Genomic DNA, 57671 nt, shown 5'->3' with positions numbered 1-57671 from the left:
ATAAACAACGAGCGTTAATCTTGACCTCAGTATTACTAGCCATGTGTTTTGGAATAGTGAGCTTTTTCACTTTACCAGCAAGGGAAGACCCCGAGGTGATCATTCGAGAGGCTGTGATTTCAACTAATTTTCCAAATATGAAGGCCGAAGATGTAGAGAGGTTGGTCACAAGGCCATTAGAGGCTGCCATCGTTACCTTGCCTGAACTGGATGAAGTCAGGTCTTCCTCTATGGATGGACGCTCTATTATCCATGCAAAGGTTGAGGACAAGTATAGTGAACTTGACCAGATATGGGATGAACTAGCCGAAGCCGTGGAGTTTGCTAGCCTCAGCTTGCCTCAAGGTGCGAGTAAACCGGTAGTTAATGACGACTTTGGTGATGTGGCTGTTATGACCTTTGCATTGACATCAAAGTCAATAGCATTGGACGACATATACGATGTTGCACAAGGTATCAGAGATCAGCTAGTTTTTATCGAGGGGACGCGTCGTGTAGGCATTCATGGTAGCCCTGAAGAAGTGTTTTATATTGATTTTAATGATGCTGCACTAGAGGCCTTTGGGCTGACTAAAAATGAAATTTCACAAGTGATAAAAAAGAACAATAACTATGAAGCGATTGGAGCCGTAAATACCAATGCGTATTCTATTCTTGTGAGCGCCAATATCGGATTGGATAGAGAAGACAAGTTACTGAACTTACCAATTTTAATTCGCGATAAAACCAATACTGCCCCGCATGGGATCATCACGCTAGGCGATGTCGCGACTGTCACTAAAACAACGAAAAGTCCCTATCAACAAGCGGCATTCTTTAACGGATCACGAGCCGTTGTGTTATCTGTAGTGATGCAACCAGAGCAAAGTGTGATCAATTACACTAAACGCCTCGACCAAGCATTATCCGATATCCAGAAAAACTTATCCCAAGAAATAGAACTGAATATTGTTTCAAAACAGAGCATTGAAGTGGAAAAGGCGGTTTACGGTGTGTCTCTAAACGTGTTGCAAACGCTGTTTATTGTACTGGCAGTAGTGATGGTCTTTTTGGGCCTTCGGATGGGGCTAATCGTTGGTGCCATAGTACCGTGTGTGATGCTAGCCACACTTGCGGTAATGGGACTGTTTGAAATGCAGCTAGAACGAATGAGTCTTGCCACTTTAGTCATTGCGCTAGGTCTGCTTGTGGATAATGGAATTGTCGTGGCAGAGCAATTTAAACGACGGTACGAAGAACACCAAGATAAATATCACGCGTTAGCTGAAGTCGGCAAAGAACTAGCATTACCGCTACTTTCTTCAACAGCAACGACAGTGATTGTATTCATTCCGTTGATGATGGCTGAACATGGGGCTGGTGAGTTCACTCGGAATATCTCACTGGTAGTATTGATATCATTGGCAATTTCATGGTTGTTTGCGATGACAGTTACCCCTACTATGTGCTACTTCTTTGTCTCTAAAAAGCCGGTACAAACAACATCGGTCACGCGAGTATTTAAAAAGCTGGAAACACAATACCGAACGCTACTAACGCTTGCACTTAACCATAAAAAATGGGTGATATTGGGTGCGCTGGCGCTGTTTTTTGTCGGTGTAAAGCTAATTTCATCAACGCCAAAGCAATTTTTTCCATCCAGCGAGCGGCATCAACTCTTAGCTTATATCAATACGTCAGCGGGAAGCTCTACCTTAGTCACAGAAGCGGCCATGACAGAACTGACAGAGGCACTTAATGATGACGGCACTTTTCCTAATGTGAATCATGTAATGGGATATGTTGGATTTGGCGGACCAAGGTTTATTTTTTCTCTTGCGCCATTAGATCCAGCAAATAACGTTGGCTTTTTGCTTATCGATTTAACATCCCGTGAAGCGGTAGAGGAAACATTAGTGCAGCTTAGAAAGGTTGCCAAGCTTGTGATACCTGATGTGCAATTTAGGGTATCCGGGATGTTTACAGGCCCCTCTGATCCGACAGTGTTACAAGTCCAGTATAAAGGCCCTGATTACGCCCAAGTCTTTAACGGATCACAGCAAGTGATCAAAATGTTTGAAGCATATCCTGATATGATCCACATTTGGTCAAATTGGTTCAATTTGTCGACAAGAGCCAATATTAGTGTCAACAAGATATTGGCAGAGCAAGCTGGCATTTCAGAGGTTCAAGTCCTTACTACTATTTCTCAGTTTTTGAATGGCACGGTTGTGTCTGTATCTAGGCAGGACGATGACAATGTGCCGGTGGTATTAAGAGGAGCTGAACATCTAGATGTGGTTGCATTAAAAGCGGAGACAATTATTTCACCTCTTTCAGGTGAACCAATTCCATTGGAACAACTCATTACCGTGAGTTATGAAACAGGGTTTCCAGTCATTGAAAAAGAAGATGGTATACCTACGGTGACAATCGAAGGGCGTAATTTGAAATATTCACCAGAAGATCTTGCGCCGATGGTACAGAAGCAAATCACAGAGCTAAATGCGCACCTACCGGAGGGTTACTCCATTGAATTTGATGGTATCATTGCAGATTCTAAAAAAGGAAAAGCGGCATTGGCGGCTAATTTTCCATTGGCATTTTGTATCATCGTCTTGATATTGATTTCACAGTTTGGTGGATTTAGGCGACCAATAGTCATATTGTTGACCATACCTTTGGTGGTATTTGGTGCAGGCAGTGGACTACAGCTGATGGGAGGAGAGTTTGGCTTTATTGTGATCCTTGGTTTACTCGCGCTTGCGGGTATCATTATCAATAATGCAATTGTGTTGATTGACCGTGCCGACATTGAACGTAAAAACACCGGTGTGTCGTTTAGAGAAGCACTTGTTGAGGCGGCCAGTGTAAGGATGAGACCAATATTGATCACATCAATTACAACAATAGTGGGGTTATTGCCACTCATTATGGGCAATGATGTATTGTTTTTTTCCATGGCTGTCGCTATTGCGTTTGGATTAGGGATCGGGACGCCATTAACCTTGTTTGTGATCCCAGTATTATATGAAATTCTAACCAGTAAAGAAAAAGTCTTTCATCGTGATGCCAGCAATAGCATTGAGATTAATGAGCAGCCACTCACATCATCGGGAGAAGAAAATATTTGAGTACCAGAGCAGAACAAAAAGACAAGGCTATCAAAGATGCGGCAACCAAACTTTTTATCAAAAATGGTTTGGATGGTGTATCTGTCGATGACATCGCCAAAGCAGCTAAAGTGAGTAAGCCGACTATCTATTCTAGATATAAAACGAAGGAAAAGTTGTTTGTCGCTATCTTAATTGGTGAGTGTGAAAAGCAGATAGAAAAGATGTTTGAACCGCGTGGTGACAAGCAAACATTAGAGGACTTTATTCACAAAAAGGCTTTTGAGTACATCAGTTTTATCACCGATCCATGGTATGTAAACTTGCTAAGAAATGCTATTTACTATTCTGGACACTTTGATGAGATAGGAGAAGCATTTTTGCGGTTTGGGCCTAGAAAAGGAGTCTCAAAGCTTGCTAATTCACTTGCCGTTGAGATTGACAAAGGGGAATTGAAGGCAGTAGACCCTAGTGATGCTGCAGAATTTATTATTTCTCGTTCTAAAAGTAACTGTTTTTTTAATGCAATCCTTGCTCGCACCTTGGAAAATGCTGATGAAGATATAAAGGTTGAAGCGATGAAAATAAAAAAAGAGTTCTTACTATTATTCAAAGCCTAAAATTTAGTTGAGCATTACTATAGTCAGTATGGTCCATATTGACTATTTTTTATTTATATTTGTTGTGTAGTATTTATTTATATTTTTGAAATTTATAAATAAAAATGATCTACTTAAATAAGCTATACCGAGCGAGCTATTTTCCTTTATATTTCACTCTATTGGTCTATTTGTCACTAATATGGATTCAAGGACTTAGCTCAGCGCTATATCAAATAGTAAGTGAGTTTCAAATTGCCTTGACTATGGTATTTGGCTCATTCGTGGCTGGTGGTACGGCGCTAGGCGGTGGTGCCGTCGCGTTTCCAATTATGACTAAAGTACTGAATATTGAACCGTACACAGCAAAAGTATTTTCTCTAGCGATACAGAGTTTTGGTATGACTGCGGCGGCATTAACCATTATTTCTCGTGGTATACCTTACTACCGACGTGAAGTCTTAGTCGCTTTGCCGATGTCGGCAGTAGGTATTGCACTGAGTTTAATCATTTTGGCTCCGATAGTTGAAAGCACTATTGTCAAAGCTATTTTTAGCTTTTTATTGCTTTGTTTTGCTATCACAATGATCTACAGGATCCGAGGAAAGTTACACCATCAAGTGACATGTTTCTCAATACAACCTAAAAAACGTCAGATTATGATGGTTGCCTTGATTGGCGGCATTGCAAGTGGACTCGTGGGGTCTGGCTCGGACATCATACTATTCGCGTTTTTAGTTATTTTTTGTCATGCGGATATGAAAAAAGCGACAGCAACCTCTGTTATTGTTATGGCGTTTGTATCTGTACTGGGGAGTGTTATTAACGCATGGCATTTAAATGTAATTGACCATCAAATACAGGGCTACCTGTTGGCTGCCATTCCCATTGTGGTTATTGGTGCGCCGCTCGGTGCATACGTTTGCTCAAAAGTGAGCGTAGGCCAACTCGTTAGCTTTTTATTGCTATTAATCGCGGCTGAGGTTGGATCAACAAGCTATCATATTTATCTACACTATCACTAGTTCTATAATAATAACAAGAATCTATCTATGAAGAATACAAAGAAAGGTCGTCCGGTTGACGGTGAAAGACAAGCCAAGCAAAAAAACAAATTAATAGAAGCAGGAAAGTCATTACTAGACAATAAGCCATACAGTAAAATTACAATCAGAGACATTGCAAATGAGGCACAGCTAAACTCAGCAATGATAAAATATTATTTTGGCAGCAAAGAAAATCTTTTTATTGCAGTTGTAGAGAGCTTGTCAGCCCCCTTACTGGATAAGCTTGAAAAAATAGAGAGTGAAAATAGGCCACTATACGAATTTATAATAACATTAAGTGATATTATAAATTTTAATCCAGCAGTGGTGTCGATCTTAAAAGAAGAAGTTATGTTTAAATCAACACCGTTGAGTGACGCTTTTATCAATGCTTTTCCTGGAAAAGTTTCTGAATTACTCCCCAAACTGATCATGAAAGAAACCTCTATTGAGGGTGAGGTGAAGGCAAATCTTGCAGCATTTAATCTGGTTTCTTTAATTATATCGCCTTTTTTGCTTGACGATATTAGGAAGGGGGTTTGGGATATTAGTGATGATCAAGTCTTTGGTGATGAGTGGGCAGACTATATTTATAGCCTATTTATAAATGGTATAAGCTAGGAGCTAATGCTGGAAGCGATAGTTATATACTTCCAGCAGAGTATTAAGCTGGTACAGGACTGGTGTTAGGTATAATTGGGTTAACTACATTTTTTAATTCTGATAAAGAGATAGTAATATTTTCTTTTAGAATTTTCTTACCAGCTTGAAAGTCAGAAGGACAATTAATGCAAGTAACCGCAATTATTTTGTGAGACTTTACATACCAGTAGCTCTTACTATCGCAGTTATACACTCTCTCAATTACCGTGTCGTAACCTTGATACAACCCAGCTATTTGTAATTTACAGTCAAAGATATCAGACCAAAACCAAGGTACTTGTATTTGTGGTTGGGGCACTTCACATATTGTTGCTGCTACCATTTTAGCTTGTTGCACAGCGCTAGGTACAGACTCTAAAGTGGTATTTTGGCCACTAAAGGGCTCAATACCAATAGTGCAGTCACCAGCCGCATAAATATCAGGCACAGAGGTTTTCCCTTGCTGATTGACCTCTATCCTACCTTGCTTTGTTTGGAGTCCAGCATAGTTTGCTAGGCAAGTGTTTGGCTCAGCACCTACGCCGATCACAACGATATCAGCTTTAAAAGACTCACCTTCGCTGCAATAAACGGCCTGTACTGCATGCTCTCCAGTCAATGCAGTGACACTTTTGTCAGTGAAAATATTGACGCCTTGAGCCTGATGTAGCTTTGTGATGTGGGCGGCAATGGGTTCGGCAGCGATGCGATTCAAAATACGGCTGCTTCGTTCCAAGATAGTAACGTGATGACCTAGCTTTTTAAAAGATGCTGCGGTTTCCAAGCCTATATATCCACCACCGATCATGACAATATGTTTTGGAGGCTGATTACTCCCAAGTGTACGTGCAATATGTTCGATGTCGTCTAATGTTCTGATTGAGAATACATTGTCAAGTTCTGCGCCTGGCACAGTCAGTTTTCTTGAACTACAACCTGTGCATAGGATCAGCTTATCATAGGTAAGTAGCTCACCTGAATCGAGAGTGACAGTATGTTCTAGCGGTTTAATATCCACAACTTTTGTTGTCAACTTGATACAGATGTTTGCTTTTTCGTAGGCTGCCGCTGGTTTAATGTACAGCCGCTTGAGAGGTGTCTCTCCCGTTAAATAAGTTTTTGAGATAGGAGGGCGATGATAGGGTAAATAACTCTCTGCACTGATAAGGACGATTTCTCCTTGCCAGCCTTTTTTGCGCAGCTCAAAAGCAGCTTCTGCACCAGCATGGCCGCCACCAACGATAATACACCTTTTCATTGTGCTTCCTTTTTAATATTGAGACTCGGGTAGAGTAACGCTTAAACCATTGTGCTCTTTGGTAATTTTCACTTGGCAACTCAGGCGGCTAAAAGCAGTTGTATCGTTAACCATTTCAAGCATTTGACTCTCATTATTGTCGGGCTGCGTCACTTTATCTGACCATTGTTCTGATAAATAACAGTGACAGGTTGCACAACTTCCTGAGCCACCACATTCTCCTTCGATACCTTCGACTAGATTTTCTATTGCAGCCTGCATAATAGACATCCCAGGCTCCACTTCAGTCTCGATGGTTTCACCGTCATGCTGAATAAATGTGATTTTTAGCATAGTAACTCCATTATTAAGTTTAAAAATAAGAACTATTAAATTACCTGTTGGTTTATTTTTTCATATAGTCCGATGTAACTAATTTTATAGTCCCCCTTGGCTATTCTATTGTTTTTATATTTCTATATTGTTTTAAGTGAATTTTAATCAAATGGAGTTTTAAAAGGTGGAAAAAGAATTAATAGACTTTATAAATAACGATCTACTCGAAGGTGCAGCACCAGATTTAGATGGAAATACACCATTACTTGAACTTGGTATATTAAATTCTTTATCTATGGTTCGATTACTCGCACATGTCGATCAACGTTATGGTGCAAAAATCCCTGAGAATAATATTACCCCTGTGCATTTTGAAAATATAAAAACACTTTCTCTACTAATTAAGTCGTTATCGGGGGTCGATGATACTGAGCGCAATGATGATGTATCAGAGTTGGAACGCCTAGTCTGTTTACAAGAAAGCTATGGTATCCAGCGAGAACTCGTGGATACAGGCAATGGATTCAAACAGCATACACTACGAGTCAAAGGTAAAGGCCCTTTGTGGATCATGCTCCCTGCACTTGGGAACCCTTCAACGTCATGGTCCTCAACATTACGCTCTTTGCAAGGTCGTCATAATGCAGTGGCATTAGACTTAGCAGGATTTGGCTTGAGTCAGAGTCAAAACGAAGCACCATCATACGTAGACCATGTAGAGTTTACCTTACAGTATCTAGAAACGTTGGAAGAGCAGGAGTGGGTATTAGTGGCCAACTCAGCTGGTAGCATGATCGCAACAGAAGTAGCACGTCGTTATCCTGATAAAGTCAAAGCACTAGTTTGTACAGGCTTTGGTTTGGTTGATGATGTCGAGAGCTGGTGGGGTGATCTGAAGAAAATGTCCTCAAACCCAGAACAATTTTTAGCTGCTGCGTACTACCATCCTCCAAAAATGACACCGGCTCTGGAAGACTTACTTAATGATGTACTTTCTCGCCCTGCATATCATTCTTTCCTCGATGAATATGCACGTAAATCAATGGCAACTACGTTTGATGACGTGAAGGTACCTACTTTATTTATTGCCGGTAACCATGATCAAATTATTCCCCCTGAGTGGAGTGAAAAAGCAGCCGAGCGCCTTGAAAATGCGACGGTTACGCGTTTATCACGTTGTGGACACTTTTCTGCCTCAGAGCGACCAGAAGAGTTTGTATGGGTAGTTGAAGATTTTTTAAATAAGGTGGCAATGTAATGAACGGATTTACACATTATGACGTGGTAATTATCGGTAGTGGACCTGCTGGTAGCTTGTGTGGAATAGAATGCCGTAAGAAAGGCCTATCTGTTTTGTGTATTGAGAAAGAGCAATTTCCAAGGTTCCATATCGGTGAGTCGTTAACAGGAAATGCAGGACAAATTATCCGTGACTTAGGTTTAGCGGAGGATATGGATGCTGCAGGCTTTCCTGACAAACCGGGCGTAAACGTAATTGGCTCACTGTCAAAAAATGAATTCTTCATCCCTATTCTTGCACCCACGTGGCAAGTACGTCGAAGTGACTTTGACGATATGATCAAGCGCAAAGCCGTTGAGCATGGCGTAGAGTATAAGCTTGGTATGGTCACTGATGTGATTAAAGATGGAGAGAAAGTGGTCGGTGCGCTTTACAAAGCCGATGGCGTCGAACACCAAGTTAGGTCAAAGGTATTGGTTGATGCCAGCGGTCAGAATACGTTCTTATCGAGAAAAGGCGTGGCTGGAAAACGACAAATCGAGTTTTTCTCACAACAAATTGCATCATTTGCTCACTACAAAGGTGTGGAGCGAGACTTGCCACCATTTTCGACCAATACCACCATACTGTATTCAAAGCAGTATCACTGGTCTTGGATCATCCCAATTTCACCAGATACTGACAGCTTGGGTGTGGTTATTCCAAAAGATCTTTATTACAAAGAGTGTAAAAACCCAGATGATGCGATCGCATGGGGAATGGAGCATATTAGTCCTGAACTTAAGCGACGCTTTAAAAATGCTGAACGTCAAGGTGACTCTCAGTCAATGGCTGATTTCTCATACAGAATTGAGCCATTTGTAGGTGACGGTTGGATGTGTATCGGCGATGCACATAGGTTCTTAGATCCCATTTTCTCTTACGGTGTGTCATTCGCGATGAAAGAAGGGATCCGAGCTGCAGAAGCAATTGCAGAGGTTGTTGCTGGGCAGGATTGGAAAGCGCCTTTCTATGCTTATCGTGATTGGAGTAATGGCGGTCAGCAGATTGCAGCTGATCTGATCCGCTATTTTTGGATTTACCCTATTTTCTTTGGCTATCAAATGCAAAACCCAGACCTCAGAGATGAAGTTATCCGTCTGCTCGGTGGCTGTTGTTTTGATTGTGAAGGGTGGAAAGCGCCTGCCATCTTTAGAAATGCGATTGAAGAATACGACCGTAAACAAATGGCAAGTTAAGGGAATTACCCAATAACGTATAACAAGTAGGGGATACAAATGAATTTTGAATGGAATGAGGCACAGCTGTCATTATTTGAGCATGCTTTAAGTTATTCGTCTGACTTAAGGTCTACCACCCAAAAAGCAGGGGAATTTCCGTTTGATTTATGGAAATCTTTAGGTGATTTCGGTTACTTTGGATTACCTGTCGATAGTAAATACTCACCTTGTGGTTCTGGCCTAGATATTTTAACGACAGTAAAAGTATTAGAAGGGTTAGGGCAAGGCGGTGCAGACACAGGGTTATTGTTTGCAGGAGCCGCACATACTTTTGCTTGTGTCATGCCAATTTACGAACATGGTAGTGAGGAGATAAAGCAAGAGCTATTACCTTCGCTCACCACAGGAGAAAAAATTGCTGCAAATGCGATATCAGAAGCAGAAGCAGGTTCCGATATCGCGAAGTTAGCGACAACTGCACGTCTTGAGGGTGATTATTATATCATCAAAGGAGCAAAATCCTATGTGACCAATGGCAGTGTTGCTGACTACTTTATTGCCTATGCAACGACCAATGCTAAGTACGGGTACCTCGGTCAGACAGCATTTGTTATCCCCGCTAACTTACCAGGAATAGAGGTAGGTAATAGTTATAAAAAGTTGGGTTTGCATTCGGCTCAGCTAAATCAGGTGTTTTTTGATGATGTGAAAGTCCACAAAAAGTACGTATTAGGCGACGAGGGCCAAGGTGCGAGGATATTTGCGGCATCAATGGATTGGGAACGCTGTTGCTTATTTGCATTATTTATTGGTGTGATGCAACGCGATATAGACTGCTGTGTTGAGTATGCAAACTTGCGAAAGCAGGGCGATAAGACGATAAGTAAATTTCAGGCGGTATCACACCGTATCGCCGATATGGAAGTGAGACTTCAAAGCGCAAGATTATTACTTTATTTTGCCGCTTGGCAGAAGTCGCAAGATGTAGACAACACCAAAGCAGTGGCCATGAGTAAGCTTGCCATCAGTGAAGCTTTCGTCCAATCAGGATTAGATGTGATTAGAATACATGGAGCACTGGGTTATCTTGATGAAGGCGGCGTAAACGGAAGCATTAAGGATGCGTTAGGGTCAGTACTTTTTTCTGGCACGTCTGATATTCAAAGAGAATTAATATGTAACAGGCTGGGCTTACTATGAAAAATCTAAATGAGGTTTTACTCCAAGGTAAGTCTATTGTAGGTGAACACAAGTTGGCTGTTCATGATGGTTTGTTAAGCATGGATTATGATGAGTTGTGCGAGGCGGTCTTCCATTTTGCAGGACATTTAGAGCGCTTGGGAGTCCGCTCTGGTGACCGTGTTGGCTTATGGGTAGACAAGTCATGCCGTGCCCTCGCTGCTATGCTTGCTGTTACTCATATTGGCGCGATTTACGTGCCAATAGACCCTGCAAACCCAATTCGGCGTGTGGAGGAAATAAGAAAGGATTGCCAGCTTAGTGTATTAATTACCTCAGCTGAGCAGTTAGATCAGTGCACCCGCGACTTTTCGATTCAGTGTCAGGTTATTGTGCTGAATGAAGAGTACTATGGCAAAGCTGAACTTATCTCGTCATTGACTTGCTGGAATGATGCGATGCAAGCGACGAGGCTTTCATCCCCTGTAAAGGTCAATCCGCAGGCCGTAGCCTATATGTTGTATACATCAGGTTCTACAGGTACACCAAAAGGTGTCCAGATAACCCATGAAAATGCGCTAGCATTTATTTGTTGGGCGAAAGAAAAGCTCACCTTGAGTGAGCAAGATAGGTTTGCAAACCATGCTCCATGGCATTTTGACCTTTCAGTATTCGATATTTATGTGTCTTTACTGTCTGGTGCAAGCGTACATTTGGTGTCTGAGTTATTAAGTTATGTGCCAAAGCAGTTAATCGACTTCATTGAGCAGCAAAAGATAACAGTGTGGTACTCAGTGCCTACTGCACTTAAGCTTATGTTAGAAGCAGAACCACTATTTGGCGAGCGCTGTGAACGCTTAACACACGTTATTTTTGCTGGAGAGGCGTTCGAGATAAAAGCATTAAAAGTATTACGAGCACAATTACCGGATACGCGACTGTACAACTTTTATGGCCCAACAGAGACTAATGTGTGCACCTACTATGAAGTGGGTAAGCATGTTCCTGATCTTCTTCCTATTGGCTATCCCGCCAGTAACAGCGTTATCACCATTAGAAATCAGCAAGGAGACAAACTTTCACAAGGTTTACGGGGCTTTATTTGTGTTTCAGGGCCTACCGTATTTGCAGGTTACTGGGGAAAGACTGCTCAGAATAGTGAATATTATAATACAGGGGATCTAGGCTACTTTAACGAGTTCGGTGAACTTATGTACAACGGTCGAGAAGATCATATGGTTAAATTAAAGGGCTATCGCATTCATTTAGGTGAAGTAGAGCATGCTTTGAATCAACACAAGCACGTAGCAGAATGTGTTGTAGTACTAAATGAAGATAAACAATTACATGCCCACATTACAATCAAGGAAAAAGCACCGACCTTGCTTGAATTGAAAATGTATTGTGCAAAGTTGTTACCAAAGTACATGTTGATTGACAGGCTACAGATCTGGTCGCAATTGCCATTAACACGTAACGGCAAATATGCCCGTAAAGCACTAATGGCGACTTAAAATCTTATGTCGAAAAGTCTGTATTTCTTTAATTATGTAAAGGTGGCTCAGAGATGGGTTGCAATGTGAATAAAAAAGCCTCTGAATAATAATTTCCCCTCTGAAGCCCCATATCCAGCATATAGGGGCTTCTTTATGCGCTAGTTGCACAGTGCTAAGGCCGCAGAGCGGTTTGGAGCATTGAGCTTATCTAAAATACTCGCCACATGATTTTTCACTGTGAAAGGGCTGATCCCAAGAATAAGGCCTATTTCTCTATTCGTTTTTCCTGCCGAAAGCCAGTCATATACTTCTTTCTCTCTTGCTGTCAAAGCATCTAGCGGGTGTTGCTCCGCCCATTTAGGTTCTAGGCTTGTGGTATATGCTTTGTGTAAATAAGGAGTGATCAAATCAATAAGGTATGATGCGGGTGTCAAAGTGCTAGAAAGGCTATTTTGGAAAATGACCAGCAACATAAATGCAGCACTGGGATCGTCCTGACCATAAAGTGCTACATCGGACAAAATACTGCTGGTTTTACAGACATCGCGTAACTCTTCCAGCGGGAACTCATCGTTGTAAATCATTTCTTGTAATTTTTTCACTAATTGGCTGCAAGCTGATATATTGATGTCTGAGACTACTTTTCTTTCTTTTTTCTTTACTAACGCGATATACAGGCCGGAATTATTGGCAAAAGACATGACGCTCTGAAACGTATCATGATTAAAATTCTTGTATTTTGCGGCTGCTTTTAGTTGCATTATCGCGGACGTTACTACAATCAGCTCGTTATTTGTGTTTGACATGGCTGCTTTCCTTAACAATTTTGTTTCATTTTGTATTCAATGTGTTTTTTTTGTTTACTTATGCAGATAATGGTCTTTTTTTTCACAATGGTCAAATTATTTAATCAATTGATTACATATTGTGTCTAGATGTCTTGATGGTGTTTTTTTTGCGCTTGACTGCGCAGGCTGGTTTGACCAGTACTATCTAAATCTTAAAGATTAAGGTTCTAATTTTTAAGCATTAAATTTTTATTAAGTTATTTTGCTGGTGGGGTACAAGGAGGCAGTTTTTATATCGAAGTGATTGTTAGTTGTGATGCTGTAGGGTGTTGTATTTGTTAAATTTAGTTTCAGAGATAGAAACGTTTATCTCGATATTGAGGTTAATACTAATTTACTATATAGCTCGCTTGCTAATAATTAAGATTGCACAATGATGTTAGACCAAAGAGCGCGAAAAGGAGTTGGAGACGGTTTTGATTGTTTGAGAGTACCTCGGATTGCAGCAAAAGGCGGTTGATAAGAAAGTTGATCATGAGTATTACCATGTTTGCGGTGATGAGGAGAATGTTTGCTGCTTAATGTTACCATTGATATTGTACCGCGTGGAGCTTATGAAGTTTAAACCTTTGTAATTAAAGGTTTTAATAGGATTTTGTTGAAGTGTTATTTCTGGCTTGAAGGTTGCTTGTTTTTTAAGATGAATACATTCAACACAAAAGGATTAGTATGAATATTACGCAAACCATGCAAACACAAGCTGCCACACTAAATCAATCTGCTCACCGTAAGCAACATTCTGCTCAGAGTGATTTTGCCACGGCACTGTCAGTGGCTCACGCTGACAGTGAGAGTAATGAGGGCAAGGCAGCAACGAGTAGCAATAGCTATTACACTATGATGACAAATGAGGGCAAGACAGCCCTGAACTTAGATAATCATTTTAAAGCAGCGGCCAATGTGCCAGGCAGTACAGCGTTAACCAAAGCTGTACTTATTTTACCGACTAAACAAAATGTTGATAATTTATCAGCCTATTCTGAGATGAAAGTAAAAGCTTTACTCGCTGAACACGACATCCCATTTCCGCCAAAAAGCATCACCTTTGATGATGAGGGAAAGCTGATTTTGCCGAAGGATTACAAATACAAAGATGAACTAATCGCTGCGTTTGAAGCAAAGCCTGAAGTACTCAATGCTGTGCGAGCAACTATTGGTATTGCCAGCCAATATCAGGGCTTTATGGAGTCGCAACCATTCAGCGATGAAATGGCAATGGCTAAGGATGAGCAAGCCAGAAAAGCCATACTAAAAAAGTATAGTTACTTATTTGATGAAAATCGCCAACGCCCTCAAACACTGTTATCCTTTTTGGAAGACGGTCGTATGTCGGTGGTATCGGGATAGAGTTCAGGGGAGAGATGTTAGACTAGGTTGTATCCAAAGCTGAGAGCGCTCAGAGACTGGTGATGATAAAGCTACTTTTCATTTTGAATTAACAAACTGGTAGAATGCAAATTTGTAGCAACAGAAAATCATCGCCAGTGAGAGAAATTAAAAAGCCAACGACATGGCGTTGGCTTCAGGTTTATTACTATTGTTATTAGTAATTTACGCTGTATGTTCGATCACTCTATCAATCGTTTCGTCACTGCGCAGCGTTAATATTTCAACGCCATTGTCAGTCACTAGCAGAGTATGTTCCCATTGAGCTGAAAGGCTACGGTCTTTAGTTACAACTGTCCATTCATCTTTAAGTAGTTTGCATTGTCGCTTACCTGCATTGACCATAGGTTCAATAGTCAAACACATGCCCGCTTTAAGCACTTCACCAGTACCTGGCTTACCATAGTGCATTACCTGTGGCTCTTCGTGGAACTCTTTACCAATGCCATGCCCGCAGTATTCGCGAACGATAGAATAATTAAAGCCTTCTGCGTACTTTTGAATTGCAGCACCAATATCACCCAAACGAGCGCCTGGTTTTACCATTTTTATTGCAAGATATAGGCTCTCTTGTGTAATTTCGCTTAGGCGTTTACCTTGGATAGTCGGTGTGCCTACATAAAACATTTTTGAAGTGTCACCATGATAACCATCTTTGATAACGGTAATGTCTATATTGATGATATCACCTTCTTTGAGCGGCTTGTCATTTGGAATACCATGACAGATAACGTGGTTAACTGAGGTACAAATTGACTTTGGAAAGCCGTGGTAATTTAGTGGCGCAGGAATAGCACCTTGCTCATCAACAATGTAATTGTGACAAATGGTGTTTAATTCGTCTGTGGTCACCCCTGGCTTAACATACGGCTCGATCATTTCCAGTACTTCCGCGGCTAAGCGCCCGGCAACACGCATTTTTTCGATTTCTTCAGGGGTTTTGATCACTGCACTCATTTAGGCTCCAAGTCAATTTAGATGAACATTCATTATGCACAAATTTTACGCATAAGATTGAGTTAATTCTTTATATATGGTATAAAGCGCGCCGTCTTTTTACAAATAATTCTTCATCACTTGGTGAATATGAATGTTTGTAGTTAAGACAACACACTTAATTAATATTAACACACACACATATCGACACATACACTTGGGTGCATGTAGCTTAAAAACTTCGTGTTGGTGCTATGGGATATGTGGAGGCCTAACCCTAAACTATTAGAGGAAATATACAATGGCAAACGTTTCAATGCGCGATATGCTTCAAGCTGGTGTTCACTTCGGTCACCAGGCACGTTACTGGAACCCTAAGATGAAGCCGTTCATCTTCGGTGCACGTAACCGCGTTCATATCATCAACCTAGAAAAAACAGTACCTTTATTCAACGACGCTCTTAAGTTTCTTTCGAACGTTGCTTCAAACAAAGGTAAAATCCTTTTCGTAGGTACTAAGCGCGCTGCAAGCGAAGCAGTTAAAGAAGCGGCTATCCAAAGTGAGCAGTTCTATGTAAATCACCGTTGGTTAGGTGGTATGTTGACTAACTGGAAAACAGTTCGTCAATCAATCAAGCGTCTTAAAGAGCTTGAGACTCAAAGCCAAGACGGTACTTTTGAGAAGCTTACTAAGAAAGAAGCGCTAATGCTTACTCGTGAAATGCAAAAGCTTGAAAAAGGCCTTGGCGGTATCAAAGATATGGGCGGTCTTCCTGACGCTATCTTCGTTATCGACGCTGACCACGAGCACATCGCTATCCGTGAAGCTAACAACCTAGGTATTCCAGTAGTATCTGTTGTTGATACTAACTCTAACCCAGATGGTGTTGATTTCATCATTCCAGGTAACGACGATGCTATCCGTGCAATCCAGCTATACACTGGTGCAGTAGCAACGGCTATCACTGAAGGCCGTGAAAGCAACATCGTTGCTCAAGCAGAAAACGACGACTTCGTTGAAGCTGAGTAATTACCTGATTAGGTATTAGCTGTCATCAAGTCTTCATCAAATTTTTGGTGAAGACTTGATATTCTTTATAAGCGATTGACTGCTTACCCCGTTGTTTGCCAAGCAGACCTTGAAAGATAACGGATTTTTATCAAATTGAGGCGTGCTGTACTTGATTTGATATTCAGCCAACTTAAAGGTTGGTTTTATCAAGAACTGAATTCAGATTTGAGGATATTCTAATGGCTGTAACTGCTGCCCTAGTAAAAGAACTTCGTGAGCGCACTGGCGCTGGTATGATGGATTGTAAAAAAGCACTAACTGAAACTAACGGTGATATCGATCTAGCTATCGAAAACATGCGTAAAAGTGGTGCTGCAAAAGCTGCTAAAAAAGCAGGTAACATCGCTGCTGAAGGTACTATCATCATCAAGCAAAGCGAAGGCGTTGCTGCACTAGTTGAAGTTAACTGTCAAACTGACTTCGTAGCAAAAGATGCAAGCTTCCTAGGTTTTGCTAATGAAGTTGCTGACGCTGCACTAGCTGAAAAGCTAGACATCGAAGCGCTTAAAGCTAAGTTCGAAGAAACGCGTGTTGCACTAGTTGCTAAAATTGGTGAGAACATGAACATCCGCCGTGTTGAATTCATCGAAGGTGCAAAGTTAGTTGCTTACCGTCACGGTGAGCGCATCGGTGTTGTTGTTGCAGGTGAAGCTGACGAAGAAACACTTAAGCACGTTGCTATGCACGTAGCTGCGTCTAAGCCTGACTACCTAAACCCAGAAGATGTACCGGCTGAAGTAGTTGAAAAAGAAAAAGCGGTTCAAGTTGAAATCGCAATGAACGAAGGCAAGCCAGCTGAAATCGCTGAAAAAATGGTTGTTGGTCGTATGAAGAAGTTCACTGGTGAGATCTCTCTTACTGGTCAAGCTTTCATCATGGAACCTAAGAAATCAGTAGGTGACTACCTTAAAGAGAAGAGTGCATCTGTTTCTTCATTCATTCGCCTAGAAGTAGGTGAAGGTATCGAGAAGAAAGAAGAAGACTTCGCAGCTGAAGTTGCAGCACAAATCGCTGCGGCGAAAGGCGAGTAATCACCAACGGTGATGCCTAATGACGTAAAAGCTGACATTAGCTTTGCGTCATTGCTGAAAATTCTCTAAAATAACCGCGCATTTATGTCTAGCATAAGCGCGGTTATTTTTTACCTCACTTTTAATTGGCCCGGATATTATGACTATCAATAAAAAACCTGTTTTTAGACGCGTTCTTTTAAAGCTTAGTGGTGAAGCTTTAATGGGAGATGAAGGCTTTGGTATTGATCCAAAAGTTTTGGATCGTATGGCACAAGAAATCAAAGAGTTAGTAGAGCTCGACGTAGAAGTGGGTTTGGTTATCGGTGGCGGTAACTTCTTACGTGGTGGTTCACTTGCTGAAGCGGGCATGAACCGTGTTGTTGGCGATCACATGGGAATGCTAGCAACGGTTATGAATGGGCTTGCGATGCGTGATGCGCTACATCGTGCTTTTGTAAATGCACGCCTGATGTCTGCTATTCCATTAAATGGCGTGTGTGATGCTTACAACTGGGCTGAAGCAATCAGCTTGTTAAAGTCTGGCCGTGTGGTTATTTTCTCTGCAGGTACGGGCAACCCATTCTTTACAACCGACTCGGCTGCATGTTTGCGTGGTATCGAAATTGAAGCTGATACGGTAATTAAGGCTACCAAAGTTGAAGGTGTATTTAGCGACGATCCGGTGAAAAATCCAGAGGCAACGTTATACCGCACGTTGACGTATAACGAAGTTATCGACAAAGAATTGAAAGTGATGGATTTAGCCGCTTTTACATTGGCACGTGACCACAATATGCCAATTAGCGTATTCAACATGAACAAACCAGGTGCATTGAAAAATGTCATCATGGGTGAAGAAGAGGGGACGCTGATCTCTTCTCAGGCTGCAGAATAATCTAACGTCGATTTTGGCAACGCATAGTTTAGATGACGGAGTCTAATTAACCGACGTGAAGGTGAAGTAGCGAATCTCTAAATTGCGAGTATAATCTGGCATAACAAGAACAGACTAGGAAAGTATTGTGATCGAAGATATTAAAAAAGACGCTCAAGAGCGCATGAAAAAAAGTGTGGCAGCCCTTGCAAGCCAACTTTCTAAAATTCGTACGGGTCGTGCACACCCTGCGCTATTAGATGGTATTTCTGTTTCTTACTACGGTGCGGATACACCATTAAACCAAGTAGCAAATGTAACCACAGAGGACTCTCGTACACTGGCTATCAGTGTGTTTGACAAGTCTCTAGCTCAAGCTGTAGAAAAGGCAATTTTATCGTCTGATTTAGGTTTGAACCCAATGTCTGCTGGTACTGTTATTCGTGTTCCGCTTCCTCCACTTACTGAAGAACGTCGTAAAGATCTGATCAAGATCGTACGTGGTGAAGTAGAAGGTGGTCGTGTTGCTGTTCGTAATATCCGTCGCGATGCTAACGGTGATGTAAAGTCTTTACTAAAAGACAAAGAAATCTCGGAAGATGAAGCACGCCAAGCTGAAGATGAAATTCAAAAGTTAACAGATAAGTTCATCAAAGAAATGGATACACAGCTAAGTGCTAAAGAAGCTGAGCTAATGGAAATCTAAGCGTCTTTTACCTAGCAGGTGTGTACAGAGTTCATTAAAACAAAGTAGAAAAATCTGTTTTGTTTCTGAGCAGTTAGCGCATTTTTGCCTAGGTACAAGGACAAATTTATTAGGTTTGAAGCGCCGCCTAGGGTATACTAGGCGGCGTTTTTTTTCACTAAAATTGGAATTATGGTTTTAAAAGCAGAGGTTATTTCTCAGCAGTCACTGCCAAAACATGTTGCGATAATAATGGATGGCAACGGTCGTTGGGCTCAAGCTCGTAGGCGCCCTCGTGCCTTTGGGCATAAGAAGGGTGTGGACTCTGTCCGAAGTGCTGTGCAATTCTGTTCCAAACTGGGTATAGAGTCTTTGACACTATTTGCATTCAGTAGTGAGAACTGGCGTAGGCCAGAAGACGAAGTAAGCACATTGATGGAGCTATTCATTTATGTGCTGTCTAAAGAAGTTAAAAAATTACATAAGAACAACGTAAAGCTAACCATTATTGGCGATCTTTCTCGTTTTCCAGACGCGCTACAGCAGCGAGTTCATGAAGCTCAAACATTGACCCAAAACAATACTGGGCTTAACTTAAACATTGCTGCAAATTACGGTGGGCGTTGGGATATCACACAAGCTGCACAACAACTCGCTCAGCAAGTCGCCTCGGGTGAATTGCAAGCCAGCGATATAACCGAAGATGCACTCACCAAGCAAATGACTATGTCTGACCAAGCAAGTCTTGATTTGTTGATCAGAACGGGAGGTGACTTCCGCATTAGTAACTTTTTGCTTTGGCAAGCAGCGTATGCTGAACTCTATTTTACCGACACGCTATGGCCTGATTTTGACGAGCAAGCATTCTCTGAAGCCATTGCTTGTTACGTGTCTAGAGAGCGACGCTTCGGATGTACGGGAGAGCAAATTAAGCAACTCCTTGCAGAGAAAGACGCAACAAGTTAAGGGTTCAAATTTGTTAAAACAACGCATTTTAACGTCAGCTGTGCTTGCACCTCTGGCACTACTTTTGGTGTTTTATACGCCGTTGGCAATGTTTAGTACCATTGCCGCACTTATCGTTTTACTGGGTGCATGGGAGTGGTCAGCGCTTGCTGGTCTGTGTCAAAAGCGTCAGCGAATTGCTTTTGTAGGCATCATGGCTGTATTGATACTAGTGCTTAATAGCCATTGGCCGATACAAGAGTTATGGCAACAAGGGCGTTTAGTTGCAGATGCAAATTACGTTTTTACGTTAGCGTTTGCATGGTGGCTAGTCGCAACTTTCTTGGTGGTAAAGTACCCTCGTGCTGCGAGAGCTTGGAACGAAGGTATTATGATGCGTTCAATCGCGGGAGTATTAACATTGATCCCGCTTTGGCTGGCGCTGAATGTGATGCGAAGTGCGGGATACCAAGAAGGCGAGCATATTGGCTCGGTGCTCATTATGGTCGTACTAGGGATTGTTTGGAGTGCCGATATTGGTGCTTACTTTGCTGGCAAAAACTTGGGCAAGCGTAAGCTTATGCCCAAAGTCAGCCCAAACAAAACCATTGAAGGCTTAGTTGGCGGCTTGGTTACCGCTGTGGTATTTGTATTGATTTTCTGCCATTTTGCAGCGATTGATATGAATATGTGGCCGATATATGCGGTCATGACAGTGGTTATTGCACTTTTTTCCGCGGTAGGTGATTTACTAGAAAGCATGTTCAAACGTGAAGTTGGCCTTAAAGACTCTGGTCGTTGCTTGCCAGGCCATGGTGGCATTTTAGATCGCATAGACAGTCTTACTGCCGCAGCGCCGATTTTTGCATTTTGCTACGCGTGGACGGTTGTACTATGAATCAACAAAGCTTGGTCGTACTTGGTGCAACAGGCTCCATTGGACTATCAACACTCGATGTTGTGAGTAGAAATGCACATCAGTATCGCGTTTTTGCCTTAGTTGCTGGTCAAAATGTTGAGAAAATGACAGAGCTTTGTTTAGCATATCAACCACGCTATGCAGTAATGAATTCTGAGCTGGCCGCTCAACAGCTTGCTCAACACTTAGCTCATACTGCTACCAAGGTGCTCAGTGGTGTTAGCGCGATGGCAGATATGGCGCGACATGATGATGTTGATATTGTGATGTCCGCTATCGTCGGTGCAGCGGGTTTACTACCTACCCTAGCGGCGGTTGAAGCAGGTAAAAAGGTCCTGCTTGCAAACAAAGAATCTTTGGTTATGAGTGGTCAGCTATTTATGGATAAAGTAAAAGCGCATGGCGCGACTTTGCTCCCTATAGACAGCGAACATAATGCCATCTACCAATGTTTACCAAACTCAATACAAACAGGGCAAAGCAACACCCTGTGCGAAAGTGGTGTGAGTAAAATCTTATTAACCGGGTCTGGTGGACCATTCTTGCAGCGGCCATTAGAGACGCTACCGAATGTTACTGTTGAAGAAGCTGTAGCCCATCCAAACTGGTCTATGGGTCGAAAAATCTCTGTTGATTCAGCAACTATGATGAACAAAGGGCTTGAGTTTATTGAAGCTAAATGGCTTTTTAATTGTTCTGCGGATGATATTGACGTGGTGATCCATCCTCAGAGTATGATCCATTCTATGGTGCAATATCGTGATGGTTCTGTTATTGCACAGATGGGGCAACCTGATATGCGTACACCCATTGCCTATGGGTTGGCATACCCAGAGCGAATTGATGCGGGCGTTGAGCCTTTGGACTTTTCACAAATAGTTGATTTCACTTTCACAAAACCAGACTTTGAACGTTATCCAAATTTGCGATTAGCAATTGATGCTTGTCGTAGTGGTCAAGCTGCGACAACGACGGTTAACGCTGCTAATGAAGTAGCGGTCGCAGCCTTTTTAGATAAACAAATAGGCTTTTGTGACATCTACCGAGTGAACGCCTTAACACTTGAGCAAACCACGCTTGGCGTATTAGAATCCGTTGAGTCTATTATGGAAGCAGACCAAGCTGCACGTTATCGAGCTAAGCAAATCATTACAACATTGAGGTAACTATGTTTGAATTTTTCTGGCACTTAGGTTCATTTATTCTTGCTCTAGGGATTTTAGTTACGGTGCATGAATATGGCCATTTTTGGGTTGCCAGAAAAGCCGGTGTTAAAGTTCTACGATTTTCTATTGGTTTTGGAAAGCCTTTGCTTAAGTGGTATGACAAACACCAAACTGAATATGTCATCGCAGTAATTCCACTGGGCGGCTATGTCAAAATGCTCGATGAGCGTGTTGATGATGTCGCAGAGCAGGAAAAGCACTTAGCTTTCAACAATAAGCCGGTCTTGTCACGTATTGCTGTGGTAGCAGCAGGTCCAATCGCTAACTTTTTATTTGCCATCATCGCATTGGCAGCCATGTACATGATTGGAGTGCAGTCAGCTAAACCCGTCGTAGGTGCAATCACACCAGCAAGTATCGCCGCAAAAGCGGGGTTTAGATCTGGCGACCAAATCATTGCACTTAACGACGAGTTAGTACATTCATGGCAAGATGTCACCTTTGAACTGATGGCACATCTCGGTGAACCTAGCTTAGTTGCAAAAGTACAAGATGAAAAAGGTAGCTTGGCAATACGCACATTAGCCTTGTCCAACTGGAAGCTAGATAAACAAGATGAAGCGCCGTTAACGTCAGTTGGTATATCGCCATATCGGCCACCACTAACATTGCAGTTGGGTTACATCGAACAGGGTGCCGCTGCAGATAAAGCCGGTTTTAAGGTACAAGACACCGTCGTTGCAATTAACGGTGAACAGTTAGAGACCTGGCAGCAGCTGGTGAGTCGGGTGCAAAAATCTGCCAATCAGTCATTGGTTGTCGATATTCTTAGAGATGGTCAGACTCAAACCTTAACTGTTATTCCACAAGCAAAAACATCTCCCGATGGTATTGTCCAAGGTTATCTTGGTGTAGTGCCCGTGATGGAAAAATGGCCGAATGGGTATATTGAAACTAGACAATACGACATTCTAGATAGTATGGTGCTTGGCATTCGTAAAACTTACGATCTCATTGCCCTTAGTTTTGATATGATTGGTAACTTACTAACCGGTCAAGTCTCAGTTAAAAACTTAAGTGGGCCGGTGGGGATCGCGGTAAGCGCTGGAAATAGCGTTAGTTACGGATTAGTTGCATTTTTAGGCTTCTTGGCGCTTATTAGCGTTAACTTAGGGGTTTTTAACTTATTACCGCTCCCTGTCTTAGATGGTGGGCATTTAATGTATTACTTAATTGAACTAATTCGTAGAAAACCAGTCTCTGAAAAGACACAAGAGTTTGGGTTTAAGATAGGAGCTGCGCTTCTGCTTGCCTTAACGTTTTTTGCACTATTTAATGACGTTTCCCGGCTTTAAGCCGTGCGGTGCTAAAAAGCGCACATAACATACAGTTTAAATGTTTGCAGGTTTGGTTAAACATACAACGGAAAACACAATACACAAGCTGTAACGTTTGAATGTTGTGATGTAATGGGCCTTAGCGTATCGCGCCAAAATTGTTGTAAAGGATAAAGATAATAAAATGCCTATAAAAAAACACATTGCAGTAACCAGTTTACTGGGCGCTAGTTTTGCTGCCTTAGGGCAAAACTCCTTTATCGTAGAAGATTTAAAAGTAGAAGGGTTGCAGCGTGTAGCATTAGGTGCTGCATTAACACACATTCCGATCAACGTTGGTGACAATATTGATCAGTTTACGATTTCACGCACAATCAAGGCGCTGTACAAATCAGGGCATTTTGACAACATCGCGGTATTTCGTGATGGCAACCAAATTATCTTTAAAGTCAAAGAGCGTCCTACAATCAGCTCTATTGAGTTTGATGGCAACAAAGACATTAAAGATGAACAGCTCAACGAAAGCTTAGAACAGCAAAACATTCGCCAAGGTGAGCCGTTAGATAAGACGGTGCTTGATAGCATCGAAAAAGGTCTCACAGAGTTTTTCCACAGCATTGGTAAGTACAATGCGAAAGTGGAAGTCAGTATTGTTGAGTTACCTCGCAACCGTGTAAAGTTGAAGCTTAAATTCGAAGAAGGTGATGCCGCGTCTGTACGTCAAATCAACCTTGTTGGTAATGAGCTGTTTTCAGATGAAGAGTTACTTAATCTCATTGAGTCACAACAAGACTTACCTTGGTGGCGCTTTTTATCTAATGACCGTTATCAGAAGCAAACCATTGAAGGTGACTTAGAAAAAATCCGCAGCTACTACCTAGACCGTGGTTATTTGCGCTTTAATATTGACTCGACACAAGTTTCAGTAAGTCCAGAGCGTGAGTCGGTATACGTTACCGCGAATATCACTGAAGGTGAAAAATATACTGTCAAAGGGTTTGACTTTATTGGTGACTTACTAGGGCGTGAAGATCTGATTAAAGAAATCGTGCCACTGCGTGCAGGTGAACTTTACAATGGCTCGGTAGTGACCGCAACGGAAGATTTTATTAAGAGCTATCTTGCGCGCTTCGGTTATGCCAATGCGGAAGTTCGCACCGTGCCAGAAATTAACGATGAAGATAAAGAAGTACAATTAACGTTGTCTGTCGACCCAGGCAAGCGAGTATATGTACGTCGCATCGTAGTAAACGGTAACCAAAATACTGCGGATGAAGTACTTCGTCGTGAAATGACTCAGCTAGAAGGCGCTTGGCTTTCTAATCAAAACCTTGAACGCTCTAAATTACAAATACAACGCTTGCCATATATGGAAACGGTTGAGTTTGAAGTTAAGCCAATTCCGGGTGTAGAAGACCAAGTCGATGTTGACTTTACCGTAAAAGAACAGCCTGCGGGTAGCTTCCAAGCCGGTGTTGCGTATGGCTCCTATGCGGGTCTGCAATTTAACATTGGTGTTAGTGAATCAAACTTCCTTGGCTCTGGTAATCAAGTGGCGTTCAATATCAACACGTCACGTGGCTCTGAGCGTTATAGCGTTTCCTACACAGATCCATACTTTACGCCAGATGGTGTGTCACAAGGTAGTAGTATTTTCTACAGTAAGTTTGACGCCAGTGAGTTTGGTATCGTCGACTATAAATCAACGAGCTATGGTTTAGGTACTAATTTTGGTTTCCCTATCAATGCCATAAACCGTGTTAATTTTGGTATTCGTTGGATAGAAGAAAGCCTATCGCAAATTTCAGACTTTGAGCAAACTCGAGTACTACGTGAAAGCTTCTTAAACGAAAGTGACCCAGATGCTGATTATGACTTTACGAAATATGAGCTAAGTGCCGGTTGGTCACGAGTTACGGTTAACCGTGGTATGTTCCCAACCGCTGGTTCTCGCCAAAGTGTGAATCTAAGTGTGACTACACCAAATTCGGATCTTAACTTCTTTAAGATCAACTATGATTCTCGCTTTTACTGGCCAATTAGTAACGACCACCGCTGGGTATTCTCAGCAAGAGCAGGCTTAGGCTATGGTAATGGTTATGGCGAAACCAATGGTTTTGAACAAGTATTACCATTCCAGGAATTCTTCCGTATTTCTGAACAAGAATTACGCGGTTTTGATCGTAATACTATTTTACCTAGAGCGGTTCAGCGTGCGCCTAAATGTCTACCAGGTACAGCTAAACCAGACGGTAGTGCTGGTAGCTGTATCGGTGCTGATCCTGAGTTCGACACGTTATCTTTAGGTGGCCGTATTGGTGGTAATGCCAAAGCGCTTGCAGGGCTTGAGCTAATTGTGCCAACGCCATTCTTAGATGAAGAAAACACCAGTTCAGTAAGAACCAGCTTCTTTGTTGATGCGGCCAACGTTTGGGATACCGAATTTGATGTAGACCGCTACAACAACTTGACGGAAGATCAATACAAATTACTTTCTGATTTCTCTGATCCAACGAGGTTCAGAGTGTCAACGGGTCTATCGATTCAGTGGATCTCACCAATGGGACCTATGCTGATCAGTTTCGCCTACCCGCTTAAAAAAGAAGAAGAAGACGATACGAAGACGATCAGCTTCAACATCAGTAATACATTCTAAGGAGTTTTATTGTGAAAAAATTTATCAAATCATCAACACTAGCGATGACAGCAGCACTTATGATGGGTGCATCAGGTAGTGCGTTTGCACATAAAGTTGGAGTTGTAGATATGCAAGAAGTGTATAAACAAATTCCACAGATGGCGAAAATTGAGCAAACACTTCAAGCTGAATTTGCTGAGCGTCGTCAAGAGCTTGAAAAAATTCAAGGTGACATTCGTTTTGAAGCAGAAAAGTTCAAGCGTGAGTCAACAACGATGAGCGAAGAGCAAAAAGAAGCGCTACGCGAAAAAATTCAAGGGATGCAGAAAACACTGGCTGAAAAAGGTCGTCCGTTAGAGCAAGAAATTAAAGTTCGTCAGAACCAAGAGCTTGCAAAAGTACAGAAGCTAATTGTAGATGCAATTGAGTCTGTTGCTAAAAAAGGTAAGTTTGACGAAGTTAAAGTAAAAGATACGACAATTTACTTTAATCCTGATAAAGTAGCCGACCTTTCTGATGAAGTGGTAAAAGCGGTTAGCAGCAAGTAATGACAAAACTTTACACCTTATCTCAACTAGCTGAGTCCTTAGGTGCTCAGCTACAGGGTGATGGCGATAAACCAATTAGGAATATTGCCACCTTGGCGATGGCGCAAGAAGACCAAATCGCATTCTTAGCCAATAGTAAGTACCGTAGTCAGCTCGATAGTACAGCTGCTGGTGCCGTGATCCTGAGCGAAAAGGATGCGGAATATTTCTCCGGTAACAAACTTATTATTGCGGATCCCTATGTTGCATATGCAAAGCTGGCGCAAAAGTTAGATTCTACGCCACGCTCGGCAGATGGTATTCATGATTCAGCCATTATTTCAGCTACAGCAACCCTAGGCAAAGATGTCAGTGTGGGTGCAAATGCTGTTATTGAAGATGGTGCAGTGATTGGTGATGGTGTTGAGATAGGGCCTGGTTGTTTTATTGGTAAATATACCAAAATAGGCACAAGGACTAAACTCTGGGCGAACGTAACCGTCTATCATGAGGTTCAGATTGGTGAAGATTGCTTATTCCAATCTGGTTCTGTTATCGGAAGTGATGGCTTCGGCTACGCAAACGAAAAAGGCGAGTGGGTTAAAATTCCACAAGTTGGCACAGTAATTATAGGTGACCGCGTTGAAGTTGGTGCAAGCACCTCTATAGATAGAGGGGCACTTGAAGATACCATCATCCACAGCAATGTTATTTTAGATAACCAAATTCAGATTGCTCACAATGTTGAGGTCGGTTATGGCACGGCAATAGCTGGCTGCACTGTACTTGCGGGTAGTGTAAAAATCGGCAAATACTGTCAGATAGGTGGTATGTCAGCGATAAACGGCCACAATGAGGTCTGTGATGGTGTTGTTATTACCGGTATGAGTATGGTGACCAAAAGCATTACGCAGCCTGGGATCTACTCTTCTGGTTTGCCTCACCAAACAAATAAAGAGTGGCGTAAGTCGATTGCACACTTACGCAATTTATCTGACTTTAAGTCGCGTCTGAAGGCACTTGAGTTGCTAACAGCACAGCTTAAAGATACTGATGTAGAATAAGGAAGCTATTTTGGCTAACGAATTAAACAGCTTTGATATCCAAGAGATTTTAAAACTTCTTCCACACCGTTATCCCATGTTATTGGTTGATAAGGTGGTGGACTATAAACCGGGTGAGCATCTTCATGCGATTAAAAATGTGACCATCAATGAACCTATTTTCACCGGTCACTTCCCAGAGCAGCCTATTTTTCCTGGAGTACTGATCCTAGAAGCAATGGCACAAGCGACGGGCTTACTTGGTTTTAAAACTGTCGAGAATCGCAGTGAAAATGAACTATACTTATTTGCAGCGATCGACAATGCACGTTTTAAACAGCCAGTACTTCCTGGCGATACAATGCATTTGCACGTTAATTTTGTAAAAGAACGCCGTAATATCTGGAAGTTTAGTGCTGAGGCTAAAGTTGAAGGTAACATCGTGTGCTCAGCTGAAATCATGTGTGCTAGAAGAGAGTTTTAATGTCTATTCATCCTACCGCAATTATCGAGTCAGGCGCGCGTTTAGGCGAAAATGTATCCGTAGGTCCTTATAGTTACATTGGCAACGATGTTGTCATCGGTGATAACTGTAAAATTGAATCACATGTTGTGATTAAAGGGCCATCTGAGATTGGTTCAGGTAACCACATTTTCCAATTCGCGTCAGTAGGGGAAGCCTGCCAAGATAAAAAGTACAAGGATGAACCAACCAAGCTGATCATTGGTGATAATAACGTTATTCGCGAGTGCGCCACGATTCACCGTGGCACAATCCAAGATGAAGGGATCACCAAAATCGGCAGTAACAACTTATTCATGGCCTACACTCACGTAGCTCATGATGCTGTAATTGGCAGTAATGTTATTTTTGCCAATAATGCCAGTGTGGCAGGGCATGTGTATATTGGTGACTGGGTTATCTTAGCTGGTAATTCAGGGGTGCATCAATTTTGTAAAGTAGGGTCACATGCTTTTGTTGGTATGTACTCTGGCGTTAATCAAGATGTCCCACCTTTTGTCACAACCACAGGCACGCCAGCGAGACCTGTTGCGATTAATACTGAAGGTTTAAAACGTCGTGGTTTTGAGTCAGATGAAATTATGGCTACTCGACGCGCTTATAAAACGTTATTCCGTAAAGGTTTGCGCCTAGAAGATGCGCTAGAAGCTTTAAAAGAAGAGGCTTCACAGTTCTCAGCCGTACAGCAAATGATTGACTTTATTGCGACCTCTAACCGTGGCTTGATCCGCTAAACTTGAACCGCAATAAGAGTTATACTTACGCCATACAAATTGTATGGCGTTTTTTTATACTGAAAGACAATAATGGCTAACGAAAAAAACATTACCATTGGCGTGGTTGCAGGGGAATTATCAGGCGATATACTCGGCGCAGGCCTTATTAATGCTCTAAGAGTTCATTACCCCAACGCTCAATTTGTGGGCATTGGCGGACCTAAGATGCAACAAGCAGGATGCAACAGTCTATTCGATATGGATGAATTAGCGGTCATGGGGCTAGTCGAGGTACTTGGTCGCTTACCTCGGCTGCTAAAAATCAAAAAGCAATTGGTGAATTATTTCATCAATAATCCACCTGATGTATTCATAGGTATTGACGCTCCAGACTTTAACCTTAGAGTTGAAAAGCCATTAAAAGCCGCTGGGATAAAAACCATTCAATATGTAAGCCCTAGTGTTTGGGCATGGCGTCAAAAGCGTATTCACAAGATCGCTGAAGCGACTAATCTAGTGCTCTCCCTGTTGCCTTTTGAAAAAGCTTTTTACGACAAGCATGAAGTACCTTGTACATTCGTAGGCCATACGCTGGCGGATGAGATCCCTCTTGAACCGGATATCGAAGGTGCAAGGGCGCAGCTACATATCAGCCCTGACGATACAGTATTGGCTTTACTGCCTGGAAGTCGTGGTTCAGAAGTGGGATTATTAAGTCGTACTTATCTTGCAACGGCAAAAAAATTAGTTGATAAAATTCCCAATTTAAAAATAGTTGTGCCACTGGTAAATGAAAAGCGCAAAGCGCAGTTCTTAGATGCGCTGCAAGAAGTCGCACCAGAGCTTAATCCAATTATGCTAGATGGTCAGTCTGCACTGGCGATGCAAGCGGCTGATACTGTTTTATTGGCGTCAGGCACAGCGACACTAGAAGCGATGCTCTATAAAAAACCTATGGTTGTAGGCTATAAACTAAATCCGAAGAGCTACTGGATATTTAATACCTTTTTTACCTTTAATATCAAATACTTTGCTTTGCCAAATCTACTAGCCGATGCGCCGCTCGTGCCGGAGTTTTTGCAGGCAGAATGTAACCCAGATGCGCTTGCTGATGCACTGTTTCCGATGTTAAAAGGTGATAACAGCAAACTTATTAGAAAATTTTACGAAATACACGAAAACATACGCTTAGATGCCAGCAAGCAAGCGGCTCAAGCAGTGATGGAGTTAATAGATGCAAATTGAACGTCCTGATGTGCAGTATATTGCAGGCGTTGACGAAGTCGGGCGCGGCCCATTAGTGGGCGACGTTGTGACAGCAGCCGTTATTTTAGATCCAAATAAGCCGATTGCGGGTTTGACTGACTCTAAGAAATTGTCAGAAAAAAAACGCATCGCATTGGCACAAGAAATAAAAGAAAAAGCGCTGTGCTACCATATTGCCAGAGCAACGGTTGCCGAAATCGATGAGCTAAATATTCTCTATGCAACCATGTTGGCGATGACTCGAGCGGTGGAAGGCTTGGAAGTTCAGCCTCAGCATGTATTTGTAGATGGTAATCGATTGCCCAAATTGAATGTTGCAGCGACTGCAGTGGTCAAAGGTGATAGCCTTGTGGCGGAAATTAGTGCAGCTTCTATCTTGGCGAAAGTGACTCGAGACAACGAGATGTTAGCACTGGATGCTGAATATCCTGAGTTTGGTTTTGCAGGCCATAAAGGCTATCCGACGAAAGCCCACTTTGCTGCGCTTGAAGCACATGGGGTAACACCCCATCATCGCACAAGCTTTAAGCCTGTGCAGCGCATCATAGCTGGGAAGGAGTAAGTATGCCAGCCCCGCAGTTTGTCCATTTACGTGTACACAGTGATTTTTCAATGGTGGATGGCCTAGCCAAGACTAAGCCGATTGTTGCAAGAGCTGAAGAGCTTGAAATGCCAGCCCTGGCCATTACCGATCAAATGAATTTATGTGGTTTGGTACGCTTTTATGGTGGCGCACATGGGGCTGGGATCAAACCAATCATCGGAGCGGATTTTTGGTTGAAGTCAGATCAGTTTCCTGATGAGCCTAGCAGGATCTTAGTGCTAGCTAAAAACAACCAAGGATATAAAAACCTTACCTTACTCATTTCGGACGCCTATCTTCGTGGTCACGTATTTCACCGTCCGGTTATTGATAAAGCGTGGTTAGCAAAATATAAAGAAGGCTTGATCTTGATCTCAGGTGCCAAAGACGGTGACTTGGGAAAAGCCATCTTAAAAGGCAATCCGAAACTTATTGAAGAAACACTCGAATTTTACGAAACACACTTTCCCGATCATTTTTATATCGAGTTACAACGTACCTCCAGAGCACAAGAAGAAGAATATCTCCATAGCGCTGTAGAGCTTGCAGCGGCAAGAAACTTACCGGTTGTAGCGACTAATGAAGTGGTGTTTCTCCACGAAAAAGATTTTGATGCCCATGAAATCCGAGTGGCTATTCATGACGGCTACACATTAGAGGACAAAAATAGACCTAAGCGCTTTTCCAAAGAGCAGTATCTAAAGACGTCTGAACAAATGCAGGCGCTTTTTAGCGATATACCCGAAGCGCTCGAAAATACGGTTGAGATCGCCAAGCGATGTAACGTTACCGTACAACTTGGTACGTATTTCTTACCTGACTATCCAACCGGCGATCTAGCCATTGAAGACTTCTTGGTAAAAGTGTCGCGCGATGGTCTAGAAGAGCGATTACAATTCTTATTTCCTGAAGAAGACGAACGTAGAGAAAAACGCGGTGAGTACGATGAGCGCTTGCAAATTGAGCTAGACGTTATCAACCAAATGGGATTTCCTGGTTATTTCTTAATCGTAATGGAGTTCATTCAGTGGAGTAAAGATAACGGTATACCTGTAGGCCCGGGTCGTGGTTCTGGTGCGGGCTCTTTGGTCGCTTATGCGCTGAAGATCACTGACCTTGATCCGCTTGAGTTTGATCTGCTATTCGAACGATTCCTCAACCCAGAACGGGTATCTATGCCTGACTTCGACGTCGACTTTTGTATGGATAGGCGCGATGAGGTAATCGATCACGTTGCAAAACTCTATGGCCGTGACGCAGTATCTCAGATCATTACCTTTGGTACTATGGCGGCAAAAGCCGTGATCCGTGATGTTGGCCGTGTACTCGGGCATCCCTATGGCTTTGTAGATAGGATTTCTAAGCTGGTACCGGGTGACCCTGGTATGACCTTGGCAAAAGCGTTTGATGTTGAGCCACGTTTACCTGAAGCGTATGACAGTGATGAGGAAGTTAAAGAGCTAATTGATAAATGTCGTATTCTTGAAGGTTGTACGCGTAATGCTGGTAAACATGCCGGTGGTGTTGTTATCTCGCCTACGACGATCACCGATTTTGCGGCACTGTATTGTGACGAAGAGGGTAAGTTTCCGGTTACTCAGTTTGACAAGAACGATGTAGAGACCGCAGGCCTTGTTAAGTTCGACTTCTTAGGATTGAGAACGCTGACTATTTTGCAGTGGGCGCTCGATATGGCAAATGAACGTTTAGCCAGAGAGAACCGCGAACCCGTTGACATTGCAGCAATCCCTTTAGACGATCCGGCAAGCTTTAATGTACTACTCGATGCCCAAACTACGGCGGTCTTCCAGCTAGAATCTCGCGGAATGAAAGACCTCATTCGCCGCTTAAAACCTGACTGTTTTGAAGACATGATCGCATTGGTTGCGTTATTCCGCCCAGGTCCACTGCAATCGGGAATGGTAGATAACTTTATCGACCGTAAGCATGGTCGAGAGGAAGTCTCTTATCCTGACGCACAATATCAACATGATAGTTTACAACCTATTCTAGAGCCGACTTACGGGATCATCCTGTACCAAGAGCAGGTTATGCAGATTGCACAGGTACTTGCAGGTTATAGTTTGGGTGGCGCTGACTTACTACGTCGCGCAATGGGTAAGAAAAAACCCGAAGAAATGGCAAAACAGCGTGCAACGTTCGAAGATGGTGCCAAAAATAATGGTGTTGATGGCGAACTGGCCATGAAGATCTTCGATTTGGTAGAGAAGTTTGCAGGTTATGGTTTTAACAAATCACACTCTGCTGCTTATGCCTTAGTGTCGTATCAAACGCTGTGGATGAAGACCCACTTTCCTGCAGAATTTATGGCCGCAGTAATGTCCGCCGATATGGATAATACTGACAAAATTGTTACCTTGGTGGATGAATGCGAAAACATGAAGTTGACGCTACTACCACCAGATGTCAATGCCGGAGTTTACAAGTTTACGGTCAATCTTAAAGGTGAGATAGTTTATGGAATTGGTGCCATAAAAGGTGTCGGTGAGGGACCGGTAGAGGCAATTCTTGAAGCGCGTGAAGCAGGTGGTGAATTTAAAGATTTATTTGATTTCTGTGCTCGCGTGGATTTAAAGCGTCTTAATAAACGTGTAATTGAAAAACTCATTTATGCAGGTGCGCTCGATAAGCTGGGCCCAGATGGAGATCAACCCGGACGTGCGACTTTACTGGCAAGCCTACAAGATGCAATGAAGTCTGCTGAGCAGCATCACAAAGCTGAATCGCTAGGACAAAGTGACTTGTTCGGGTTATTGGCTGTCGAACCCGATGAAGTAGAGCAGGCCTTTATTAAAGCGACGCCACTGAGTGATAAAGAGTGGCTGCATGGCGAAAAAGAAACGCTGGGCCTTTACCTTACTGGTCACCCCATTAACCAATATCGTAAAGAATTAAAATACTATACCTCTGGTAAGTTGGTTGACTTGCAACCGGGTAATCGTGATACGGTAGCTACCGCAGCAGGATTAGTTATTAATGCACGTACGCTAATAAATAAAAAAGGTGCGCGCTGGGGACTTATCACTTTAGATGACAAAAGTGCCCGAATTGATGTACGCTTATTTCCTGAACAGTTTGAAATGTACCAAGAATTGCTGCAAATTAACCAAATCTTGGTAATATCTGGACAGGTCAGCTTTGATAACTTCTCTGGTGGCATTACAATGACCGCAAGAGAAGTCTCTACCATTGCTCAAGCGCGAGAAAAACGCATTAGTGCAATAAAAATGACGCTAAATATGGCTCAAATTGACGCGAACTTCTTTGATAATTTCAAAAAAGTATTAGAACCATATAAATTTGGAACATGTCCAGTAATCATAAAATATCAGCGTCCTGATGCATTAGCAGAGTTAACATTAGGAACACAATGGTGTGTGACGCCCAGTGATGAACTTTTAACTCGTTTGTCACTGTTGGCGGCGCAAGAATTAGAATTAGAATTTAACTAAACAGGTAGTTTAGAGCATGAGCCTCAATTATCTTGAATTTGAACTTCCAATTGCAGAATTGGAAGCAAAGATCAAAGAATTACAAAACGTTAGCCGTTCGGGTGACTTAGATCTTAGCCTTGAAGAAGAGATCAGCCGCCTAAAAGACAAGAATGTCGAGTTGACCAAGAAAATTTTTGATGACTTGGGTGCATGGCAGGTGTCGCAGTTAGCACGCCATCCGCTTCGTCCATATACTCGCGATTATATTGAACGCATTTTTACCGAGTTTGACGAATTTGCAGGTGACCGCACATTTGCCAATGATCCAGCTATTTTAGGTGGTGTGGCACGGTTAGACGGTAAACCCGTGATGATCATTGGCCAGCAAAAAGGCCGTGATACCGCTGAGAAAATTAAGCGTAACTTTGGCATGCCAAAGCCAGAAGGTTACCGTAAAGCACTGCGCCTTATGGAAATGGCTGAGCGCTTTAAAATGCCAATCATTACTTTTATTGATACTCCGGGAGCATACCCAGGTGTTGGTGCTGAAGAGCGTGGTCAAAGCGAAGCTATCGCACGCAATCTTAAAGTAATGGCTGCACTAAAAGTACCGACTATTTGTACGGTAATTGGTGAAGGCGGCTCGGGTGGTGCATTGGCTATCGGTGTCGGTGACAGAGTAAACATGTTGCAGTACAGCACATACTCAGTTATATCACCAGAAGGGTGTGCTTCTATACTATGGAAGAGCGCAGAAAAAGCATCGTTGGCAGCAGAGGCTATGGGTGTATCTGCATCTCGCGTTAAAGAATTAGACTTGATTAATAACATCATCGAGGAGCCACTAGGTGGCGCACATCGCAATTATGATGCGATGGCGAAAAACCTTAAGGCACAGCTAAAGCGTGACCTTGCGGATCTTGAAGCGTTAAGCTCAGAAGAGATGCTCGATCAGCGATACAAGCGTTTGATGTCGTTCGGATATTGTTAATACAAATTGAGTTGTGTATTGATAAGCAACTGGATTTAAGATAAAAAGCCGCTATTAAGCGGTTTTTTTATTGGGGTTATGGCTGAGGATATGAGAAATAGCCACGTGTACCATCAGGTGCAGCGAAATCTGGAGCAATTTATTGCTACTTCGCCAGGGCTTTGTGTAGCTTTATCTGGTGGCGTAGACTCCGTGGTGTTGCTGCACCTTTGTAAGCTTTATGCAGATAAGCACGGTCTTGCTCTACAAGCTGTGTATGTTAATCATGGGTTATCTGAACATGCTCAAAAGTGGCAGCACTTTTGTCAATCATTATGCCATTCGTTGGCTGTGCCGTTTACTGCTAAATCTGTCTTTATTACCCAAAAAAGCCGCACTAGTTTGGAAGCTCAGGCCCGCGATGCTCGCTACCAAGCATTAGATGAAGCCGCGCAGCCGGAATATATTCTCGTGTTAGGCCAACATGCTGATGATCAGGTTGAGACGTTTTTGCTGCGATTAAAACGCGGCTCAGGTTTATTGGGTTTAGGTGCAATGAAGCCATACACTCAGCTTAAAAGTGGACGAGCGTGTATGCGGCCTTTACTCAATACGACACGGGATGAAATCGAGGCATTCGCCCAGCAGTTTGGCCTTAGCCACATTGATGATGAGTCTAACAAAGATGATGTATTTGATCGTAACTTTCTACGTAATCAAGTTATTCCGTTGTTGAAGTCGAGATTTAATGGTTTTGTTGCCAGTGTGCTGCGAACTGTTGAGATTTTACAAAGCCAGCAAGCTATCATAGATGAAATAAGCGCAGAGGATTTAAAAAAATGTCAGCACCAAAACACATTAGACATTACTTCTTTGTCTCAATTATCGCCGGCGCGGCGAGATAACGTCATACGCCGGTGGCTGGCACATCAGAATGTTGATATGCCTAGTCAAAAGCAGCTAGATCAAATAGTGCAGCAGGCGTTTTCAGCAAAGCAAGATAACCAACTAAAAATCGCGCTTTCACAAGGTGCTGTGCGTAGCTATCGAGGCGCTCTGCATTGGGTTACACCGGTTAAAAAGAAGCAAGATATCGTTATTGCAGACCACAGTGTACTCAACGAGCATAGTCACCCTCTAGCGATGATGTCAGGTAATGGCTGTCGGTTACCATTGTCAGATGAGGTAGTTAGCGTTCGTTATGGTAGGTTAAAAGATAAAATTAGGCCAAAGGGCAAGCCTGGCTCAAACACATTAAAGCATTGGCTAAAAGACTTACGTATCCCAAGCTGGGCGCGTGAATCTATCGCGGTAATTTATTACAATGATACACCGGTTGCAGTAGTCGATTTGTTTGTTAATGCTGAATACGCTGACAACGATGGAATTAATTGGATAATAAATGATGACAGAAAATCTGAAAATAGGTAGACAGCTTGCAAGAAAAGCGCCTTACGCTTTGGCAATCACATTCATTATTTTTGCCTTACTGTTTGTATTTGGTGAAGTAGTGTGGATGAATCAAGTGTTTGCATCAGCTTCAGGGGTGATGAGCGTAGTTTTTTTATTGCTTTACTGGCATGAGAAAGGTGGTCTTTACTTTATTCTCGGCTTACTGTCGCCTTTATTTGCAGTCGTATTTTCGACACTACCCGACTTCCTTGCATTGGCGTGGGTTGTGAATGGGTTTTTTAATGGAGCTGCTTTCACTTTAATCGCTTATCTGTATGTAGATAAAGACGCTCAGCGCTCGTGATAACGCTGAGCAAAAGGGGAAAGCGTGTTGTTTATACTGCGCGTGCGCAGTTTCGTCCGGCGGCTTTAGCGCGGTAAAGCCCGCTATCGGAACGCGCAAATATATTGTCGGCATTGTCATGGCTTGATGCTAAGGTAAAGCCAATACTTGTCGTTACAGTGTATTTAGCCAACATCGTCGACTTTCTGACGGCATCCATAATTCTTTCTGCGATCACTTTATTAGTGGTAAACGCAGGATCGTCGATTAAGATGGCAAACTCATCACCACCAAACCTAAACACAGCATCTGTCGCTCGCGTTGAAGTTTGTAAAATACGTGAAAATTCGATCAACACCTCATCACCAGCTTTGTGCCCATAAACGTCGTTGACCTGCTTAAAATTGTCTAAGTCCAAAAGCATCAAACTAAAGTTTCTGTGCTGACGACGACAACGCTCAAGCTTTTCTTCAAGGTTGTCTGTAAATTGACTACGATTATACAAGCCCGTTAGTGAATCCTTGGTTGCTAATTGTAATACCCTGTTATACATCAAGGCATTACGCATTGGGTAGATTAGGCAAGCATGTAACTTGACCAGTTTGGCTTTAATCGCCTCACTAAAAGGAAACTCACTAAAATATACCAATTGCCCCAAGTGCTCTTTTCCTAGCTCCAAATCAAAGCTATTTGCAGGGTAGTGGCTATCGCTATTTTTCATCTGAAAAACACCGAGATTACAGTGAAACTGAATACCAGCAATTTTCGATATTTTAGCAACGTGTTCTGCATAGATTGTAAGTAACTCTTCTATGTCCAACGTTGTTTGTAGTTTATCTACTAAGCGAGCATATTGCTCACCGTTTTGCTTATTATACTGCTCAGAATTGAACGGCAAATAATCGCCTCTGATCGGCAGTCTTTGTGTCAAAATATGGACGTTTTCCATATTTCTTCCCCCTAAATACAACAATACGCATAGACTATGCGAACTTTATGCCAAAAATCTAAACTGGCTTAAAAACAAACGCTTGCTATATTTAATAGGGAGAAAAATAAATCCACTTAAATTTCCCGTCATTTTTTTGCTCAGGAGGTCGATTGCAAAGTATCTTCGCGCAAGTTTTTGCCTTGTTGTTATGTGCTGTTATTTTAGTCTGGTGCTTTAAAAGGATTGGATTGCCGCCTATTTTGGCATACTTACTAACAGGCGTAATCGCGGGTAGTCATGGTATCGGTTGGATGAGTGATAGCCATGAAATTCACTTTATGGCTGAGCTTGGGATCGTATTTTTGCTGTTTAGTTTGGGTCTTGAATTTTCGGTTCCAAAATTAATGGCAATGCGTAACGTGGTTTTTGGTTTAGGTAGTTTACAAGTCATTCTCACAACGGTAATTGGCATGTTAGTGTTGCGTTTTATGCAACACGACTGGGTTGCCGCGTTTGTTATCTCAAGCTTAATCGCACTTTCCTCAACAGCCGTAGTGGTTAAACTATTGAAAGAGTTGGGGATGCTTAATGCTCGGCACGGCCAATTGGGGATAGGCATGTTACTGTTTCAAGACATTGCCGTCGTGCCGTTATTGATTGCCTTTCCACTCATTTCTTCAGCAAGTAATTCACAACTGGCGTCAGCATTAGGTTTTGCTTTTGCAAAAGGCGCGATTGTTTGCTTTGTTCTATGGGCTGTTGGTAAGTGGTTACTACCTAAAATATTCAACGAAATTGCGCTTGTTAGAACGGATGAGTTATTCGTATTGTCAACTTTGGTGGTGGCCTTGTGTGCCGGCGCATTGACCTACTCATTTGGGTTATCTATGGCTCTTGGGGCATTTTTGGCCGGTATGATGCTTGGAGAAAGCCAATACCGTCATCAACTCGAAGCGGAGATACGACCCTTTAGAGACATTCTAATGGGGCTGTTCTTTGTCACTGTTGGGATGCAATTAAACATTCCCTATGTGCTTGACCAATTCATCTACATTGTCGCCGCACTTGCTGCTGTGCTGGTAATTAAAGTATTGGTTATTGCTGCTATTGCGCAGCTCATGGGTGAGCGTAAAAAAGACGCATGGGGAGCGGGTATTTTGATTTGGCAAATGGGTGAGTTTGGATTTGTTTTACTTGCTTTGGCGAGCAAGCACCAACTATTGGCGCAACACGTTGTGTCATTTTTGATTGCAGTAGGTGTTTTATCTATGGCGCTCACTCCTTATCTTATCGGTAAAACGGCACAAATACTTAATATCTTGCGTATAGAAAAAGACTGGCAACCAGAAGTGCCCAGTGGTTATAAAACTTCAGATTTAAAAAACCATGTGGTGATATTTGGCTATGCTAGAGTTGGCCAGACCATTGCACGCTTCTTACGACCAGAAGCCATCCCGTATGTAGCAATTGAGCGTAATCCGCAAATAGTTCAGGATGCACAACTTGCCGGAGAGCCTGTTTTATATGGTCATGCGGCGCAAAAAACGTTACTAAAATCAGCCCATATAGACAAGGCGCGTTTGGTGATCATCACATTTGACGATTTTGAGCAGACACAAGTTATCGTGGATGCGATTCGTCGCCGTACAGAAGAGGTCAAAATTTTAGTACGAATGAAAGATGATAACCATATGGAACAGTTAAAAAGTATGGGAGTAGCGGAGGTTGTACCTGAAAGCTTAGAGGCTAGTTTGATGTTGGTTTCCCACGTTCTTTATATGTCGGGCGTGCCCATGCGCAGGATCTTTCGTCGAGTCAGTCAAGAACGAGAAAACCGTTATCCTTATTTACATGGATTTTTTGCAGGTGAAAGTAGTGACTTACATGAAATGAAAGGAGAGCGGTTAGAGTACCTGCATGCGCTAGCACTACCAGACAATGCTTATGCCGTAGATAAGTCGATAGCTGAGCTTGGACTTAGTGGTAAACGTGTCGATATCACCGCACTTAGGCGAGACGGCGAGGAAATTGAACAGCCTGATGAGCATACTGTACTGCGAGTGAACGACGTTTTACTGCTGCGTGGGAAACCCCGGCGCGTTGAAAGGGCAGAGCAATTCTTGCTCGACGGCCTTCCGTAATGATGTTGCATCAGCGTAATATATGGAGTAGGAGCAGGTTTACCCTGCGATCTTGCGGGTTTTTCTGTTTTCACAGCTCGTCGCATAAAGCGTCTCCTACCACACGAAGTAGGAGCAGGTTTACCCTGCGATCTTGTGTTCTTCTCTTTTCATGGCTCGGCGCATAAAGCGCCTCCTACCACATGGAGTAGGAGCAGGTTTACCCTGCGATCTTGCAGGTTTTTCTGTTTTCACAGTTCGCTGCATAAAGCGCCTCCTATCACATGGAGTAGGAGCAAGTTTACCTTGCGATCTTGTGTTTTTCTGTTTTCACAGTTCGCTGCATAAAGCGCCTCTGACAACACGAAGTAGGAGCAAGTTTACCTTGCGATCTTGTGTTTTTCTGTTTTCACAGCTCGCCGCATAAAGCGTCTCCGACAACATGGAGTAGGAGCAGGTTTATCCTGCGATCTCGTGTTTTCTCTGTTTTCACAGTTCGCTGCATAAAGCGCCTCCGACAACATGGAGTAGGAGCAGGTTTACCCTGCGATCTTGTGTTCTTCTCTTTTCATGGCTCGGCGCATAAAGCGCCTCCTACCACATGGAGTAGGAGCAGGTTTACCCTGCGATCTTGCAGGTTTTTCTGTTTTCACAGCTCGCCGCATAAAGCGTCTCCGACAACATGGAGTAGGAGCAGGTTTATCCTGCGATCTCGTGTTTTTTCTGTTTTCACAGTTCGCTGCATAAAGCGCCTCCGACAACATGGAGTAGGAGCAGGTTTACCCTGCGATCTTGTGTTTTTCTATTTTCACAGTTCGCTGCATAAAACGTCTCTTACCACATGGAGTAGGAGCAGGTTTACCCTGCGATCTTGCAGGTTTTTCTGTTTTCACAGCTCGCCGCATAAAGCGTCTCCGACAACATGGAGTAGGAGCAGGTTTATCCTGCGATCTCGTGTTTTTTCTGTTTTCACAGTTCGCTGCATAAAGCGCCTCCGACAACATGGAGTAGGAGCAGGTTTACCCTGCGATCTTGTGTTTTTCTATTTTCACAGTTCGCTGCATAAAACGTCTCTTACTACACGGGTAGGTGCAGGACGCACTGACTTAATTTTGAGCATCTGGCATATTCAAAGATACGATATTTTTTTGCAATAAATGCATTTGGGTGAATAAAAAGGTTTCACCATTAAAGTCCGCCAAATATCGGCTATTACTGGGTATTGTTGTAAGACGCTGATATATCTTTTTATTAAGATGATAAGACCAGAGCTGGTTATTGTTATTTACACCGTACAATATACCGTCATTATAAACGGCAAATGGTTGAGCTAACTGATCGCGAAGCTCACGTAGCTCAGTCGGGAAAGGCGATATGTTTAGGTTAATAAACCAAAAACGCTTACTCATATCTTGATAAATAAAATGTCCATCATCTACTTGTGCAGCCCAAACTACATTTTCAGAAACCACGAGCGAGGCTTCTTTGGTATCTTTGTTAATAATGTAAAGTCCAGCTTGCCCATTTTCTCTTGCTGTGACTAATAACGTTGTTGGCGTCAACCATTGCATAACGGAATCAATAGCAAGAGAATCAGAGATAAAAGTTTTTTCTCCTTCTAAAGACCACAGTGTAAGTCCTTTTTGCGTTGTGCCTGCTATCTCATTCCCCGTAGGAGACCAAGCAATTCGCTTGCTAATGTTGTCATGCTGTGAGTTGGTCAGTTGCGAAACACTTTGACTATTATAAAGCCATATTTGTCTTGAACCCGTGCGTGTAGATGTAAAGGCAATATGATCACCATGAGGCTGAAACTGCGGGTTGTCTTCTCCCATTATTGTCCTAGCAACCTTTTTTGTTATAGCGGTTTGGTGATTTCGTATTTGGGCAAGACTTAAGGTAAAAATATCAGTATCAGCGTGTATCTGCGTTGCTAAAATATGTCTTCCGTCAGCTGAAAAGGCAGCTCCTCTTAGATTTTTTCTACCTCCAGTATCAAGCGTAACCATTTTCCCGCTGGTTTCTAGTCTATAAAGTCCGTTGGTCGTCGAAGCCAGCAAGTACTCGCCGCTTGGATGAAAACTGATGTCAATCGGTTGCAATGGCGACAGCTCGTACGGGAGAGCAATTTTTGCAGTGCTCGTTGTTGCTTTATCTGGACTGTATATAGTCAGATGATGCGAGTTGTGTTCGTCAATACTTACAAGTGCAAAAATATTTTTACTTGCAAGGTAGTCAAGAGTGTAGCTTTTTCCTTTCTGTATATGGTTGATTGTATTGTTTATATTTTCTTTTGGGTTAAAAAGGGAAAGCACCGTTTGTTGAGGGCGCAAATGCGATAAGTAGCTGATTTCCCCATTTTTCATCCAATTTGCACGCCACATAGGTTTTTCTTTACAAGCGATAACGGTACGTGGTGTTTGTGGTGTGTTGAGTGCAGTCTCAAATTCCAGTGTATTTAGGGACCAGCAAAAGGGGGAGGATTGTTGAGCCTTGCAATGACTGCGCTCGGTAAAAGTCAGTCGCTTTGTGTCAGGTGACCAACTTGGTTTACCGTACACGCCTTGGATAGCGGTTAAACGAAATTCTTTGTGCGAGGTTAAATTTTTTACCCAAAGTTGACTGTGACAATTATCGCTAAAGCGCTGAAAAGCAATCCATTTACCATCTGGTGAATAGCTGGCATTAGCATCCCATGCGTCACTTGTGGTAATCGGGGTAAAGTGAGGTTGACTAGGTATTTGTGGGCTGAGTTTGAGTTTAGCTATAAAGGTAGAGGTAAAAGCCACAATCAATACCATGAGCGCCGCTACAGCAAATTTTGCAGCGCGCGGACGATTTTTTCGAACCACTTTACGGGCGACAGGTTTATTAGCTATTGACGTAACGGGTACCTCTAAACTATAGCCTTTTTTGCTGTGCGTTTTTATAAACTCTAAGTCACGATCAGCATATTTGAATACTTGGCGAACTTGGAAAATGCAGCGCTGTAATGTATTTAGAGAAACAACTCTGTTGTGCCAAACGGTGTTAAGCAGTTGCTCAAAGCTCACCACTTCTCCTGGTTGCTTTGCTAACTCACAGAGTACTGCTATTGCTTTTGGGGGGAGGGTATATGCCTGTTGGTCAATAACAATATGATTGCGAGTTACATCCACAAGGTGATCTGCAATCAAAAACTGCTTTAATTCCATTTCAAAATTCTTTTTTCAGCAAATTATCAGCGAAAAATCAGCAAACTTTGTTGTTTTCCCGCACTGTTTTTTCCTAATGTAACACACTGATAAAAATAAACTAAAAAGGAAAGTCATGCGTTTTATTATTTTTCTAGTAATAATGCTAGTTGCGACATCAAGTAAGGTGTATGGACAAACGTTAAAACAACAACCTATCACGATTGGGTTGGAAGTCTCTTTTGCATCTGAGATATTAAAAGAAAATCGAGAGGTCATGATTTACACACCAAATGACTACGACCCAAAGAAGCAATATCAAGTGTTGTACTTACTCGATGCGGAATTCTTTTTTATCCAAACCGTGGGTACTGTGGAATCTTTAGTTAGCACTGGTAAAATACCAGCTACCATAATTGTTGGACTAAAAACAACGGTAAGAACAAGAGACTACTTACCATCAATTAACGGTGAACCGAAAAGTAGCAGACAGCGTTGGATTAAGGAAAAGTTTCCTCAATTTGGTAAAACGACCGAATTTACAAATTTCTTAACTCAAGAGCTCTTTCCTTTCATTGAATCGCGATATTCACTCAAGCCTAATCGTACTTTAGTGGGGTATTCCAATGGCGGGATTTACGGATTACACACCTTTTTAAGCAAGCCAGATGTCTTTACCAATTATCTGCTTATCAGTCCGCCAGGTTGGTGGGGAGAGGAAGAGCTTGACCTGCAGTTTCAAGCTCTGAGCAACTCAGGTCATGATCTTAGCCGCAACTTGTACCTCAGCATTGCGGGGGAAGGTGGTGACTTTTACACTAACGGTATGCGAGTTGCGTCTAACCTTAAAGCACTTCGCTCAACAGATGTAAAATGGCAATTTAGCCTCAAAGAATCGGAAACGCATCAAACTACATTTTATCCGAGCCTATATGAAGGGCTAACGAAGCTTTTTGATGACTTCTATTTTGAGCTCAATGAAGAATCTGGAAAATATGCACAGATTTCTGATATTGAAGATTACTACCTAAAACTTTCCAAGCGCTATGAGTTTGCGGTGTTAGCGCCAGAGTCTATATATAAAGCACTTGCTGACGCACAAACCAGTCATAAGCGTCTAGACGCTGCACTTGTGACTTTAACGGCATTTGTCACGCGTTATCCTGACTCATCTTATGCCCATGCAAGCCTTGGCCATGGGTATTTGGAGATCAAATCTTATAATAAAGCTTTGGAGAGTTTTAATCACGCCTTGCAGCTTGCTAAAACACAGCAAGTCGATGACCCAACTGTATACGATTACTTTGAAAGTATGATAGCCCAAGCGAAAAGTAAAATCGTACAGTAAGCTACACCTCAGCTTGTAAAGCTGTTTCTACTAAACGCAGTAGGAACAGCTTTACCCTGCAATCTTGTGTGTTCTTCTGTTTTCACAGCTCGGCGCATAAAGCGCCTCCTACAACACGAAGTGGGAGCAGGTTTTCGCCGCGATCTTTATGCTTTTTCGAGTTACTTGTCGAGTTTACTCAATAAATGCTGCTTAACGGTGGGCCATTCTGAGGCGATAATCGAATACACTACGGTGTCTCTTAACTCACCATTTCTACCAATTTGGTGGCTGCGTAAGATACCATCTAGCTTAGCACCAAGGCGCTCAATAGCACTTCGAGAGGCGTGATTAAAAAAGTGGGTTCTAAACTCGACTGCAATGGCATCAAAATCTTCAAAAAGCTGCTGTAACAGCAAAAGTTTACACTCCGTATTTACCGCCGTTCGACGCACTTTATCGCTGTACCAAGTATAGCCCAGCATGGCGCGGCGATTAGCGATATCTGCATTGTAATAGCGGGTGGTTCCTACGATTTTGTTGCTGCTATTTAGCTTCACCGCGTAGGCAAGATTGCCTTCAGGTGCTTGACTTATCGCTGTGTTAACATAGCGTTCCATATCTTGTGGCGTGGGGACATTAGCATACCAAAGCTTCCACGCTTCACCGTCTTGTACAGCCTGCTCCAGCGCATCAATATGTGTTGTTGATAATGGTTCAAGGGTGACGTGGTGTCCTATCAGGGGTTTATTAGTTGGCCACATGCGTTACTACTTCCTTATTTTGAGTATTTTGATGGTATCTTGTTTTGCAAGAGGTACAGCTAAGAGATTTGTTTTAGCCATAAAAGCCAAGGCTGATATATTGGCTAAGGGATTGATCAAATCATCAAAATTTTCGATATGTGTGAGCTTGCCCGTTGCGCTAACGCTAAACACAGCAATGCCAGAGCTACTTTCAGAGGCTGCGTACAATCTTTTGCCATCAGCATCAAGTAATATGCTAGATACGCCATTTAGAGGCTTGCCTACTTGGCTTGCATCAATGGTTTGGAGCAAATGGTATTGACCGTTTTGTTGACGCTCAAATACTAAAATGCTGCTACTGCCTGCTGCTGCAACATAAAAAATAGTAAAGTTTGGGCGTGATGCCAAGGCTTGTGGTTTACTGAGGGCGCGCAGGTTACTGTCGTTTTTAACGATGCGCTGCTTCATCGCATAAGTGCCGTTGGTCTGATGCCACAGCGTAATGACATCACCTTCGTACCCTGCAACGATAAGCTCATCAACCTTTTTATTTACTAACACATCTACAGGCCCACCCATATCAGTCTGCTCAGCGCCATCGATAGGGCCGAGCCACGTCACTCTGTTTGCTGAGGTTATCTTAAAAGCAGTGACTGTATTACTTTTATAACTTGGGATAAAGGCGTCGTTTTTGTCATCACTTAAGCTAATTTTCCAAGGTGCAAATAAGCCCAGGGTGTCTTGGGCAGAGGTGTTCTTGGTCGGATCAAACACCACTTTGTAAGGCACTTCATCAGAAAAGCTTTGCACAAGGTTAAACTTACCCGCGTTATCTTTTGCAAACACATTCAAGGCGCCATCGTAAAAGCTAGTGTTAAGAATGAGATTGCTATTTACAAATACCGCATCAGATGCGCCAGTAAGTAATAGTGGCTGAGTATCGCTCGATTGAAAGTGTTGATCTTGGAACAAGAGCCCATTTTCGTTGAGTGCAAATGTAACCAATGTGTTGTCATCGCCACTGACTGCAACAGCCTGCGTACCTTGAAGGTTAAAACGCAGCGTTCTAGGGTTATCTAAGCCACTAAACCCTGCCGTGTTATTTTGGATGGTCTGAACCACATCGAATGTATTGCTAATCGCGCTAAATGGCATGGCTCCGAGTGCGATAAATGCAAATGCGCTTATTGCAAATTTATACATTTTACTACCTGTTTTATTATTTTAAATCTTACTGGAGTTCCAAAAATGTTCTGATTTCATCCAAACGATTCATGCCGTCTTCAAACCCAAGCTCAATAAGTTTTTGGGTGTATGTTCTCTCAAAAAGCAAGTAACTGGTTAAACTCGACGGTGAGTATTTTTTAACCCCCATAGTCCTAAGCAATAGCTTTATGGCCAATGGCATATCATCATAATAATGATCAGCGACTTCGCTAAAGTTGAGCTTAGGGTTGATTATCATGTGATCGATCCGTTTGAGCTCTTTATGCTTTTCTCGGGCTGGTAACAGGCTCACAGTTCGGTTGACTCGTTCTAGCCGCTCAATATCTGAGTTTAAGGTATCGCTAAATACGCTATCGAGGAGATGACCCGCAACCACAGACATTCCAGGGAAATGCGGCTCGTACCCAAGCGGCTGAGGCAGTTTAGGCTGTTCTACGCCAATCACAAAGATTTTATCTGCCCCCAAGTGAATTGCGGGACTTAATGGAGAAAGTTGGTGAATAGAACCATCGCCATAATAATGGTGTTTAACCCTAACACTTGGGAATACCATAGGTATGGCTGAGCTTGCCATGAGCAGATCTAGAGATATATTGCCAGGCACACCAACTCGTTTTGAACGTTGCCAAGGAGTGGCATTGTTTGCCTGATAAAACGCTACGGACTTACCAGTTGAATAGCTTGAAACTGTAATTGCGACGGCGTCAAGAAAACGGCGATGTAAATTATGGTCAATGCGATTTAAATCAAGTACATTAGCCAGCAGTTTTCGAAGCGGTGAATTGTTTAGTAAGCTTGCTGGTGGCTGATTAAGATATTGTGCTTGAAAGCTACGCAGCATGTTTACTAATAAGTGACCGTAAGCACCTGAAAATGAGCTTTTATAGACCATATCTGTGCTGAAGTTTTTCCAGATATACTCTACTTTCTTTACAGCTAAATGAAAGCAAGAGGCATAGCATGCAATACCTGCCGAGTTTATTGCACCTGCCGAGGTGCCCGTAATGATGTCAAATGGCAAAGGGGAGGTGCGAGGCATACTTTGTGCTAATGCTTTGAGTACGCCTACTTGATACGCGGCTCTTGCACCACCTCCGGTCAGAAGTAATGCAATTTTTTTATCACTCGTTCTATGCTTTCTCAAAAGAGGCTATCCTGCTGTTCAAATTGGTCTTTTTATGCGTTATTTATCTTTGTTGATGTTGTAATGCGATAGATACAAAGAGTTGATAACTCCAGTAAATACGTTATTTTTAGTAGTAAACTGCCACTGTGTCCTTAAGTCGCCTGTAGATTGTATTATTTATTCTAGTTGAACCAAGCTAAAACCCAAGTTGTCTGAAACACTCGCTCCTAGATTATTATTTTGAAGGTAAAGCACTAAAACGCTAAGGTGGTACAAACAAATTTTAACAAACTAGCGCGTGAATTTGGTCGCTAATTGGCGCGATTTTGTATTTAATGAAGTGGCGATTTAGTTTAACTTCAATGTACTGAACTTAAGTTCGGTGCTCAAGTATTTTTATTAAGATCAAATGTTTGAACAAGGTGTAGTCAGAGTTTGCACCACAACGCATTTTTTTAGGGTTTCAGCGCGCATTAAGTTATTAGTCAAGTATTTGGTGATAGTTTTACATTAACGCGTATCAACAATGACGAAGAGGGAGTCCCCATGTCAGAGAATCATCGAGAAGGCAACAAAAAACCTTCTAACAGCCAATTACTGTTTGCCGCAGTAGTTGTATTAGCATTAATTATTGTGGCTGTTTTTGTGCTCGCACAAAAAGATACTCCGCCATCGGAAAATCAAAAGGTTAAACAGGATATTGTGGTACCAGAACCAGCACAAACGTCAGTTGTGAATACTGCAACAGAAGTCGAACCAGAAGTGCTGGTAGAGCCCGAGGCTGAGCGCGAAATACCAGACACTCGTGAGCCAGAAACACCTGCACCCACCGCAATCGCAGAGCCTGAAGCACTAGTTTTACCGCCGTTATCACAAAGCGATACAGAAATAAAAGCAGCCGTTGCTAATTTTATGTCAAATCAAGCGGTCAAGTTATTAGCTGATGATGATGTAATTCGTCGCACTGTGGTGTATGTGGATAATTTAGCTAACGGAAAAATTGCAGAAAAACACTCACCAGTAGTAAAACCACAAGATAACTTTAGTGTGATAGATGACGATATAATTATCACAGATCCAAATAGTTATGAGCGTTACACCCCTTACGTTGCAATGTTTGACACGATGAGCACAGCACAGGTTGTAAGATTATATGACCAATACAAACCATTGTTTGAAGAAGCATATGAAGAAATTGGCTATGAAGGGAATGAGTTTAATGGCACCTTAGCGGATGCCATCGACGAGCTACTTGCAACACCTATTCCGGATACTGCCTTACCGCTCATTAAAGAGTCGGTGACCTATAAATATGCCTACGCAGAATGGGAGCAGCTGTCGGCTGCGCAAAAGCAGTTTTTACGAATGGGTCCAGAAAATATGAAAAAAGTGAAAAAGCGCTTGGAAGAAATCAAAAGCGCGTTGAACAAATAATCAAATATCCTCTTAACAAACATAAAAGCGTGGATAACTGTTTAAACATCACTCAGTTAACCACGCTTTTTGACTTTTCCCTTGCATCCTTTTGTAATCTTCGAGATAATTCAAACCGCGCCAAACAAGGCCCTCAATGGTAGTCTTATTGGTCCTCTCGCAACAATAGTTCGTGAACCTGGTCAGGTCCGGAAGGAAGCAGCCACAGCGGATGACTTGTGTGCCGGGATGTGGCTGGTAAGACTGCCACCCAAATCTCCTCATTGTTGTTTGAAGTGTAAGTCTTATTTATAGTACTCAAAAGTATACTAGAACATACTAATTCCTATCTTTTTAAATTTAAAAACTAAATCAAATAAAACACTCATTCTGTGCTCGTTAGATCAATAACACTTTATTAGCGTGTTCCCGTAGATTGGAAAAGTCGTGGGCGCTTTCCAACAGAGTTACGAAAACGCGCTGCGAATGCAACAGTAAGAAATTTCTAGAATGGAGGATGTGAGTTTTGCTAAGCCAGCAGGCGCTCGCAGTTTGTTAGATTCGTCCGCCGCCGCTTTTGAAGTGTTTCGCAGTAAGCGGTTGTTGTTCGCTATCGGCCAGCTGCACCGTGAAAATTGCGTAGTAAGTTTTATCCAGTTTCTGGCTCTATATTTAATCGAGAGTGTATGGGTTGTGCTTCGTTGATATAGCCATATTTATCGGCCCGAATACATTGGCCTGTGAGTCCAACCAATTCAATATAGGATTTGAACTCAAATAGCAGACCCTTATGCAAAAGGCATGACGAACTAGGTTATCTTAGAAACCTTTAAAGAGATATACTCAAGTTTTATGATGTGCAGACTTGGACCAATTCATTAACTGCTCCCCAATGATTTCAGTTATTCAGCTTAGGCAATATGAGTAGTACATTTAGCATATTTTTGTCTAGTCATGGGGGCTTGGAACATGGCTAAAGAAGAGCGCCCATAATAAGTCCCATTTTGATCAATTTGCTTGTGCATATTTATATTTCTGGGTGTTTTTCATGTATCATGGTTGTGCGATAGTCGACACACTTTTACTATTTCTGATTTGGTAACACCTGATTAAGTTATTGTTATGGTTGACAGTAATAGAGTGGGTGTATGAGTAGCCGTTGTTATGCGGCGGGGAATACGCTATTGTTATGCGACATTTTTCGTCGATAAAAATGTCAGCCATTGAGGGAGTCAAATGAAGTATAAAATAGTACCTGTAAGATCGGATTTCTTAGATAAAGTTAGAAATGTAGGTATAGACGATCAAAACCAGCCTGTAGAAGTATTGGAAGCTAAAGGTGGTGAACCATGTCGAGATGTGCTTCGTGGTGCAAAGGCTGGTGAGAAACTAATATTGGCCAGTTATTGTCCTTTCACTAAAACAGGCCCGTATAAAGAGTATGGGCCCATTTTTGTGTTGGCTAACTCAAATAGTCAGGAATTTGATGTTAATAAACTGCCATTGCCAAATGGGTCAGCAACCGATTATTTAGGTCACACATTTGTATTAAAAGCATACTGTGAAAACGAGCGTATATTAGACGCAAAATTGACATCACCAGAACATGCAGAAACAGATCTTGAGGAATTTTTAACCAATAAAAAGGTCAGCTTTGTAATTGCAAGATATGCAGCCTATGGTTGTTACAGTTTTAGAGTTGAACGTGTTTAATAGATATTAAAGCGTTAGCTGCCTTTCCATGATGCTGTTGGTCGAGAGCGAGTACTCACCGCTTATTGTGAAACCCTTAAAAGACGAAGGCGCACAAATCTAGCAAATTGTGAACATTTGCTGGCTTAACCAAATAGATTCTTTAGCGATAACCCTCAAGCTGCGTTAACCACAGTACCTTTATGGTGTGCGACACACTGGCTTTAGTGTCAGGAGGTACTTAAATGCCAGCAAGAACCTTATTTTCTTAAGCACTTTTGATACGAGTAATGAATAATTCTTTGTAATTCTAACGAGAAACTACCATAACTTGGTGAGTAGGTAACAGTGGGTGTCATCGTTGTTCCCTGTGTTATAGGTAAGATTTTCTCGCCTCAAATTTGACCGCTTTATTAAGGTAAATGATATGACACGCGCGCCGAGGAAAGTGAAGGCTGCCTCACAAAAAAGGTACGGCTGATGCCGTACCTAAGGTCGTCAGGAAATAATACTTAACTTGCTTAATCTACGTTGGTTATAACCGTATCGATTAAATGCACCACGCCATTGGCGGTGTATATGTCTTTTTGGGTAACGTTGCTACCTTCTATCTGCAAACCAGACGTAGGAAGTGTGACTTGCCACCAAATATTGTTCACTCCATTACCATTGTTTTGACCTTGCTCGGTGTCACCACTAAAAAAGTACAGCGGACGGCCTAAATACGCTGCTTGCATAGTGCCGTCTTGCCTAGGAATCAAAGATAGTCCTGGGATGTTGCTTATTTGTGCCTCGTTGGCGATGACCGGTGGCCAAGACGTGGCACAGCTGTCGTTACACTGACTTTGATCTGCGGTTAGGTCATTGTCGAAAACATACAAAGTGAAGCCTGCTTTGTTTAGTGCTTTACCCGCAACTAGTCTTTGCCCGCTGATGTCGTAGGCAACTGCATCTGATGCTGTGTTTGCTGAACCTGCAAAGTCGACCACATTAATATCGAGCATGTTACCTGCTAGCGTTTCCACTTGTTTACCATTTAGTTTTAACGCCGTGGTTGCCGACGCTTCAATCCCTAGAACGTGCTGTGTAAGTACGTTCGTAAGTGCTGGCACATCTGCAAGCAGTGCGTTTAAAGTGGTTGCTGGGATCTTCTCAAAGGCACGGTTGGTTGGTGCAAATACCGTGAATGTTTTGCTGGTGTCAGATAGCGTATCGACGAGATCGGCAGCCGTTAGCGCAGTCACAAGCGTAGATAAAGTGTCAGTTTCCACTGCAACATCTACTATCGTTTTGGTGGTTTGTGTTTTATCAGCAGGTGGCATGATGACTTTATCTAATACGTGTATAACACCATTATCAGCACTGACATTGGCCGTTCTTATAACAGCGTCATCAATGAATAGCTTGCTGTTTACGGTGCTCAACGCCGCGTTATCTGAATTAGCCATGGTTACCATATTAGTGTCCGAGGAGGCTACGGCAGCCGCTGCATCAGACATAATACTTTGTCCAGTTACGACGTGATATAACAAGATATCAGAAAGCTTTTGTGGATCTGCGGCGAGCGCATCCAGAGTTTCCTGCCCAAGTGCCGCAAACGCTGCGTCTGTTGGTGCGAATACAGTAAACTTAGTGGTGGGATCCGCAAGCGTCTGATCCAGTCCTGTAGTGCCAAGTAAGCTTACCAGTGTGTTGAACGACCCTGCGTTTTGTGCAACTGCGGGGATCAATCCAAGAGACTCTGGAACCGCAATATCTGCGACCACAACGGCGTCCAATACATGGATCACACCGTTTGACGCATTGATGTCTGTTTGCGTAACGGTTACACCTGCATATTTGAGCGTATCATTCGCAGCGTCTATGGTTATAAGTAGCTGGTTGTTTAACAGTGTTGTTGCACGCTCGCCGTTAAGTGACATTGCCGTGATTGAATCAACACTGCCAGGGAGGATATGCTGCTTTAAAATGTCACCAAGCACCTCTGGATTTGCCAACAGTGTGTTTATCGTATCTGTGCCAAGGGCTGCAAATGCTGCGTCTGTTGGTGCAAAAACAGTAAGCGGGTCAGAGCCGGTGAGTGCACTGGTCAGCCCTGCGGTTTCAACTGCTTTGAGTAACGTTGTGAAAGTTCCCGCATTGGTAGCAATCTCAGCAATATTTTGAGTTGATGCCATGTCAGCTGGTGGCATTAGTACGGCATCAATCACGTGAATAATCCCGTTATCGGTTATTATGTCTGTTTGCGTAACCGTTGCTGTATTCACTAATAAAGTATCCCCGCTGAGCGAGAGCGCTACTTTGGCACCATTTACAGTTTCAGCTGTTTGGCCGGCCAGCGATAGTGCAGCTTCAGCATTCACCTCTGCGCCTATCACATGATACGTCAAAATGCCGCTTAGCGTGTCAGTATCTGCCAGTAAACCGTTGATGGTTTCCGCTCCGAGCACGTCAAAAGCAGCGTCGGTTGGCGCAAACACAGTAAATTTATTGTCAGTATTGTCTAGTGTCGCATCAAGGCCTGTTGCTTCTAATGCTGCTACTAATGTGGTAAATGAGCCTGCCGCTTTTGCAGCGTCATAGATTGAAGTTTCGGTAGATTCTGGTGCGGGGGTTATAACAGGGTCATCGTCACTAGAACATGCCACGAGTGTGCTAAACGAAGCCACAAGAGCGAGCTTTACAATGATATTCACGGTCATCTCCGTTGGGTGGTTAGTTTTTCGGCAATACGCTGAGGGGGAAAGTTAAGATCAAAGATTTTTTAATAACACGTTTATGAACTGTTACGGTAATAACGCTGAAGCAACCTCAACTTGTTCATGCTAAGGTTGTCTGAGTAAGCTTGGTACTAACTGCGATAATCGCTTTTTGTGTGTCTGAAAATCATGCAATAAAACGCTAAAAGTTATTGCAATAAAGTCGCCAATAGGACGGTATATTATCATTGGTTAATATATACTTTGGTCGGCTAATGGGGTGAGTAAAAGAGATGATCAGCTGCGACAAACATGATTATATAGAAATGGTTTGTGTATTTAATTACATGGTAAAACTGACGTTGAAGACGGGAGAAGTGATAGAAGGTCAAGCCATTGATACTGCGAGAAACACGGCTGGTGAAGAGTGTATAAAACTACATGTAGGAAATGAGCCGCTATTGGTATGTTTAGAGCTAGTAAACAGATTAGAGGCTATAACTAAAAACCCTCATTTTAATGAAGTGTATTTAAGCGAATGACCCTGCAATTTTGATTCAGTAATCACTCAATCGCAATAGTACTTTTTCAACAATCGAGCGAACAAGCAAAAAAACGAGGATGTGATGACACTATCATTTCAAACTATGCGGCTAGAAGTTAATGAGATTGACAATTCGGCTTCAACAGCGCAAATACAACAGCTGATAGCAAAGATACCCTATATTTTGACCGCTGATGTAGTAACACACCTGCCTGCTTACTTTCATCATATTGACTCGGCAAGTAAGGCTGAACAATGGTTAACTAGGATATGTTCTGAAAGTCGTTTGTTGCAAATTACGTTAAAAGATAAAGAAACCATTGGATTTTTGTTCGCTAATACTGAAAATGAAATTAACACGCATATTGGTTATGTGATAGCACAGCAGCATTGGGGTAAAGGTTATGCCAGTGAATTACTTCAAGGCTTTATTCATACCGCAAATACAATAGGCTCTTGGCACAAGCTCATTGCGGGTGTAGACAAATCAAACTTTGCTTCTGTTCATTTATTAAAAAAGCAAGGGTTTTCAGAGCAAGGCTGTGCAAACGGCAATATGTACTTTTTTGAATATGCACTGTCCAAAGCCGATTAGCCTTAATGCTTGCTCAATTTGAAGGAGCAAATCTGACGCTAACTGCGTTAAAAGTTTCTTATTTAGAGCAACTCAACTAAATAGCAAAATTTTTGCCTTGCCTACATGTCGACTCAAAATCACAAGCGTGACGACAAGGTATTATCACAAATAGTCTTACTGGAAGCTTTATAGCAGTAGGTGTGGGGAAGTGCTCAAAGCGTATGACTCCAAACACTGTTCTTAGCAAATAGGGGGGAGCTTGGCTGCGGGTTCTCTTTTCATATGTAAAATTGGGAATGGTTTGCCCATATCATCGGTTGGTGAGCGCGATATAATGTTAAAACCTAAATGCTGATAAAAGCCAACAGCCAACGGGTTTTGTTCATTAACATTCACTTGAGTCGCCCCCAGCTGTTCAATGGCATACATGAGCAAAGCTGTGCCGATACCTTGCCCTCTCGCTTTGTCCAAAACAAATAGCATTTCAACTTTACCTTCATGGACACCAATAAACCCCTGAATAGCACCACGTCTGTCTTTCACACAGTGTAATGTCACGTTTGGAAAAGCTTGCTCTAGTATGATGGGCTTAAAAAATGCGATGTCGTCTTCTGTGATGAAGTCATGTGTCGCGCGAACTGAGTTTTCCCAAACCTCCAATAGTGCTTGGTGCTCCTCTGGAATTACATGTTCAACATTCATTTTATTTCCTTATATTTATGAGTCGCGACTTGGAGTCCGTCGCTCGATTACGGCTAAAAAATTTAACAGCTTGAGTTTACCACATACGGCTACAAATGGTCAGGGTGCACGGCGCTATATGCTACCGAAAGCTGAGTTTAATAAAGGGTCACGATGCAACTGAATAACTGTAATGAGTTGTAATTCTTTTATCTAGGTTGCTTTGCTATCTTTTGTAATTAAAGGTTTGTTTAATGTGAATTTACTGGTTTTGAGACTGCTCCTAATTTCAGCGCTAGCTTGCATTAACTACATTATGGAGGCTGTAAGCAATTTTGAACCCTTGCCACTAAATAAATCTAGAACTCGCTTATAGCTAGGGAAATGACAAATATTTTCACGACTTTATAACCATCTTAAATGGTGAATAGGGCGCAATACAATCCTAAATTAAGGCGCTAGGCGATCAACCCAAAGCCGTAGACTGAATATAAATGAGAGCTACTTAAATGAAAATGATGATTATATCCACCGCATTGGCCTTAGGGCTAACCTCACATTATGCCGCTGCTACTCCTGCCAAAGGGAGTTTTATCGCAAGCCAGTCATGTGATATGTACCAGTCTAAGCGTAAAGGAACCAACCCCGGTTCACTGGAATCAAGTCCAGGTGAAACGTACCCTATTATTGAAGTCGATGCCCAAGAGGCGCATCAAGTAAATTGGGTAAGAGTGAAGACAACATATAACCCTTCACCTGATCGCTGGGTGTCGGCCAGTTGTGGAGATTTAAGTAATTTAGTCGTAGATAGCCGAGGAGGGGGGCGTCAAGGTGGCGATCCACAGTGTCATTACCCGGGTATTTTTGACTCACATGTATTGGCCATTAGTTGGCAACCAGCATTTTGTGAGTTTACCGGTCGTAATAAACCTGAGTGTAAGTCATTGACACCAAATCGATGGGATGCGTCTCATTTTACTTTGCACGGTTATTGGCCTAACAAAAAGTCATGTGGCAGAAACTACGGTAGCTGTGGCCGAGTGAAAACCAAGCCCGCTACATTCTGTGATTATCCAGCGCTGGATTTGGCAGCCGATGTTAGAGCGAGATTAGGCAAGGTGATGCCCAGTGAAGCCAGCGGTACTTGTTTGCAACGACACGAGTGGTGGAAACATGGTACTTGCTCTGGATTAAGTGAGGATAATTACTTTACGTTGGCGATGAATTTATTGCAGCAGGTGAATGAGTCGGGCTTTGTGAGTGACTATATTGATCAAAACATTGGCAAGCAAACTGACCGTAGTGCCTTTCAAGCCGCGTTTGATAAAGAGTTTGGTGAAGGTAGTTATTACCGCGTAGCACTGCAATGTAAACAAGGTATTTTAACTGAGCTACAAATTGCATTACCCAAAGATGTTACTGACACAGATAAAATGAAAGACCTATTGTCTGCGCCAGGCGTAGTTGGTAACGGGCAGGGGAATTGCCCTGATACTTTTGGTATTGACGCTGTAAACTAAGCGACTCATTGCACATGTAACCTTGCACAACAAGGTTACATGTTTGCTCCTTTCTTAACTGAGCAAGCGAACTATTTAGGGCAGGTGTTAAATTTAGTGAGCATGCGTTTTCAACTTATTATACCCACAGTCAAAAAAATCAACTGAAATAATTCGAGATAGCCATCTAGAGGTTTAATCTTTATTTAACTTGATTTACTTTTAAGATGGTGTGTTTGTATTTCAATTGTCATTTTTAATTTTATAAGGTTGTTTTTTGAAAATTTAGTTTTTATGTCTTTATAATTCAATTTTTTAAATTAACGGGTGGGTGGAGTTTAGAAACAAGGGAAGCCCCCTGTTTCTAAATTATAATTGATATAAATAAACTAATTGTTCGTTAGTACACCGTTGTGTACCTTACCAATACATCTGCTTCTTTATACACAATGATCTCTTGGTTGTAGTTTATATCTATTTTAACTGTCGCATAATCAGTCTGAAGTGAAAAGTCACCACCTGAGCGCATTGAGTACAAGCATTCAGCTTGCGCATATCTATACTCTGCTTGTGTTGGCGGTGCAAAATAATTAATAACTTGTGTATGGCACTCGTGGAAGCGATAACCAGCATCTAACAGCTGGGTATCGACTGCTTGATACTTTCGACCATATTCCAACACTTCTTGTACACTTGCATAGCCCGGCTCTGAAGGGAGTGGTTCAGCTGAGACATTTGCAATTGTAGCAGTAGCAATAAGTGTGAATAATACGCCAATTTTCATGATTATTTTCCTTTTCTATAGAATAAATAGCCTTTTAGGCTGTTGATGAAATATTTATCTTTTACCGTGCTAATACCAATTTCATTAATCTCCTAACCAATTAATAGGGTGAGTGGTTTATTGAGCCTAGTTAGACTTTTCAATCAAGTTTTTCCTATCTAACCTGGTTGTTTGTTTAGTGACCTTGATATGGTTCCTTCACAGTACCGAGAGCGATAATCTATCTACTCTCTGCTTGGCTATTATTTAACGACTTTATTAAAGGAAAATTTATGATTTAGGCCCGAATTCAGATAATAAGTGCACCACTCATGGTTAATCGGTGAGGAGAGATCAACTGCCTGTTGGTGGTACTCTGTAATCGCCAAAAAACAAGAGTAGTTACCATGAGTTACAAGCAGTTGATCG

Annotated in this window: 47 protein-coding genes and 1 other RNA gene (1 of these 48 running past the window's edge); 36 read left to right on the top strand and 12 right to left on the bottom strand. The window is 42.4% G+C overall.

From position 1 onward, the window contains the following. The 4 genes from F9Y84_RS15365 to F9Y84_RS15350 all read left to right on the top strand — a co-directional run. A protein-coding gene (locus F9Y84_RS15365; protein WP_147389330.1) for an efflux RND transporter permease subunit crosses the window boundary here: on the top strand, positions 1 to 3113 show its 3' portion. Its footprint begins 22 nt before the window's first position; 3113 of the gene's 3135 nt are visible here — the last part of the coding sequence; its start codon lies beyond the left edge, outside the window; it ends in the stop codon at positions 3111 to 3113. Then, positions 3110 to 3712 (top strand): TetR/AcrR family transcriptional regulator, encoded by a 603-nt coding sequence (locus F9Y84_RS15360; protein ID WP_167508229.1) that lies wholly within the window; start codon positions 3110 to 3112, stop codon positions 3710 to 3712. Before F9Y84_RS15365 ends, F9Y84_RS15360 begins: the two co-directional genes overlap by 4 nt. A gap of 170 nt (positions 3713 to 3882) precedes the next feature. Continuing rightward, complete coding sequence (locus tag F9Y84_RS15355; protein ID WP_225740689.1) at positions 3883 to 4716, top strand: sulfite exporter TauE/SafE family protein; 834 nt, start codon at positions 3883 to 3885, stop codon at positions 4714 to 4716. A 27-nt stretch (positions 4717 to 4743) separates the two neighbouring features. Then, a complete protein-coding gene (locus tag F9Y84_RS15350) occupies positions 4744 to 5358 on the top strand; it encodes a TetR/AcrR family transcriptional regulator (RefSeq protein ID WP_147389327.1) in 615 nt (204 codons plus the stop codon). Between the two features lie 43 nt (positions 5359 to 5401). Here the strand turns inward: F9Y84_RS15350 and F9Y84_RS15345 are convergent, their stop codons facing one another. Both F9Y84_RS15345 and F9Y84_RS15340 read right to left on the bottom strand, forming a co-directional pair. Beyond that, positions 5402 to 6637 carry an NAD(P)/FAD-dependent oxidoreductase gene (locus F9Y84_RS15345; RefSeq protein ID WP_147389326.1) on the bottom strand — a complete coding sequence of 412 codons (1236 nt, stop codon included), beginning with the start codon at positions 6635 to 6637 and terminating at the stop codon, positions 5402 to 5404. A gap of 12 nt (positions 6638 to 6649) precedes the next feature. Beyond that, the gene (locus F9Y84_RS15340; protein ID WP_125253119.1) at positions 6650 to 6970 is read right to left on the bottom strand and encodes a 2Fe-2S iron-sulfur cluster-binding protein; all 321 of its coding nucleotides are present in this window, start codon (positions 6968 to 6970) and stop codon (positions 6650 to 6652) included. Between the two features lie 166 nt (positions 6971 to 7136). Between F9Y84_RS15340 and F9Y84_RS22540 the strand changes: the two genes are divergently transcribed. Genes F9Y84_RS22540 through F9Y84_RS15320 form a run of 4 tightly spaced genes read left to right on the top strand, consistent with a single transcriptional unit; the run spans position 7137 to position 12105 of the window. Further along, positions 7137 to 8210, top strand: coding sequence for an alpha/beta fold hydrolase (locus F9Y84_RS22540; RefSeq protein ID WP_147389325.1), 1074 nt, complete (start codon positions 7137 to 7139; stop codon positions 8208 to 8210). Next, complete coding sequence (locus F9Y84_RS15330) at positions 8210 to 9430, top strand: NAD(P)/FAD-dependent oxidoreductase (protein ID WP_125253117.1); 1221 nt, start codon at positions 8210 to 8212, stop codon at positions 9428 to 9430. The genes F9Y84_RS22540 and F9Y84_RS15330 overlap by 1 nt, the downstream gene beginning before the upstream one ends. Positions 9431 to 9469: 39 nt before the next feature. After that, entirely contained in the window at positions 9470 to 10612 is a 1143-nt protein-coding gene (locus F9Y84_RS15325) for an acyl-CoA dehydrogenase family protein (protein WP_147389324.1), read from the top strand. Beyond that, entirely contained in the window at positions 10609 to 12105 is a 1497-nt protein-coding gene (locus F9Y84_RS15320; RefSeq protein ID WP_147389323.1) for an amino acid adenylation domain-containing protein, read from the top strand. Before F9Y84_RS15325 ends, F9Y84_RS15320 begins: the two co-directional genes overlap by 4 nt. Positions 12106 to 12245: 140 nt before the next feature. Here F9Y84_RS15320 and F9Y84_RS15315 read toward each other — a convergent pair whose 3' ends face one another. Continuing rightward, positions 12246 to 12893 (bottom strand): helix-turn-helix domain-containing protein, encoded by a 648-nt coding sequence (locus F9Y84_RS15315; RefSeq protein WP_125253114.1) that lies wholly within the window; start codon positions 12891 to 12893, stop codon positions 12246 to 12248. 711 nt (positions 12894 to 13604) lie between these two features. Between F9Y84_RS15315 and F9Y84_RS15310 the strand changes: the two genes are divergently transcribed. After that, on the top strand, positions 13605 to 14282 hold the full coding sequence (locus F9Y84_RS15310) for a hypothetical protein (protein WP_147389322.1): 678 nt from the start codon (positions 13605 to 13607) through the stop codon (positions 14280 to 14282). Positions 14283 to 14486: 204 nt separating this feature from the next. Here F9Y84_RS15310 and map read toward each other — a convergent pair whose 3' ends face one another. Continuing rightward, positions 14487 to 15278, bottom strand: coding sequence for a type I methionyl aminopeptidase (map, locus tag F9Y84_RS15305; RefSeq protein WP_125253112.1), 792 nt, complete (start codon positions 15276 to 15278; stop codon positions 14487 to 14489). Positions 15279 to 15558: 280 nt separating this feature from the next. Here map and rpsB point away from each other — a divergent pair, with 280 nt between their 5' ends. The 19 genes from rpsB (at position 15559) to F9Y84_RS15210 (ending at position 36745) form a co-directional block, all read left to right on the top strand. Continuing rightward, a complete protein-coding gene (gene rpsB, locus F9Y84_RS15300; RefSeq protein ID WP_128731458.1) occupies positions 15559 to 16287 on the top strand; it encodes a 30S ribosomal protein S2 in 729 nt (242 codons plus the stop codon). A 221-nt stretch (positions 16288 to 16508) separates the two neighbouring features. Continuing rightward, positions 16509 to 17360, top strand: coding sequence for a translation elongation factor Ts (gene tsf / locus F9Y84_RS15295; RefSeq protein ID WP_125253110.1), 852 nt, complete (start codon positions 16509 to 16511; stop codon positions 17358 to 17360). Between the two features lie 139 nt (positions 17361 to 17499). Next, positions 17500 to 18237, top strand: coding sequence for a UMP kinase (pyrH, locus tag F9Y84_RS15290; RefSeq protein WP_125253109.1), 738 nt, complete (start codon positions 17500 to 17502; stop codon positions 18235 to 18237). Positions 18238 to 18364: 127 nt separating this feature from the next. Beyond that, positions 18365 to 18922 (top strand): ribosome recycling factor, encoded by a 558-nt coding sequence (frr, locus tag F9Y84_RS15285; RefSeq protein WP_125253108.1) that lies wholly within the window; start codon positions 18365 to 18367, stop codon positions 18920 to 18922. Positions 18923 to 19093: 171 nt separating this feature from the next. Next, positions 19094 to 19867 carry an undecaprenyl pyrophosphate synthase gene (uppS, locus tag F9Y84_RS15280; RefSeq protein WP_128731459.1) on the top strand — a complete coding sequence of 258 codons (774 nt, stop codon included), beginning with the start codon at positions 19094 to 19096 and terminating at the stop codon, positions 19865 to 19867. A gap of 10 nt (positions 19868 to 19877) precedes the next feature. After that, positions 19878 to 20744, top strand: coding sequence for a phosphatidate cytidylyltransferase (locus tag F9Y84_RS15275; protein WP_147389321.1), 867 nt, complete (start codon positions 19878 to 19880; stop codon positions 20742 to 20744). Continuing rightward, positions 20741 to 21931: a 1-deoxy-D-xylulose-5-phosphate reductoisomerase gene (gene ispC, locus F9Y84_RS15270; RefSeq protein WP_147389320.1), complete on the top strand. Its 1191-nt coding sequence runs from the start codon at positions 20741 to 20743 to the stop codon at positions 21929 to 21931. The genes F9Y84_RS15275 and ispC overlap by 4 nt, the downstream gene beginning before the upstream one ends. A gap of 2 nt (positions 21932 to 21933) precedes the next feature. Then, a complete protein-coding gene (gene rseP / locus F9Y84_RS15265) occupies positions 21934 to 23286 on the top strand; it encodes a sigma E protease regulator RseP (protein ID WP_147389319.1) in 1353 nt (450 codons plus the stop codon). A gap of 166 nt (positions 23287 to 23452) precedes the next feature. Then, entirely contained in the window at positions 23453 to 25924 is a 2472-nt protein-coding gene (gene bamA / locus F9Y84_RS15260; RefSeq protein ID WP_125253103.1) for an outer membrane protein assembly factor BamA, read from the top strand. Between the two features lie 11 nt (positions 25925 to 25935). Further along, positions 25936 to 26454, top strand: coding sequence for an OmpH/Skp family outer membrane protein (locus F9Y84_RS15255; RefSeq protein WP_125253102.1), 519 nt, complete (start codon positions 25936 to 25938; stop codon positions 26452 to 26454). Further along, positions 26454 to 27497 (top strand): UDP-3-O-(3-hydroxymyristoyl)glucosamine N-acyltransferase, encoded by a 1044-nt coding sequence (gene lpxD / locus F9Y84_RS15250; RefSeq protein ID WP_128731463.1) that lies wholly within the window; start codon positions 26454 to 26456, stop codon positions 27495 to 27497. Before F9Y84_RS15255 ends, lpxD begins: the two co-directional genes overlap by 1 nt. 10 nt (positions 27498 to 27507) lie before the next feature. Next, entirely contained in the window at positions 27508 to 27960 is a 453-nt protein-coding gene (gene fabZ, locus F9Y84_RS15245; RefSeq protein ID WP_128731464.1) for a 3-hydroxyacyl-ACP dehydratase FabZ, read from the top strand. Next, positions 27960 to 28733: an acyl-ACP--UDP-N-acetylglucosamine O-acyltransferase gene (gene lpxA, locus F9Y84_RS15240; RefSeq protein WP_147389318.1), complete on the top strand. Its 774-nt coding sequence runs from the start codon at positions 27960 to 27962 to the stop codon at positions 28731 to 28733. Before fabZ ends, lpxA begins: the two co-directional genes overlap by 1 nt. 72 nt (positions 28734 to 28805) lie before the next feature. Further along, complete coding sequence (lpxB, locus tag F9Y84_RS15235) at positions 28806 to 29960, top strand: lipid-A-disaccharide synthase (protein ID WP_147389317.1); 1155 nt, start codon at positions 28806 to 28808, stop codon at positions 29958 to 29960. Next, the gene (gene rnhB / locus F9Y84_RS15230; RefSeq protein WP_147389316.1) at positions 29950 to 30543 is read left to right on the top strand and encodes a ribonuclease HII; all 594 of its coding nucleotides are present in this window, start codon (positions 29950 to 29952) and stop codon (positions 30541 to 30543) included. The genes lpxB and rnhB overlap by 11 nt, the downstream gene beginning before the upstream one ends. Positions 30544 to 30545: 2 nt before the next feature. Then, a complete protein-coding gene (dnaE, locus tag F9Y84_RS15225; RefSeq protein WP_147389315.1) occupies positions 30546 to 34037 on the top strand; it encodes a DNA polymerase III subunit alpha in 3492 nt (1163 codons plus the stop codon). A 16-nt stretch (positions 34038 to 34053) separates the two neighbouring features. Further along, positions 34054 to 35010 (top strand): acetyl-CoA carboxylase carboxyl transferase subunit alpha, encoded by a 957-nt coding sequence (accA, locus tag F9Y84_RS15220; protein ID WP_125253095.1) that lies wholly within the window; start codon positions 34054 to 34056, stop codon positions 35008 to 35010. 90 nt (positions 35011 to 35100) lie between these two features. Further along, a complete protein-coding gene (tilS, locus tag F9Y84_RS15215) occupies positions 35101 to 36420 on the top strand; it encodes a tRNA lysidine(34) synthetase TilS (protein WP_147389314.1) in 1320 nt (439 codons plus the stop codon). Continuing rightward, complete coding sequence (locus F9Y84_RS15210; RefSeq protein WP_225740690.1) at positions 36392 to 36745, top strand: hypothetical protein; 354 nt, start codon at positions 36392 to 36394, stop codon at positions 36743 to 36745. The genes tilS and F9Y84_RS15210 overlap by 29 nt, the downstream gene beginning before the upstream one ends. A 31-nt stretch (positions 36746 to 36776) precedes the next feature. On the opposite strand, the gene F9Y84_RS15205 is transcribed toward F9Y84_RS15210, so the two are convergent. Continuing rightward, positions 36777 to 37673, bottom strand: coding sequence for a GGDEF domain-containing protein (locus F9Y84_RS15205; protein ID WP_128731468.1), 897 nt, complete (start codon positions 37671 to 37673; stop codon positions 36777 to 36779). 152 nt (positions 37674 to 37825) lie between these two features. On the opposite strand from F9Y84_RS15205, the gene F9Y84_RS15200 reads away from it, so the two are divergent. Further along, a complete protein-coding gene (locus F9Y84_RS15200) occupies positions 37826 to 39796 on the top strand; it encodes a monovalent cation:proton antiporter family protein (RefSeq protein WP_147389313.1) in 1971 nt (656 codons plus the stop codon). A 1085-nt stretch (positions 39797 to 40881) separates the two neighbouring features. Here the strand turns inward: F9Y84_RS15200 and F9Y84_RS15195 are convergent. Then, entirely contained in the window at positions 40882 to 42969 is a 2088-nt protein-coding gene (locus tag F9Y84_RS15195) for a winged helix-turn-helix domain-containing protein (protein ID WP_147390786.1), read from the bottom strand. A gap of 115 nt (positions 42970 to 43084) precedes the next feature. Between F9Y84_RS15195 and F9Y84_RS15190 the strand changes: the two genes are divergently transcribed. Continuing rightward, positions 43085 to 44296, top strand: a complete 1212-nt coding sequence (locus F9Y84_RS15190) for an alpha/beta hydrolase-fold protein (protein WP_147390785.1) — start codon at positions 43085 to 43087, stop codon at positions 44294 to 44296. A 161-nt stretch (positions 44297 to 44457) separates the two neighbouring features. Here the strand turns inward: F9Y84_RS15190 and F9Y84_RS15185 are convergent, their stop codons facing one another. Genes F9Y84_RS15185 through F9Y84_RS15175 form a run of 3 tightly spaced genes read right to left on the bottom strand, consistent with a single transcriptional unit; the run spans position 44458 to position 47392 of the window. Beyond that, complete coding sequence (locus F9Y84_RS15185) at positions 44458 to 45039, bottom strand: GNAT family N-acetyltransferase (protein ID WP_147390784.1); 582 nt, start codon at positions 45037 to 45039, stop codon at positions 44458 to 44460. Between the two features lie 6 nt (positions 45040 to 45045). Continuing rightward, complete coding sequence (locus F9Y84_RS15180; protein ID WP_147390783.1) at positions 45046 to 46224, bottom strand: beta-propeller fold lactonase family protein; 1179 nt, start codon at positions 46222 to 46224, stop codon at positions 45046 to 45048. A gap of 28 nt (positions 46225 to 46252) precedes the next feature. Further along, entirely contained in the window at positions 46253 to 47392 is a 1140-nt protein-coding gene (locus F9Y84_RS15175) for a patatin-like phospholipase family protein (protein ID WP_147390782.1), read from the bottom strand. A gap of 528 nt (positions 47393 to 47920) precedes the next feature. On the opposite strand from F9Y84_RS15175, the gene F9Y84_RS15170 reads away from it, so the two are divergent. The 3 genes from F9Y84_RS15170 to F9Y84_RS15155 all read left to right on the top strand — a co-directional run bounded on the left by F9Y84_RS15170 (position 47921) and on the right by F9Y84_RS15155 (position 50500). Beyond that, the gene (locus F9Y84_RS15170) at positions 47921 to 48808 is read left to right on the top strand and encodes a DUF3014 domain-containing protein (protein WP_147390781.1); all 888 of its coding nucleotides are present in this window, start codon (positions 47921 to 47923) and stop codon (positions 48806 to 48808) included. 146 nt (positions 48809 to 48954) lie between these two features. Next, positions 48955 to 49051, top strand: an RNA gene (gene ffs, locus F9Y84_RS15165) — signal recognition particle sRNA small type. A 972-nt stretch (positions 49052 to 50023) separates the two neighbouring features. Continuing rightward, on the top strand, positions 50024 to 50500 hold the full coding sequence (locus tag F9Y84_RS15155; protein ID WP_125253085.1) for a DUF1203 domain-containing protein: 477 nt from the start codon (positions 50024 to 50026) through the stop codon (positions 50498 to 50500). A gap of 500 nt (positions 50501 to 51000) precedes the next feature. Here the strand turns inward: F9Y84_RS15155 and F9Y84_RS15145 are convergent, their stop codons facing one another. After that, entirely contained in the window at positions 51001 to 53175 is a 2175-nt protein-coding gene (locus tag F9Y84_RS15145; protein ID WP_318782843.1) for a fasciclin domain-containing protein, read from the bottom strand. A gap of 296 nt (positions 53176 to 53471) precedes the next feature. Here F9Y84_RS15145 and F9Y84_RS15140 point away from each other — a divergent pair, with 296 nt between their 5' ends. After that, on the top strand, positions 53472 to 53720 hold the full coding sequence (locus F9Y84_RS15140) for a Rho-binding antiterminator (protein WP_125253083.1): 249 nt from the start codon (positions 53472 to 53474) through the stop codon (positions 53718 to 53720). 84 nt (positions 53721 to 53804) lie between these two features. Next, positions 53805 to 54317 carry a GNAT family N-acetyltransferase gene (locus F9Y84_RS15135; RefSeq protein WP_147390779.1) on the top strand — a complete coding sequence of 171 codons (513 nt, stop codon included), beginning with the start codon at positions 53805 to 53807 and terminating at the stop codon, positions 54315 to 54317. A gap of 222 nt (positions 54318 to 54539) precedes the next feature. Here F9Y84_RS15135 and F9Y84_RS15130 read toward each other — a convergent pair whose 3' ends face one another. Beyond that, positions 54540 to 55001 carry a GNAT family N-acetyltransferase gene (locus F9Y84_RS15130; protein ID WP_147390778.1) on the bottom strand — a complete coding sequence of 154 codons (462 nt, stop codon included), beginning with the start codon at positions 54999 to 55001 and terminating at the stop codon, positions 54540 to 54542. A 488-nt stretch (positions 55002 to 55489) separates the two neighbouring features. On the opposite strand from F9Y84_RS15130, the gene F9Y84_RS15125 reads away from it, so the two are divergent. Continuing rightward, complete coding sequence (locus F9Y84_RS15125; RefSeq protein WP_147390777.1) at positions 55490 to 56500, top strand: ribonuclease T2 family protein; 1011 nt, start codon at positions 55490 to 55492, stop codon at positions 56498 to 56500. A 379-nt stretch (positions 56501 to 56879) separates the two neighbouring features. On the opposite strand, the gene F9Y84_RS15120 is transcribed toward F9Y84_RS15125, so the two are convergent. Further along, a complete protein-coding gene (locus tag F9Y84_RS15120) occupies positions 56880 to 57263 on the bottom strand; it encodes a hypothetical protein (RefSeq protein ID WP_147390776.1) in 384 nt (127 codons plus the stop codon). Positions 57264 to 57671: the final 408 nt, after the last annotated feature.

This window comes from Pseudoalteromonas peptidolytica (assembly GCF_012641745.1).
Classification (GTDB): Bacteria; Pseudomonadota; Gammaproteobacteria; order Enterobacterales; family Alteromonadaceae; genus Pseudoalteromonas; species Pseudoalteromonas peptidolytica.
The sequence above is the reverse complement of the archived record's forward strand: the minus strand, read 5'-3'. Positions and strand labels throughout refer to the sequence as shown.

Excerpts from the sequence above, each read along its gene's own strand:
- F9Y84_RS15140 (WP_125253083.1), top strand. The coding sequence starts at position 53,472 with ATGATCAGCTGCGACAAACATGATTATATAGAAATGGTTTGTGTATTT.
- F9Y84_RS15190 (WP_147390785.1), top strand. The coding sequence starts at position 43,085 with ATGCGTTTTATTATTTTTCTAGTAATAATGCTAGTTGCGACATCAAGT.
- F9Y84_RS15340 (WP_125253119.1), bottom strand. The coding sequence starts at position 6,970 with ATGCTAAAAATCACATTTATTCAGCATGACGGTGAAACCATCGAGACT.
- F9Y84_RS15210 (WP_225740690.1), top strand. The coding sequence starts at position 36,392 with ATGATGACAGAAAATCTGAAAATAGGTAGACAGCTTGCAAGAAAAGCG.
- F9Y84_RS15350 (WP_147389327.1), top strand. The coding sequence starts at position 4,744 with ATGAAGAATACAAAGAAAGGTCGTCCGGTTGACGGTGAAAGACAAGCC.
- F9Y84_RS15135 (WP_147390779.1), top strand. The coding sequence starts at position 53,805 with ATGACACTATCATTTCAAACTATGCGGCTAGAAGTTAATGAGATTGAC.
- F9Y84_RS15125 (WP_147390777.1), top strand. The coding sequence starts at position 55,490 with ATGAAAATGATGATTATATCCACCGCATTGGCCTTAGGGCTAACCTCA.
- F9Y84_RS15310 (WP_147389322.1), top strand. The coding sequence starts at position 13,605 with ATGAATATTACGCAAACCATGCAAACACAAGCTGCCACACTAAATCAA.
- F9Y84_RS15315 (WP_125253114.1), bottom strand. The coding sequence starts at position 12,893 with ATGTCAAACACAAATAACGAGCTGATTGTAGTAACGTCCGCGATAATG.
- lpxA (WP_147389318.1), top strand. The coding sequence starts at position 27,960 with ATGTCTATTCATCCTACCGCAATTATCGAGTCAGGCGCGCGTTTAGGC.
- map (WP_125253112.1), bottom strand. The coding sequence starts at position 15,278 with ATGAGTGCAGTGATCAAAACCCCTGAAGAAATCGAAAAAATGCGTGTT.
- F9Y84_RS15330 (WP_125253117.1), top strand. The coding sequence starts at position 8,210 with ATGAACGGATTTACACATTATGACGTGGTAATTATCGGTAGTGGACCT.
- uppS (WP_128731459.1), top strand. The coding sequence starts at position 19,094 with ATGGTTTTAAAAGCAGAGGTTATTTCTCAGCAGTCACTGCCAAAACAT.
- F9Y84_RS15130 (WP_147390778.1), bottom strand. The coding sequence starts at position 55,001 with ATGAATGTTGAACATGTAATTCCAGAGGAGCACCAAGCACTATTGGAG.
- rseP (WP_147389319.1), top strand. The coding sequence starts at position 21,934 with ATGTTTGAATTTTTCTGGCACTTAGGTTCATTTATTCTTGCTCTAGGG.
- F9Y84_RS15170 (WP_147390781.1), top strand. The coding sequence starts at position 47,921 with ATGTCAGAGAATCATCGAGAAGGCAACAAAAAACCTTCTAACAGCCAA.
- lpxB (WP_147389317.1), top strand. The coding sequence starts at position 28,806 with ATGGCTAACGAAAAAAACATTACCATTGGCGTGGTTGCAGGGGAATTA.
- rpsB (WP_128731458.1), top strand. The coding sequence starts at position 15,559 with ATGGCAAACGTTTCAATGCGCGATATGCTTCAAGCTGGTGTTCACTTC.
- pyrH (WP_125253109.1), top strand. The coding sequence starts at position 17,500 with ATGACTATCAATAAAAAACCTGTTTTTAGACGCGTTCTTTTAAAGCTT.
- F9Y84_RS15185 (WP_147390784.1), bottom strand. The coding sequence starts at position 45,039 with ATGTGGCCAACTAATAAACCCCTGATAGGACACCACGTCACCCTTGAA.
- F9Y84_RS15180 (WP_147390783.1), bottom strand. The coding sequence starts at position 46,224 with ATGTATAAATTTGCAATAAGCGCATTTGCATTTATCGCACTCGGAGCC.
- F9Y84_RS15195 (WP_147390786.1), bottom strand. The coding sequence starts at position 42,969 with ATGGAATTAAAGCAGTTTTTGATTGCAGATCACCTTGTGGATGTAACT.
- F9Y84_RS15120 (WP_147390776.1), bottom strand. The coding sequence starts at position 57,263 with ATGAAAATTGGCGTATTATTCACACTTATTGCTACTGCTACAATTGCA.
- F9Y84_RS15325 (WP_147389324.1), top strand. The coding sequence starts at position 9,470 with ATGAATTTTGAATGGAATGAGGCACAGCTGTCATTATTTGAGCATGCT.
- F9Y84_RS15205 (WP_128731468.1), bottom strand. The coding sequence starts at position 37,673 with ATGGAAAACGTCCATATTTTGACACAAAGACTGCCGATCAGAGGCGAT.
- lpxD (WP_128731463.1), top strand. The coding sequence starts at position 26,454 with ATGACAAAACTTTACACCTTATCTCAACTAGCTGAGTCCTTAGGTGCT.
- accA (WP_125253095.1), top strand. The coding sequence starts at position 34,054 with ATGAGCCTCAATTATCTTGAATTTGAACTTCCAATTGCAGAATTGGAA.
- tsf (WP_125253110.1), top strand. The coding sequence starts at position 16,509 with ATGGCTGTAACTGCTGCCCTAGTAAAAGAACTTCGTGAGCGCACTGGC.
- ispC (WP_147389320.1), top strand. The coding sequence starts at position 20,741 with ATGAATCAACAAAGCTTGGTCGTACTTGGTGCAACAGGCTCCATTGGA.
- dnaE (WP_147389315.1), top strand. The coding sequence starts at position 30,546 with ATGCCAGCCCCGCAGTTTGTCCATTTACGTGTACACAGTGATTTTTCA.
- F9Y84_RS15320 (WP_147389323.1), top strand. The coding sequence starts at position 10,609 with ATGAAAAATCTAAATGAGGTTTTACTCCAAGGTAAGTCTATTGTAGGT.
- tilS (WP_147389314.1), top strand. The coding sequence starts at position 35,101 with ATGAGAAATAGCCACGTGTACCATCAGGTGCAGCGAAATCTGGAGCAA.
- F9Y84_RS15345 (WP_147389326.1), bottom strand. The coding sequence starts at position 6,637 with ATGAAAAGGTGTATTATCGTTGGTGGCGGCCATGCTGGTGCAGAAGCT.
- rnhB (WP_147389316.1), top strand. The coding sequence starts at position 29,950 with ATGCAAATTGAACGTCCTGATGTGCAGTATATTGCAGGCGTTGACGAA.
- bamA (WP_125253103.1), top strand. The coding sequence starts at position 23,453 with ATGCCTATAAAAAAACACATTGCAGTAACCAGTTTACTGGGCGCTAGT.
- F9Y84_RS15155 (WP_125253085.1), top strand. The coding sequence starts at position 50,024 with ATGAAGTATAAAATAGTACCTGTAAGATCGGATTTCTTAGATAAAGTT.